The sequence below is a fragment of the Acinetobacter sp. UBA3106 genome, assembly GCA_002365595.1.
GTDB lineage: Bacteria > Pseudomonadota > Gammaproteobacteria > Pseudomonadales > Moraxellaceae > Acinetobacter.
The window spans coordinates 195,653-240,938 of the sequence record DFAM01000017.1 but is presented as its reverse complement, the minus strand read 5'-3'; the positions used below and the strand labels follow the sequence as shown (position 1 = coordinate 240,938).

General features: G+C 40.9%; 39 protein-coding genes, 2 tRNA genes and 1 pseudogene (1 of these 42 only partly in view). 26 read left to right on the top strand and 16 right to left on the bottom strand.

All coding sequences use genetic code 11. From position 1 onward, the window contains the following. Together B4C48_RS10680 and gltA are read right to left on the bottom strand one after the other, a co-directional pair. A partial coding sequence (locus B4C48_RS10680; RefSeq protein ID WP_291356283.1) for a KGG domain-containing protein occupies positions 1 to 330 on the bottom strand: 330 nt, incomplete at its 3' end. A gap of 675 nt (positions 331 to 1,005) precedes the next feature. Then, positions 1,006 to 2,283 (bottom strand): citrate synthase, encoded by a 1,278-nt coding sequence (gene gltA, locus B4C48_RS10675; RefSeq protein ID WP_131213901.1) that lies wholly within the window; start codon positions 2,281 to 2,283, stop codon positions 1,006 to 1,008. A gap of 1,013 nt (positions 2,284 to 3,296) precedes the next feature. On the opposite strand from gltA, the gene sdhC reads away from it, so the two are divergent. The 14 genes and pseudogenes from sdhC (at position 3,297) to pgaD (ending at position 21,765) form a co-directional block, all read left to right on the top strand. After that, positions 3,297 to 3,695 (top strand): succinate dehydrogenase, cytochrome b556 subunit, encoded by a 399-nt coding sequence (sdhC, locus tag B4C48_RS10670; protein WP_291356278.1) that lies wholly within the window; start codon positions 3,297 to 3,299, stop codon positions 3,693 to 3,695. Continuing rightward, entirely contained in the window at positions 3,695 to 4,060 is a 366-nt protein-coding gene (gene sdhD, locus B4C48_RS10665) for a succinate dehydrogenase, hydrophobic membrane anchor protein (protein WP_291356276.1), read from the top strand. The genes sdhC and sdhD overlap by 1 nt, the downstream gene beginning before the upstream one ends. A gap of 12 nt (positions 4,061 to 4,072) precedes the next feature. Further along, positions 4,073 to 5,971 (top strand): FAD-binding protein, encoded by a 1,899-nt coding sequence (locus tag B4C48_RS10660; RefSeq protein WP_291356274.1) that lies wholly within the window; start codon positions 4,073 to 4,075, stop codon positions 5,969 to 5,971. 14 nt (positions 5,972 to 5,985) lie between these two features. After that, positions 5,986 to 6,696, top strand: coding sequence for a succinate dehydrogenase iron-sulfur subunit (locus tag B4C48_RS10655; protein WP_291356272.1), 711 nt, complete (start codon positions 5,986 to 5,988; stop codon positions 6,694 to 6,696). A gap of 584 nt (positions 6,697 to 7,280) precedes the next feature. Next, positions 7,281 to 7,371, top strand: a pseudogene (locus B4C48_RS14215) (hypothetical protein); the annotation flags it as partial. Positions 7,372 to 7,524: 153 nt separating this feature from the next. Beyond that, positions 7,525 to 10,365 carry a 2-oxoglutarate dehydrogenase E1 component gene (locus B4C48_RS10650; RefSeq protein WP_291356308.1) on the top strand — a complete coding sequence of 947 codons (2,841 nt, stop codon included), beginning with the start codon at positions 7,525 to 7,527 and terminating at the stop codon, positions 10,363 to 10,365. After that, positions 10,365 to 11,582, top strand: a complete 1,218-nt coding sequence (odhB, locus tag B4C48_RS10645) for a 2-oxoglutarate dehydrogenase complex dihydrolipoyllysine-residue succinyltransferase (RefSeq protein ID WP_291356269.1) — start codon at positions 10,365 to 10,367, stop codon at positions 11,580 to 11,582. The genes B4C48_RS10650 and odhB overlap by 1 nt, the downstream gene beginning before the upstream one ends. A 60-nt stretch (positions 11,583 to 11,642) precedes the next feature. Beyond that, the gene (gene lpdA, locus B4C48_RS10640) at positions 11,643 to 13,076 is read left to right on the top strand and encodes a dihydrolipoyl dehydrogenase (RefSeq protein ID WP_291356267.1); all 1,434 of its coding nucleotides are present in this window, start codon (positions 11,643 to 11,645) and stop codon (positions 13,074 to 13,076) included. A gap of 170 nt (positions 13,077 to 13,246) precedes the next feature. Further along, a complete protein-coding gene (gene sucC / locus B4C48_RS10635; RefSeq protein WP_291356265.1) occupies positions 13,247 to 14,413 on the top strand; it encodes an ADP-forming succinate--CoA ligase subunit beta in 1,167 nt (388 codons plus the stop codon). Between the two features lie 13 nt (positions 14,414 to 14,426). Continuing rightward, the gene (sucD, locus tag B4C48_RS10630; RefSeq protein WP_291356264.1) at positions 14,427 to 15,317 is read left to right on the top strand and encodes a succinate--CoA ligase subunit alpha; all 891 of its coding nucleotides are present in this window, start codon (positions 14,427 to 14,429) and stop codon (positions 15,315 to 15,317) included. 371 nt (positions 15,318 to 15,688) lie between these two features. After that, the gene (gene pgaA / locus B4C48_RS10625) at positions 15,689 to 18,160 is read left to right on the top strand and encodes a poly-beta-1,6 N-acetyl-D-glucosamine export porin PgaA (RefSeq protein ID WP_291356262.1); all 2,472 of its coding nucleotides are present in this window, start codon (positions 15,689 to 15,691) and stop codon (positions 18,158 to 18,160) included. Then, entirely contained in the window at positions 18,160 to 19,998 is a 1,839-nt protein-coding gene (gene pgaB, locus B4C48_RS10620; RefSeq protein ID WP_291356260.1) for a poly-beta-1,6-N-acetyl-D-glucosamine N-deacetylase PgaB, read from the top strand. The genes pgaA and pgaB (B4C48_RS10620) overlap by 1 nt, the downstream gene beginning before the upstream one ends. Continuing rightward, a complete protein-coding gene (gene pgaC, locus B4C48_RS10615) occupies positions 19,998 to 21,266 on the top strand; it encodes a poly-beta-1,6-N-acetyl-D-glucosamine synthase (RefSeq protein WP_291356257.1) in 1,269 nt (422 codons plus the stop codon). The genes pgaB (B4C48_RS10620) and pgaC overlap by 1 nt, the downstream gene beginning before the upstream one ends. Then, the gene (pgaD, locus tag B4C48_RS10610; RefSeq protein ID WP_291356255.1) at positions 21,259 to 21,765 is read left to right on the top strand and encodes a poly-beta-1,6-N-acetyl-D-glucosamine biosynthesis protein PgaD; all 507 of its coding nucleotides are present in this window, start codon (positions 21,259 to 21,261) and stop codon (positions 21,763 to 21,765) included. The genes pgaC and pgaD overlap by 8 nt, the downstream gene beginning before the upstream one ends. Here pgaD and pgaB (B4C48_RS10605) read toward each other — a convergent pair. The 3 genes from pgaB (B4C48_RS10605) to B4C48_RS10595 all read right to left on the bottom strand — a co-directional run bounded on the left by pgaB (B4C48_RS10605) (position 21,731) and on the right by B4C48_RS10595 (position 24,689). Continuing rightward, positions 21,731 to 22,864 (bottom strand): poly-beta-1,6-N-acetyl-D-glucosamine N-deacetylase PgaB, encoded by a 1,134-nt coding sequence (gene pgaB / locus B4C48_RS10605; RefSeq protein ID WP_291356253.1) that lies wholly within the window; start codon positions 22,862 to 22,864, stop codon positions 21,731 to 21,733. The two genes, pgaD and pgaB (B4C48_RS10605), sit on opposite strands and share 35 nt — an antisense overlap. A gap of 188 nt (positions 22,865 to 23,052) precedes the next feature. Further along, positions 23,053 to 23,880, bottom strand: coding sequence for a VOC family protein (locus tag B4C48_RS10600; RefSeq protein ID WP_291356251.1), 828 nt, complete (start codon positions 23,878 to 23,880; stop codon positions 23,053 to 23,055). A gap of 266 nt (positions 23,881 to 24,146) precedes the next feature. Further along, the gene (locus tag B4C48_RS10595) at positions 24,147 to 24,689 is read right to left on the bottom strand and encodes a hypothetical protein (protein ID WP_291356249.1); all 543 of its coding nucleotides are present in this window, start codon (positions 24,687 to 24,689) and stop codon (positions 24,147 to 24,149) included. A gap of 342 nt (positions 24,690 to 25,031) precedes the next feature. Between B4C48_RS10595 and cysD the strand changes: the two genes are divergently transcribed. Both cysD and cysN read left to right on the top strand, forming a co-directional pair. Continuing rightward, entirely contained in the window at positions 25,032 to 25,940 is a 909-nt protein-coding gene (gene cysD / locus B4C48_RS10590; RefSeq protein WP_291356306.1) for a sulfate adenylyltransferase subunit CysD, read from the top strand. Between the two features lie 165 nt (positions 25,941 to 26,105). Further along, complete coding sequence (gene cysN, locus B4C48_RS10585; RefSeq protein ID WP_291356247.1) at positions 26,106 to 27,722, top strand: sulfate adenylyltransferase subunit CysN; 1,617 nt, start codon at positions 26,106 to 26,108, stop codon at positions 27,720 to 27,722. Between the two features lie 47 nt (positions 27,723 to 27,769). On the opposite strand, the gene B4C48_RS10580 is transcribed toward cysN, so the two are convergent. Both B4C48_RS10580 and B4C48_RS10575 read right to left on the bottom strand, forming a co-directional pair. After that, positions 27,770 to 28,723 carry a hypothetical protein gene (locus tag B4C48_RS10580; protein ID WP_291356245.1) on the bottom strand — a complete coding sequence of 318 codons (954 nt, stop codon included), beginning with the start codon at positions 28,721 to 28,723 and terminating at the stop codon, positions 27,770 to 27,772. 126 nt (positions 28,724 to 28,849) lie between these two features. After that, complete coding sequence (locus B4C48_RS10575; RefSeq protein ID WP_291356243.1) at positions 28,850 to 29,062, bottom strand: hypothetical protein; 213 nt, start codon at positions 29,060 to 29,062, stop codon at positions 28,850 to 28,852. A gap of 107 nt (positions 29,063 to 29,169) precedes the next feature. Between B4C48_RS10575 and B4C48_RS10570 the strand changes: the two genes are divergently transcribed. Further along, positions 29,170 to 29,688 carry a PadR family transcriptional regulator gene (locus B4C48_RS10570; protein WP_414631506.1) on the top strand — a complete coding sequence of 173 codons (519 nt, stop codon included), beginning with the start codon at positions 29,170 to 29,172 and terminating at the stop codon, positions 29,686 to 29,688. A gap of 34 nt (positions 29,689 to 29,722) precedes the next feature. After that, positions 29,723 to 29,986, top strand: coding sequence for a DUF2798 domain-containing protein (locus B4C48_RS10565; protein ID WP_291356241.1), 264 nt, complete (start codon positions 29,723 to 29,725; stop codon positions 29,984 to 29,986). A gap of 6 nt (positions 29,987 to 29,992) precedes the next feature. On the opposite strand, the gene B4C48_RS10560 is transcribed toward B4C48_RS10565, so the two are convergent. Together B4C48_RS10560 and B4C48_RS10555 are read right to left on the bottom strand one after the other, a co-directional pair. After that, positions 29,993 to 30,340, bottom strand: a complete 348-nt coding sequence (locus tag B4C48_RS10560) for a thioredoxin family protein (RefSeq protein ID WP_291356239.1) — start codon at positions 30,338 to 30,340, stop codon at positions 29,993 to 29,995. A 23-nt stretch (positions 30,341 to 30,363) separates the two neighbouring features. Further along, positions 30,364 to 30,804, bottom strand: a complete 441-nt coding sequence (locus tag B4C48_RS10555) for an N-acetyltransferase (RefSeq protein WP_291356237.1) — start codon at positions 30,802 to 30,804, stop codon at positions 30,364 to 30,366. A gap of 132 nt (positions 30,805 to 30,936) precedes the next feature. On the opposite strand from B4C48_RS10555, the gene B4C48_RS10550 reads away from it, so the two are divergent. The 3 genes from B4C48_RS10550 to B4C48_RS10540 all read left to right on the top strand — a co-directional run bounded on the left by B4C48_RS10550 (position 30,937) and on the right by B4C48_RS10540 (position 33,412). Next, a complete protein-coding gene (locus B4C48_RS10550; protein WP_291356235.1) occupies positions 30,937 to 31,929 on the top strand; it encodes an NAD(P)H-quinone oxidoreductase in 993 nt (330 codons plus the stop codon). 241 nt (positions 31,930 to 32,170) lie between these two features. Then, on the top strand, positions 32,171 to 32,368 hold the full coding sequence (locus B4C48_RS10545) for a hypothetical protein (RefSeq protein WP_086198715.1): 198 nt from the start codon (positions 32,171 to 32,173) through the stop codon (positions 32,366 to 32,368). Between the two features lie 138 nt (positions 32,369 to 32,506). Next, a complete protein-coding gene (locus B4C48_RS10540; protein WP_291356232.1) occupies positions 32,507 to 33,412 on the top strand; it encodes a helix-turn-helix transcriptional regulator in 906 nt (301 codons plus the stop codon). A 123-nt stretch (positions 33,413 to 33,535) separates the two neighbouring features. Here B4C48_RS10540 and B4C48_RS10535 read toward each other — a convergent pair. Both B4C48_RS10535 and B4C48_RS10530 read right to left on the bottom strand, forming a co-directional pair. Beyond that, a tRNA-Leu gene (locus tag B4C48_RS10535) sits at positions 33,536 to 33,621 on the bottom strand. 10 nt (positions 33,622 to 33,631) lie between these two features. Then, a tRNA-Cys gene (locus B4C48_RS10530) sits at positions 33,632 to 33,705 on the bottom strand. A gap of 153 nt (positions 33,706 to 33,858) precedes the next feature. Between B4C48_RS10530 and folD the strand changes: the two genes are divergently transcribed. Continuing rightward, positions 33,859 to 34,707, top strand: coding sequence for a bifunctional methylenetetrahydrofolate dehydrogenase/methenyltetrahydrofolate cyclohydrolase FolD (gene folD / locus B4C48_RS10525; RefSeq protein ID WP_291356230.1), 849 nt, complete (start codon positions 33,859 to 33,861; stop codon positions 34,705 to 34,707). Positions 34,708 to 34,885: 178 nt separating this feature from the next. Next, positions 34,886 to 35,554, top strand: a complete 669-nt coding sequence (locus B4C48_RS10520) for a class I SAM-dependent methyltransferase (RefSeq protein ID WP_291356228.1) — start codon at positions 34,886 to 34,888, stop codon at positions 35,552 to 35,554. A 33-nt stretch (positions 35,555 to 35,587) separates the two neighbouring features. Here the strand turns inward: B4C48_RS10520 and B4C48_RS10515 are convergent, their stop codons facing one another. From B4C48_RS10515 to B4C48_RS10505, 3 genes are all read right to left on the bottom strand, one after another. After that, positions 35,588 to 36,016 (bottom strand): hypothetical protein, encoded by a 429-nt coding sequence (locus tag B4C48_RS10515; protein WP_291356226.1) that lies wholly within the window; start codon positions 36,014 to 36,016, stop codon positions 35,588 to 35,590. Between the two features lie 152 nt (positions 36,017 to 36,168). Next, positions 36,169 to 37,488 (bottom strand): MFS transporter, encoded by a 1,320-nt coding sequence (locus B4C48_RS10510; RefSeq protein WP_291356225.1) that lies wholly within the window; start codon positions 37,486 to 37,488, stop codon positions 36,169 to 36,171. 269 nt (positions 37,489 to 37,757) lie between these two features. Next, positions 37,758 to 39,065, bottom strand: a complete 1,308-nt coding sequence (locus B4C48_RS10505; protein ID WP_291356223.1) for an MFS transporter — start codon at positions 39,063 to 39,065, stop codon at positions 37,758 to 37,760. Between the two features lie 303 nt (positions 39,066 to 39,368). Here B4C48_RS10505 and glpD point away from each other — a divergent pair, with 303 nt between their 5' ends. Continuing rightward, positions 39,369 to 40,889, top strand: a complete 1,521-nt coding sequence (gene glpD, locus B4C48_RS10500) for a glycerol-3-phosphate dehydrogenase (protein WP_291356221.1) — start codon at positions 39,369 to 39,371, stop codon at positions 40,887 to 40,889. Between the two features lie 126 nt (positions 40,890 to 41,015). Here glpD and B4C48_RS10495 read toward each other — a convergent pair whose 3' ends face one another. Both B4C48_RS10495 and B4C48_RS10490 read right to left on the bottom strand, forming a co-directional pair. Beyond that, positions 41,016 to 41,378, bottom strand: a complete 363-nt coding sequence (locus B4C48_RS10495; protein WP_409449794.1) for a hypothetical protein — start codon at positions 41,376 to 41,378, stop codon at positions 41,016 to 41,018. A gap of 98 nt (positions 41,379 to 41,476) precedes the next feature. Beyond that, entirely contained in the window at positions 41,477 to 43,309 is a 1,833-nt protein-coding gene (locus B4C48_RS10490) for a phosphoenolpyruvate carboxykinase (GTP) (RefSeq protein WP_291356219.1), read from the bottom strand. A gap of 414 nt (positions 43,310 to 43,723) precedes the next feature. Here B4C48_RS10490 and B4C48_RS10485 point away from each other — a divergent pair, with 414 nt between their 5' ends. Further along, positions 43,724 to 44,662 carry a diacylglycerol/lipid kinase family protein gene (locus B4C48_RS10485; protein WP_291356218.1) on the top strand — a complete coding sequence of 313 codons (939 nt, stop codon included), beginning with the start codon at positions 43,724 to 43,726 and terminating at the stop codon, positions 44,660 to 44,662. Then, positions 44,643 to 45,286 carry the 5' portion of a metallophosphoesterase family protein gene (locus tag B4C48_RS10480; RefSeq protein WP_291356216.1) on the top strand. Its footprint extends 130 nt past the window's final position, so the window shows 644 of its 774 coding nt (coding positions 1-644); it begins with the start codon at positions 44,643 to 44,645; its stop codon lies off the right edge, out of view. The genes B4C48_RS10485 and B4C48_RS10480 overlap by 20 nt, the downstream gene beginning before the upstream one ends.

Here is a 45,286-nt window from a genome sequence, read left to right as displayed (position 1 = left end):
ATCGTCGTCATCACGGCTGCGACCCCGACCACCAGAACGTCTGCCGCGATCGTGATCATCGTCATCATCGCGGCTGCGACCGCTTGTATTTATATGGCTACGTGCACCTGCCTCACGGGCTTCTTCTGAAGTAAATTCATGAGCATTTCCACTTCTATGCGCTGCTTGACCTGCTGCACGCGCTTCCTCTGAAGTAAATTCATGAGCATGTCCACTTTCATGCGCGGCATGGCCGCCTTTACTTGCTATTTCACGTTGCCGGTCTGGATCCATACTTGCGAATCCACGATTTGAACTATCTGTTTCATTTTCATTGTTTCGATTAGCCATTTTTTTCATCCCATCTTATTTTTAGGGTAGTCTGTTGTTGTTAGCAACTTAAATAACTTAAAGGGAATAAGTTAATAAAAAATAAATGATGTGTATCTATTTTTGTTAATGTAGAAGATGCGTTAAAACTGTATGAATAATAACCTGTAATTAAATAGAATTTTTATTATTCAAATAATTTTTATTAACAAGAAATTTTCTATTGTTACTTAAAGATCGTATAATTAGTTTAATAAATTAAATAAGCATTATTACAAGAATAATATTGCCCTATAAATAAAAATGGGGCCGTAAGAGTGATAAAATTAATATCTTAAGGGTGGTTTTAATTAAGATGAATGATTAAGTATAAAAATATTTTTTAAAATAAATAATTAAGCCTGTCTATACTAGTAAAATAATTAGTCTGGATGATTTGATTATTTTAAAGATTAAATTAAATTTTAATAAATAAAGACATGGATGTGATTATTTTAAACCCTTGAACTATTGCGATTTTTTAAATCTGAATTAAAAATAAGTAAATATAAGTTTGCTAAATTATGAAAGCGTTATCCTGTTTTTAGCTCAAAAGACGGGATTGAATTTGATTCAATTCATCTACATACCTCGATTAAAAAATATAAAAAAACCACCCGAAAGGGTGGTTTTCTAAAGCTGTTAATTCTTACAGAATTAACGACCTTGGATGTCACGTTGAACTTCACCAGTGTAAAGCTGACGTGGACGACCGATTTTGTAAGGACCGCTGTGCATTTCTAACCAGTGGCTGATCCAGCCAACTGTACGTGCAAGAGCGAAGATTACTGTAAACATTTCAGTCGGGATACCAATCGCTTTAAGGATGATACCTGAGTAGAAGTCTACGTTAGGGTATAGGTTACGTTTGATGAAGTATTCGTCAGACAACGCAATACGTTCAAGTTCCATAGCCAAAGCAAGTTGTGGATCGTTGATGCCAAGAGCAGCAAGAACTTCATCACAAGTTTCTTTCATTACTTTCGCACGTGGATCGAAGTTTTTATAAACTCGGTGACCGAAGCCCATAAGTTTAACTTCTTTAGTTTTTACTTTTTCCATGAAGTCAGCAACGTTTTCTACAGAGCCGATTTCATCAAGCATCTTAAGAACAGCTTCGTTCGCGCCACCGTGAGCAGGACCCCAAAGTGCAGAGATACCAGCAGCGATACATGCATATGGGTTAGCGCCAGTAGAACCAGCTAAACGTACTGTAGAAGTAGATGCGTTTTGTTCGTGGTCAGCATGAAGCGTGAAAATACGGTCCATTGCTTTCGCAAGAATTGGGTCAACTTTGTAATCACGGTCTGCAGGAGTAGCAAACATCATGTACAAGAAGTTTTCAGCGTAGCTTAAATCGTTACGTGGGTAAACGAATGGTTGACCTACTGTATATTTGTAGCTCCAAGCTGCCAGCGTAGGAACTTTAGCAATCAAGCGGATTGCTGTAATTTCACGGTGATCAACATTTTCGATGTCTAGGTTGTTGTGATAGAACGCAGAAAGCGCACCCACTACACCAACCATGATTGCCATCGGGTGAGCATCGCGACGGAAACCATTGAAGAAACGGCTAACTTGGTCGTGAACCATAGTGTGGTTACGTACTTTAGCGTCAAATTCAACTTTTTGTTCAGCAGTTGGAAGCTCGCCGTTTAACAACAAGTAGCAAGTTTCTAGGTAGTCTGCTTTAGTCGCTAACTGGTCGATTGGATAACCACGGTGTAAAAGAACACCTTTACCGCCATCGATGAATGTGATTTTTGATTCACATGCAGCTGTTGCCATAAAACCAGGATCAAAAGTAAAGTGACCTGCAGTCAACACATCTTTAACGTCGATTACATCTGGGCCCAATGTGCCGCTGTAAATTGGTAATTCAATTTCTTTGCCATCAAGCTGTAAAACGGCTTTTTTGCCAGTTGCTTCAGACATTCAATAGATCTCCTGTCCTGGTGAATGTTTTATCCGACTCGTAGTACTAATCTTTTAATGCGCGAATCAGATGGATCAAAAATTTGCTATAAGATTAGTGAGTACTGAAATTTTGTCAATTATACTTATGGATAAAAAAAGACGCTCTCACAGGGATTTGGTCAAAAAATAATCCAGTAAACGTGAGGAAAATATCAGTATCGACGCAGTATAATAAGTCATATGAAAAGAAGTTGCAGAAAAAAAAATGCATGCTGTTGGAATTGTAAGCAATTTTTAATTCTTAAAAACTCTGATAAATGATGAATTTTTATATAGTCTTATATTCTAAATTATTACAATTTTCGTAACTTACATCTTGTTGGTGATTCTGCTGCTATTTTTCTAGTCATAATTAAAAGCGATAAATGATAAGTAAAATAAAGTTCGTTTGGCTAAAAAATAACTACTGAAAATAGATGTAAGTGATGATTATTTGTACAAATTGACAAAAATAAAGCATAATTTTGCTGAAAAATTAGTCATGATTTGGTGGGAAATGCCAGTTATGCACAGACTAAGTGGTTATTTCATGATGTTGATCGAATATAATTTTTATAAATACTTTATATTTATCTTAAAAATGAAAGGCAGTATATGAAGATATAAATATGAATAAGATAGTTGTAAAATATAGCAATTCTTTGTTCATCTTTAGTCTAAATAAATCAATTTAATTTTCAAAGCTAAAAACGATTAACCAATTTAACTTATATTTAATAAAAACCAAGTATATAGCTCTATTTTCTTAGATATATTTTGTCTGCTTGAATAGGGTATTTAATGTTAATGATTCTTATTTGATGTTTTTTTAAGGAAAAGGCAAATGTGACTGTTTGTATTTTGATAGTTCACGTTTTATAATTCAGTGTCGTTTTAAGTTTAGGTATTGCAGGATATTGCAAATACCTAACAATGCTAGCTTTCCTTCGAATTAATTCCAACAAACTCCGGATGGAGTTTTTACTTACAGGATGCCCGCTGTGAAAAGCAACAGACCTGTCAATTTGTCCATGGGTCAAGTTTTAGAAGTAAACTTAAAATCCCCTGTGGCTATTGCATCAATTCTACACCGTCTTTCTGGTGTCATCGTATTTTTACTTGTACCAGTACTTTTGTGGCTTTTAGACAAATCGCTGTCTTCAGCTGAAGGTTTTGCTGAAGTTCAGGAAATCTTTAGCGGCTTCATTGTGCGTTTTGTTGTATGGGTATTTGTAGCCGGCTTAATTTATCATACGTTCACGGGTATTAAGCATTTACTTGCAGACATAGGTATTGCAGAAGAACTGCAAAGTGGCCGTGTCGCTGCTACTATTTCATTGGTCTTGTCTGCGATAGGTATTATTGCGGCCTTTGTATGGATTGTTCTCTAATGAAAAGTGCTACAGGTTTAACGGGTTCAGGTTCTCGCGATTGGTTTATCCAACGTATCAGTGCTGTGATTCTTGCTGTTTATACTGTTGTGGTATTGGGTTGGATCCTTTTTCATGGTGGATTCAATTTTGAACAATGGTTTGGCTTTATGATGACATTACCGATGAAGATTTTATCTTTATTGGCCGTCTTATCTCTTGTCGCACACGCTTGGATCGGTATGTGGCAGGTATTCACGGATTATGTGACTACTCGTCAAATGGGTCCTTCAGCTTCAGGCTTGCGTTTGGTGCTGACTTCAGCAGTCATTATTGCTGTATTTGCATATGCAATCTGGGCAATCCAGATTTTTTGGGCGAATTGATAGGAAACAATCATGGGCGCTATAACCCCTAAAGAAGATTACACCAATATTCCACACCAAACTTTCGATGCAGTCATCGTTGGTGGTGGTGGTTCAGGTATGCGTGCTTCTTACCAACTTGCTCAAGCTGGTTTGAAAGTTGCTGTATTAACTAAAGTATTCCCAACACGTTCGCATACTGTAGCAGCGCAGGGTGGTATCGGTGCCTCTCTTGGTAACATGCAAGAAGATAACTGGCACTACCACTTCTACGATACAGTTAAAGGTTCTGACTGGTTAGGTGACCAAGACGCGATTGAATTCATGACGCGTGAAGCACCTCAAGTGGTTTATGAACTTGAACACTTAGGTATGCCATTTGACCGTAACGCAGACGGTACAATTTACCAGCGTCCATTCGGTGGCCACTCTGCAAACTACGGTGAGAAAGCAGTTCCACGTGCATGTGCTGCAGCTGACCGTACCGGTCACGCACTTCTTCATACGCTTTATCAAAGCAACGTGAAAATGGGCACCCAATTCTTCGTAGAATGGATCGCGCTTGACCTGATTCGTAACGAAGCAGGTGATGTACTGGGCGTAACAGCAATTGACCAGGAAACTGGTAAAATTGCAGTATTCCAGGCAAAAGCGACATTGTTCGCAACCGGTGGTGCGGGTCGTGTTTACCGTGCATCTACAAACGCTTATATCAACACTGGTGACGGTCTTGGTATGGCTGCTCGTGCAGGTATTCCATTGCAAGATATGGAATTCTGGCAATTCCACCCAACGGGTGTCGCGGGCGCAGGCGTATTGTTAACTGAAGGTTGTCGTGGTGAAGGTGCAATCCTTCGTAACAAAGACGGCGAACCGTTCATGGAACGTTATGCTCCAACTTTGAAAGACTTGGCGCCACGTGACTTCGTATCACGTTCTATGGACCAGGAAATTAAAGAAGGTCGTGGTTGTGGTCCTAAAGGCGATTATATTCTGCTTGATATGACGCACTTGGGTGCGGATACAATCATGAAGCGTCTTCCATCTGTATTCGAGATTGGCAAGAAATTCGCGAACGTGGATATCACTAAAGAGCCAATTCCGGTAGTACCAACAATCCATTACCAAATGGGTGGTATTCCGACGAATATTCATGGCCAGGTTGTTGTTCCTGAAACTCGCGAAACTGAAGCGCTTGTTACTCACTACGACAAAGAAAATGACGTTTACTCAACCAATCAAGAAGGCCGTGACTTCACTAAACCAGTGAAAGGTTTTTATGCAATCGGTGAATGTTCATGTGTATCTGTACATGGTGCAAACCGTCTAGGTACCAACTCACTGCTTGACTTGGTTGTATTTGGTAAAGCTGCGGGTGAACACATCATCGACTACGTGACTAAACACCACGGTGATGAATACGCTCCACTTCCTACAACTGTGCTTGAGCAAACTGTTGCCCGTATTCGTAAGCTTGATGAATCAGCTTCGGGTGAAAATGCGCAAGACGTTGCTGATGCAATCCGTGACATCGTTCAAGACCATGCTGGTGTATTCCGTACATCTGCACTGCTTGAAGAAGGTGTAAAACAGATTCTTGCAATTGAGCCACGTGTTCGCAATATTCATTTGAAAGACAAATCTAAAGTATTCAACACTGCACGTATTGAAGCACTTGAAGTTGAAAACTTGTATGAAGTTGCTAAAGCAACGCTAATTTCTGCTGCTGCTCGTAAAGAGTGCCGTGGTGCGCATACTGTAGTTGACTTTGAAGAGTCTCCAGATCATCCAGCTTACCCTTATGGTCGTCGTGATGATGAGTGGATGAAGCACACATTATGGTTCTCAACTGATAACCATCTTGAGTACAAGCCAGTGCGTTACCGTCCATTGTCGGTTGATGCAATTCCACCTAAACCACGTACATTCTAATTAGGAGAAGTAAGATGAGTAGAGGTACTCGTACATTTAATATCTACCGCTACGATCCCGATAAGGATAAAGCACCGTACATGCAAACTTTTAAACTTGAGTTGACAGACAAGCACCGTATGTTGCTTGATGCTCTGCTTGCGTTGAAAGTACAAGACGAATCTTTAACGTTCCGTCGTTCATGCCGTGAAGGGATTTGTGGTTCTGATGGTGTAAACATCAATGGTAAAAATGGTTTGGCGTGTCTTTGGAACCTGAACGATTTACCAGAAGTAATCACTATTCGTCCGCTACCAGGTCTGCCTGTGATTAAAGACTTGGTTGTAGATATGAATCAGTTCTACGATCAGTACAACAAAATTCATCCATTCTTGATCAACAACCAGCCTGCGCCAGCGAAGGAGCGTTTACAGTCTCCTGAAGAGCGTGAGCACCTGGATGGTCTGTATGAATGTATTCTTTGTGCATGTTGTTCAACTGCATGCCCATCATTCTGGTGGAACCCGGACAAGTTCCTGGGTCCTTCAGCATTGTTGAATGCATACCGCTTTATCATCGATTCACGTGATACAGCAACTCAAGATCGTTTGGCTCGTCTTGACGATCCATTCAGCTTGTTCCGTTGTAAAGGTATCATGAACTGTGTATCAGTTTGTCCTAAAGGTCTTAATCCAACTAAAGCCATCGGTCACATCCGTAGCATGTTGTTAGACCAAGCAGGTTAATCTGTCCCAGTCAAAAAAAGCACACCTCATGGTGTGCTTTTTTATGCTTTTAATAATTATGGATATCGTTCTGATACTAAATAACTATACGAATAGAGAGGGGGGCAGGGTGTGCAGAAGTTTTTTAAAAATATATAATTGATTAAAACTGAAGCAGAGATATGCTGAAAAATGATCTGATTGTTGTGAGATTGTTTGAATTGGCGATTAAAGCGCTAATCGTAAGCTTGAATCTGCAAAGTTGAGATTAAAATGTTATCATATAACGTATATAAAGAGGGCCAGTTTAAATATTGTGCTCTCTTTTGTTATATGTGCCGAAGTGGGGTAGGACTTTGGTCTAGATTGAATCTAATTATGAGATAAAGCACCATATATTAGATGAAAATACTGCGTATGTATTTCGCTGAGTTATGAGAGGTATGTGTCAAAAAAATCAATTGTAACTGGAGAACATGTTACGATTTGACACAAAGCTATATTTAAAAAAAGCGCTTAATTTACGTACATTTTTTCAACATCGGAAATTATGTATAAGGTTTATAAATAGATATAAATCGCTTTAGAAAAACTAAGTCATGTAGTTATTTTTTCTAAGTCGATTTGCAAAAAATTGCTCGGTTTTGGCCGAGTATTTAAATGAGTGATGATGCCAATGAGGGCGTTATGATTCATTATTCACATTGGGTTATTCCTAATGTATTGATAACGCCTCATGGCTTATGCCTGATGGGGACTAATGTCATGTTACCAATTTGACATTATTAATCATGGGTTCGCTTAAAAAGCATCCTGAAAATGTTTTTGCAATAGGAAATGGGTCCACAAATGCAAGAAGTTGCTGACGCACTGCGTCTTGACACTGAACTTAGCGCTGACAGTGCAGCGTATATTGAAGAACTTTATGAGCAGTATTTAACGTCACCAGACTCAGTAGGAGCTGACTGGCAGGAATACTTCGGTAAATTCCCTAAAGGTGATCAACCACATAGCAATGTACGTGAGCAATTCCTTTTATTAGGTCGCAACTCAAGTCGCGTTCAACCTGTGATTCAAAGTGCTGTAAGTTCTGAGCATGAACGTCGTCAAATTGGCGTATTGCAACTGATTGCGGCTTATCGTAACCGTGGTCATCAAAAAGCAAAATTAGATCCACTTGGTTTGGCGAAACGTGAAATCGTGCCTGATCTTGATCTTGCTGCGCATGGTTTAACCCAGTCAGATCTTGATACCGTATTTAATACCGGTAATCTTGCGCTGGGTAAAACTGAAGCAACCCTTGCTGAAATGGTTCAGGCAATGGAAGCAACGTATTGTGCTTCTATTGGTGCTGAATACATGCATATTGTTGATACCAAAGAAAAACGCTGGATTCAACAACGCCTAGAAGGGGCTAAAGGCCAATTCGGTTTCACTGCTGATCAAAAGAAACACGTATTAGAACGTTTAACTGCAGCTGAAGGCTTAGAAAAATACCTCGGTAATAAATACGTTGGTGCAAAACGTTTTGGTGTTGAAGGCGGTGAATCTTTCATCCCTATGGTGAACGAACTGATTCAACGTGCAGGTTCTGTAGGTTGTAAAGAAGTTGTGATCGGTATGCCTCACCGTGGCCGTTTGAACCTTCTTGTTAACATTATGGGTAAAAACCCGGCTGACCTGTTTGGTGAGTTCGAAGGTAAATCACTGCATAAAAAAGGTTCAGGTGACGTTAAGTACCATCAAGGTTTCTCATCTAACGTGATGACTCCGGGTGGCGAGGTTCACTTGGCATTGGCATTTAACCCGTCACACCTGGAAATTGTTGGACCTGTAGTTGAAGGTTCGGTACGTGCTCGTCAAGTACGTCGTAAAGACATTGGCGGTGATGACGTATTGCCAATCATCGTACATGGTGATGCTGCATTTGCAGGTCAAGGTGTAAACCAAGAAACCTTCCAAATGTCACAAACGCGTGGTTACACCGTGGGTGGTACGGTTCACATCGTTGTAAACAACCAGGTAGGTTTCACAACGTCTGATCCACGTGATGCACGTTCTACAGAATACTGTACTGACATTGCGAAAATGATTCAGGCGCCAATCTTCCATGTCAATGGTGATGACCCTGAAGCAGTATTGTTCGTTTCTCAATTGGCTCATGATTTCCGTCATACATTCCGTAAGGATGTCGTGATTGACATGTTCTGCTACCGTCGTCGCGGTCACAACGAAGCAGATGAACCAGCTGCAACTCAACCAATGATGTACCAAGTCATCAACAAGAAAGCGACCACACGTACGCTTTATGCTGATCAACTTGTACAACAAGGTGTATTGGATCGTGCTTCAGCTGATGCCATGGTTGAACAATATCGTTCTGACCTTGAAGCAGGTAAACACGTTGCTAACGCACTTGTTCTTGAGCCAAATACCAAAATGTTTGTGGATTGGTCACCTTATCTAGGTCATGACTACACTGACGTTTGGGATACCACTTTCCCGATCGAACGCTTAAAAGAACTTGGCAAAAAAATGCGCGAGCTTCCAGAAGGCTTCGTGATGCAACGTCAAGTAGCGAAAGTGATTGATGATCGCCTGAAAATGCAAACGGGTGAAATGCCGCTGAACTGGGGTGCTGCAGAAACTTTAGCGTATGCGACCATTCTTGATGAAGGCTTCCTGGTACGTTTAACGGGTGAAGACGTGGGCCGTGGTACTTTCTCACACCGTCACGCGAAACTACATAACCAGGTAGATGGTTCAACTTACATTCCATTATGTAACTTGAAAGAAAACCAGCCGCGTACTGCAATTTATGACTCTTTATTGTCAGAAATGGCGGTGCTAGCATTTGAATATGGTTATGCAACGACTTTACCGAAGAGCTTGATTATTTGGGAAGCTCAGTTCGGTGACTTTGCTAACTGTGCGCAAGTGGTAATCGACCAGTTCATCTCATCTGGTGAAACCAAATGGGAGCGTGTATGTGGCTTGACATTGCTTCTTCCACACGGTTTTGAAGGTCAAGGTCCAGAGCATTCATCTGCACGTCTAGAACGTTTCTTGCAGCTATGTGCTGAAGACAACATGCAAGTGATTACGCCAACGACACCGGCACAGATTTTCCATGCGATGCGTCGTCAGGCAATCCGTCCAATCCGTAAACCAATGATCGTGACTTCACCGAAGTCATTGCTTCGTCACAAACTTGCAACTTCTACATTGGAAGAACTTGCAACTGGTACATTCCAGACTGTGATCGATGAAATCGACAACATCAACAAGTCAGACGTAACCCGTCTTGTACTTTGTGGTGGTAAGGTTTATTACGATTTGCTTGAAAAACGTCGTGAGCAAGAATTAAACAACACTGCAATCGTTCGTATCGAACAATTGTACCCATATCCAGAACAACGTATTGCTGAAGTACTTGCTTCTTATCCAAACGTAAAAGAAGTGGTTTGGACTCAAGAAGAACCGAAAAACCAAGGTGCTTGGTTGTTCATCGCTCCACGTCTATATGACGACGTGATGAAAGCGGGTAAACAAGTTCGTATCAGTTATGCAGGTCGTGAAGCTTCTGCTGCACCGGCTTGTGGTTCACCATATTTGCATGCAAAACAACAAGCTCAGCTGGTAAATGACGCACTCGCGATTGCAGCTGAACAATCAGGAGATTCTAAATAATGGCAACCGAAATTAAAGCACCGGTATTCCCAGAGTCAGTTGCAGACGGTACGATCGCAACTTGGCATAAACAACCAGGTGAAGCTGTATCACGTGATGAAGTGATCTGCGATATCGAAACTGATAAAGTTGTTTTAGAAGTTGTTGCTCCTGCTGACGGTACAATTGCCTCAATCATTAAAAATGAAGGCGATACAGTATTATCGAATGAAGTAATTGCACAGTTTGAAGAAGGTGCTGTTTCTGGCGCTGAACAAACTCAAGCAGTTCAGTCTGAAGAAAAAGTTGAACAAGCTGCTGCACAAACAGAAGCGGGTAATGCACCTGTAGTTGAGCGTGCTCAACCTGTTGCTGATCAAGCGCCTGCAGTGCGTAAAGCCTTAACAGAATCAGGTATTGCTGCTACTGATGTTTCAGGTACTGGTCGCGGTGGCCGCATCACTAAAGAAGATGTTGTAAATCATCAAGCTAAACCAGCTGCTCCTGCTACTGCGCCTTTAAGCATTGCTGTTGGTGAACGTATCGAAAAACGTGTTCCTATGACTCGTCTTCGTAAACGTGTTGCTGAACGTCTGCTTAATGCGACACAAAGCACTGCAATGTTAACGACGTTCAACGAAGTCAACATGAAACCAATCATGGAAATGCGTGCTCAATATAAAGATGCATTCGAAAAACGCCATGGTGCACGTTTAGGCTTCATGTCATTCTTCGTTAAAGCAGCGACTGAAGCACTGAAACGCTACCCAGCGGTAAATGCTTCTATCGATGGCGATGACATTGTTTATCATGGTTACTATGACATCGGTGTTGCAGTTTCATCTGAACGTGGTCTAGTGGTTCCTGTACTTCGTGATACAGACCGTATGAACTACGCTGAAGTAGAAAACGGTATCCGCGCTTATGCTGGTAAGGCACGTGATGGTAAGTTAGGCATCGAAGACATGACTGGCGGTACGTTCACTATTACCAATGGTGGTACTTTCGGTTCATTGCTTTCTACACCAATCTTGAACACGCCACAAACTGCGATCTTGGGTATGCACAAAATCCAGGACCGTCCAATGGCAGTCAATGGTCAAGTAGAAATCTTGCCAATGATGTATCTTGCATTGTCTTATGATCACCGTTTAATTGATGGTAAAGAAGCTGTAGGTTTCCTTGTAGCAATCAAAGAATTGTTAGAAGAACCTGCTCGCCTTATCCTTGACCTTTAATTCTTTAGAATAAATCCATGGGCTTAGGGCAAAACTCTAGGCCCATTTTTGGAGATAAACATGTCTCAACAGTTTGATCTTGTTGTTATCGGTGGTGGACCAGGTGGTTATGAAGCAGCGATTCGTGCAGCTCAACTTGGTTTTAAAGTTGCGTGTATTGAAAAACGTATTCATAAAGGTAAACCATCTTTAGGCGGTACTTGCTTAAACGTCGGTTGTATCCCGTCTAAAGCTTTACTTGATTCTTCACATCGTTATGAAGATACCGTTCAGCATCTAGATGACCATGGTATTACGACCGGTGAAGTTAAATTTGATCTTGCTAAAATGCTGGCTCGTAAAGACAAAGTTGTAGATCAATTGACTGGCGGTATCGATCAGTTACTTAAAGGTAATGGCATCGAGTGGTTAAAAGGTACGGGTAAACTGCTTGCCGGTAAGAAAGTAGAATTTGTGTCTCACGAAGGTGAAACTCAAGTTTTAGAACCTAAATACGTGATTCTTGCAACGGGTTCTGTACCGGTAAATATTCCAGTGGCTCCTGTAGATCAAGACTTGATCGTTGATTCTACTGGTGCACTTGAATTCCCAGAAGTACCTAAGCGTTTAGGTGTGATTGGTGCTGGTGTAATCGGCCTTGAATTAGGTTCAGTATGGCGTCGTTTGGGTGCAGAAGTTGTTGTATTTGAAGCAATGGACGCATTCTTGCCAATGGCTGATAAAGCTTTGGCAAAAGACTTCCAGAAACTGTTGACTAAGCAAGGTATGGATATCCGTATCGGTGCGAAAGTTGCAGGTACTGAAATCAACGGTCGTGAAGTCACAGTAAAATATAACCAAGCTGGTGAAGACAAAACTGAAACTTTCGATAAGTTGATCGTTTGTGTCGGTCGTCGTGCCTATGCTGAAGGTTTATTGGCTGATGACTGTGGCATCAAATTAACTGAACGTGGTTTGGTTGAAGTAAACGATTGGTGTGCAACTTCTGTTGAAGGCGTATATGCAATTGGTGACTTGGTACGTGGTCCAATGCTTGCGCATAAAGCAATGGAAGAAGGCGTAATGGCAGCGGAACGTATTCACGGTCATGCTGCACAAGTGAACTATGACACGATTATTTCTGTAATTTACACACATCCAGAAGCGGCGTGGGTAGGTTTAACAGAACAGCAAGCGACTGAAAAAGGTCATGAAGTGAAAACTGGTCAATTCGGTTTTGCTGTCAACGGCCGAGCACTCGCTGCTGGTGAAGGCGCTGGTTTCGTGAAGTTTGTTGCTGATGCGAAAACAGATCGTCTACTGGGTATGCACGTGATCGGACCTGCTGCGTCTGATATCGTACACCAAGGTATGATCGCGCTTGAGTTTGTATCTTCAGTTGAAGATCTACAGTTGATGACTTTCGGTCACCCAACTTTCTCTGAAGTGGTGCATGAAGCTGCACTTGCAGTTGACGGACGCGCCATTCACGCGATTCAACGTAAGCGTAAGTAATTCGAAAAAAGAGCGACTTAGGTCGCTCTTTTTACATTTCATGGTTGTTTTTATTGGAACAATCATCTAAAAATAAAGATAACGATTTTAAAAAATGCTGGTGCTGCTTTGACGGAGGTCTGGGTACTGGTGGGTTATAACAAAGCAAAGAAGTAATAAAAGGTTATTCAATGAATTTACATGAGTATCAAGCAAAAACGTTATTAAAAAAATATGGTATGCCTGTTCAAGAAGGTATTCTGGCCACAAATGCAGAAGAAACCGTAAAAGCTTTTGAGCAGCTTGGAGGAAAATTTGCGGTACTTAAAGCCCAGGTGCATGCTGGAGGGCGTGGTAAGGCCGGTGGGGTAAAAGTGGTGAAATCAGCTGCCGAAGCCTCTGAATATGCCAATCAGATTATTGGTTCACGCTTGGTGACTTATCAGACCGATGCCAATGGACAACCAGTCAACAGTATTTTAGTCTCTGAGGATGTTTATCCAGTTGAGCGCGAGTTGTACCTCGGTGCAGTCGTTGACCGTTCTAGTCGTCGTATCACCTTTATGGCATCGAGTGAAGGCGGTGTTGAAATTGAAAAAGTGGCCGAAGAAACGCCTGAAAAAATTATAAAAGTTGAAGTGGATCCTTTGGTGAGTTTAATGCCATTTCAAGCCCGTGAAGTAGCATTTGCGCTGAATTTGAAAGATGGACAAATTAACCAGTTCGTCAAGATTATGACCGCAGCCTATCAGGCTTTTGTTGAAAATGATTTTGCATTATTCGAAATTAATCCACTGTCTGTACGTGAGAATGGGGATATTCTCTGCGTGGATGCAAAAGTCGGGATTGATTCTAATGCGCTGTATCGTCTGCCTGAAGTCGCTGCATTACGCGATAAATCACAAGAGAATGAGCGTGAATTAAAAGCTTCTGAGTTTGATCTGAACTATGTGGCTTTAGAAGGCAATATCGGTTGTATGGTGAATGGTGCAGGTCTCGCCATGGCAACTATGGACATCATCAAACTGTATGGCGGTCAGCCTGCCAACTTCCTGGATGTGGGTGGTGGTGCAACCAAAGAACGCGTGATTGAAGCTTTCAAAATCATTCTGGCCGACACTTCTGTTCAAGGTGTCTTGATTAATATTTTTGGTGGAATTGTACGTTGTGACATGATTGCGGAAGCAATTATTGCAGCAGTTCAAGAAGTGAATGTCACTGTGCCGGTTGTGGTTCGCCTGGAAGGGAACAATGCCGAGCTGGGTGCCAAGTTACTCGATGAATCTGGTTTGAAATTGATTTCTGCAAATGGCCTGGCCGATGCAGCAGAAAAAATTGTTGCTGCAGTAAAAGCTTAAAGGGGTATTGATCATGAGCGTATTAGTAAATAAAGACACAAAAGTTTTGGTTCAAGGTTTTACCGGTAAAAATGGTACTTTTCATTCAGAACAGGCAATCGCCTATGGTACCAAAGTCGTGGGTGGAGTTACGCCGGGTAAGGGTGGGCAGAAACATCTAGATTTACCTGTGTTTAATACCATGCGTGAAGCAGTGAAAGAAACGGGTGCAGATGCCTCTGTAATTTATGTGCCTGCGCCTTTTGTGCTGGACTCTATTGTGGAAGCGGTTGATTCTGGGATTGGATTGATTGTGGTTATTACCGAAGGTGTACCAACACTGGATATGTTAAAAGCCAAACGCTATTTAGAAACCAATGGCAATGGCACACGTCTGATTGGTCCAAACTGTCCCGGTATTATTACTCCGGGTGAATGCAAAATCGGGATTATGCCGGGTCATATCCACCAACCTGGTAAAATCGGGATTATTTCGCGTTCAGGCACGCTGACTTATGAAGCGGTATCACAAACTACGAAACTGGGTTTGGGGCAGTCAACATGTATTGGTATTGGGGGCGACCCGATTCCCGGCATGAACCAGATTGATTGCTTGAAGTTATTCCAGGAAGATCCGCAAACCGAAGCTATCATTATGATTGGTGAGATTGGGGGAACCGCAGAAGAAGAAGCTGCGGAGTACATTCAATCTCATGTCACCAAACCTGTTGTAGGGTATATTGCCGGTGTAACTGCGCCTAAAGGCAAACGTATGGGACATGCAGGTGCAATCATTTCGGGTGGTAAAGGCACTGCAGAAGAAAAGTTTGCTGCCTTTGAGCGTGCCGGTATGGCCTATACCCGTAGCCCTGCGGAACTGGGATCGACCATGTTAGAGGTTCTAAAACGCAAAGGCGTAGCTTAATTCAGTAAGTGAATCTAAAAGCCCTCAGTTGAGGGCTTTTTTGTTGAGTAAGCTTTGACGCGCAGGAGATCTGTCACTGAGAAAACAAATATAAAAATGATAGATTTTAAAAAAACAGATATTTTAGAAGTAGTCAAAGTTAATGATTGAGTCAAAACTTACTGATTGAATAAAGAAAATATAGTAGATTTTAAAGTAAATTAAGCAGATAAAAATCATTATATTTCACAGTTAAAATAATGTGATATTTATCACATAAAATAATAAAAATACAAAACGAAACACAATATTTTTGTTAATCAGGTCTTTTAGTCATATATTGTGGATTAGAATATGACCATTAATAACAATGAATAAAGAATATTTTAATTATGAACTTTAAGCTCACTTTACTCTCGCTCTCTTGTGGGACTTTACTGTTTTCTACATTGTCATCCGCTGAATTGATTTATAACGACGTTGTTGATCAACAGCGTGAAAGAATTGTACCTTTAATTAAACAAGGCCAGGTCGATACTGGATTACAAAAACTCAGACAATTATTGAACCGTTATCCCAATAATCAGAAATTAATTGCGGATTTTGTCGTGACGGCCTATGAAAATAAAAAATTTGCAGAGTCCGATATTCGCTACCTTAAAGGTATAAAAAGTCAACAATTTCCAACCTATGGAAAGATATCCGTCATCAAGGCATTACGAGACTTAAAGAAATTTGAGGCTGCAGAAAACTGGGCCAAAAACTTTGCAAAAACCGATTCTAATCCGCAATGGGTCGTATGGACAGGAATATTACAAGCGGAAGCGGGTAAAAAGGCTCAGGCGAAAAAAACCCTTTCTCAAATTGATATTAATCAGGTCGAAGCAGATTATTTGGCACAGCTTTCCTATACTTACCGGATGTTGGATATGCCGGTTGAAGCTTTGAATACGGCTAATCTGGCTATCGAAAAGAGTAAGGATGTAAGTACAGAAGAACAGTATGCATTGGCATTGATGGTCAATGCTGATTATGCCAATGCTGAAAATTTCATACAAAATAGTAAATCACTCAAAGAAAATACTGACCTCAGAGCCAATGCCAAAATTAATGAATTTTCCCAGCGGATTCAAAATGCTGTGGAATATTATAAGCTTTCAATTTATCGGGGACGAAAACAGCCGTACCAGCAACTTGATGCAGTGCTGGCGGACATGGAGCAATACGAATCACAATTGCCGAACGATCCCAATTGGAGAAGACGGTTTTATTATGAATACATTTATGCTTTGAATGAGCGAAATCGCGCTGGAAAAGCTTTGGAGCAGATTCCGAAAATTGGAGTGCCTCTAGAACAAATGCCTCCTTATGTGCGTCAAGCAATTGCTGATGCCTATTTTAAAAATTTACAACCTGAAGTCGCTGAAAAAATTTATAAAAATTTATTAAATGAGAAAAACTATGCTCATTTTGAACTCTATGCAGGCTTGTATTATTCATTAATTGAACAGGAGAAATATAAGGAAGCTGATCAATTATTAAAAAACATGGATAAAGCCTTGCCTACTTTCCAATATAGTAATGCTAAAGGGGTGGATAAAGTTACCCATGATGACCGGAGTGAGTATCTAGCTTTGGTCGGTCTGAATTATGCCTATCGTCAAGAATATGCCAAAGCAGAACAGTATTATGAAAAGTTGATTGCAAAAGCACCCAATAATGTACTTTTTCAAAATAATCGTGCACTTATTCAACTTTTACGTGAAAACCCGCAACGCGCTGAATGGATCGTATCTCAATGGGATGGGGTAATACCTGTTGATGAAGGAATCCGAATTCGTCATTTAGAAAACGTGCGAGCTTTGGAAAATATTCAGGAATGGCGACTCCAAAGTGATGAGCTCATGCAAATCATGCCTGAAGATACGACGGTAATCAAAAATAAAAAAGAACTTAATGACCGTAATCATGCCTCTATTCAACATCTGAGTAATTTTTCAGAAAGTGACTCTGATAACTCAGCCTTACTCAATCGTCTAAGAGGAAATCGCGAGCAGGATCATTTCACACGTATTCACAGTCCATGGTTTTTTGATAACTATCGTACTTATGTTGATCACAGTTTCCGTTCTGGTGAATATGATACGGGCACAATTGAAGATCAACGCGTAGGGTTGGGACTGGAATGGGCATCGCGTCGTAAAGCGGTGAATATTATGGTGTCTCAAAGTATAGACAATGAACAGGATCAAGATCGCTTTGGGGTCAAGGTCAATTGGTCACAATGGTTGAATGACCATTGGCAGTATGCCTTCGGATTTAATAGTCAGGCGGATATTCCATTACAGGCCATCCGAAATGGCAATGAAGGAAAATCTTATACTTTTGATTTGAATTGGCAACAGCATGAAGCTCGTAAGGCAGGTCTGGTCTATCAGTTCACCGATATTGATGATGGTAATACACGCCAAGAGGTTTCCGCATACCTTAAACAGCAGATTTTTCAGGCTCCACATCATATTACCAGTTTGACTTTGGCAGGTTATTACGGCCAGAACAAAGATGTCATTGTGGACTATTTCAATCCTGAAGAAAGTTATAGTGCAGAGTTGAATTTACAGCATGAGTGGATTACGTGGCGTAGATATGACCGCAGTCTCACTCAAAATTTTGAAGCTACCGTTGGGACTTTTGGACAAGATAATTATTCCGCGAAGCCAATTTATAACGTTTTTTATGGACATGATTGGCAGATTTCTCGGACATGGAGTCTGAACTATGGCATAGGGTGGGGAACTCACCCTTATGATGGTGAAGATGAAGAAAAAACTTATGCAACAGTGGGCTTTAAAGGACTCTTTTAATGAAACAAGTGATGAAAATCTTACTTTCTGCTGTCATGGTAACGGTATTTGCCGTTCCAGCGACGGGTTTTGCTCAAAATATAACTAAAAATACCACTGAAATACCTGATAATTTATTTGTTACCATTACTTTTCATGATGTTCGAGATGATGTTGCGCGCCAAGGAGATCGGGACCTTTATGCAATCAGTACTAAGAATTTAGGACGCTATTTCGCCTGGTTAAAACAGGAAGGCTGGCAAACAATCAGTTTGCAAGATGTGTGGGATGCTCGGGAAAAGAAAAAGCGATTACCTAAAAAATCAGTGCTATTGAGCTTCGATGATGGAGCACTCAGTAGTTATACCCGCGTTTTCCCATTATTGAAACAGTATAAATATTTTGCTGCTTTTGCTATTCCAACGAGCTGGATTAACGGGAATACCAAAGATGCCTATGAGGCCTATGGTCAAAACAGCTTAATGAGTTGGGATCAGATGCGGGAAATGCAACGCTCAGGCCTGGTAGAGTTTGTTTCACATTCGGACAATATGCATAAGGGCATACTTGCTAATCCACAAAATAGTATGCAGCCTGCGGCAATTACACGTCAATTCTTACCAAAATATCAACGTTATGAATCAGATCAGGCCTATCAAAAGCGGGTATTGGCTGATTTGAAACAGTCAAAGAAAATTTTAGATACTGAATTAGGAACAGATACAAGGGCGATATTCTGGCCTTATGGTGCGGTGACCAAGGAAACTGAGGTGCTTGCAGCAAAGGCAGGTTTGCCTATGTCATTTAGCCTGGGCAGTATGTCCACCTTGGCTGATTCGGGACAAACCTATCAACGTGCACTGGTAATGAATAATCCAACCCCTGAAATGTTGCATGCAGAAATGCTGGATTTCTTAACTTTTGCAAGTGATATCCATAAACAGCGTAGAAGCTATATCCGTTTTGATCTGGCTGAAATGGTCAGTCCCAATAATAAAATTTTTGATCAAAAACTTGGTCAATTTTTAGATCAGGTTAGTGCATTACAAACCAATACCATTTTATTAAAAACCGTAGGGGATGAGAATGGTGATGGAAAAATAGATGTTGCCTATTTCCCCAATCGTCAATTGGGCATGCGCAAAGATTTACTCAACCGTACGGTTTGGCAGGCACGTACCCGTGTGGGTAATCGGGTATATGCTGAATTACCGATCAGTTTACAAACAAAACAGGGACTTAATTTTGCAGATTTAACTTCGGAATTAGTTAAGTATAATTCTTCAATTGAAGGCTTAATGATCGATACTGGAGATGAACTCGACTGTGCGATACAGCAAAAGACCTGGGATGCGCAATGTGCTCAAAAAATAAAGCAGGTTTTTGATATAAAAGAGCAAGCTAAAAAACAGGCAAGATATTACACCAATATCAGTAATAACTATCAAACTGTTTTGAAAATTACATTAAAGGATAAACATGTAGATGGATTAATGCCTTTGATGGAATATAGTTTAAATAATAACGATTTTCTTTATATTGAATTCGATCCGGTTAAAGATACTGGAATATTTAGAGCAATAGAAAAACAACTCGAAAAATTAAACGCTCTGCAAAAACAGTATTTAATTGTGAGTTTTACAGTAAATCAGAATGCGAAAAGAAGCGATTGGAAAGAGTATTCGCAATATTATCAAGAACTCAAAAAATTATCCGTACAAAAAATTGGAATTAATAATTATCAATTGAATGCTGGACAGCAAGTTCAAGAGCATCTTTATCAAGAACTGAGTATTAATACCAGTCCACTCACTTATCGTAATCCATATGAAAATAATACTGCGAAGGGGAGGAAGTAATGGGAGACTCCAGTTTATTGCAAATCAGTGATATATATTTTGGTTTTGCCTTTTTTTACCCATTATTTATGGCTTGGCTATGGATCGCAGGCGGAATTTGGTTCTATTTAAAACATGAACGTAGAAAATCTTCTTTACCGCAGCCAAGTGAACATGGATGCAGCATTATTATTCCTTGCTTCAATGAAGAAATGCAGATTAGAGACACCATCAAATTTGCCATGCAAACTCAATATCCAGAATTTGAAGTGATTGCGGTCAATGACGGTAGCCGAGATAAAACTGCTGAAATTCTAGATGAGCTTTTGCAAAAATATCCGAAACTCAGAGTGGTTCATTTGGCTGAAAACCAAGGCAAGGCCTATGCTTTACGTGCCGGAGCAATGGTGAGTCAAAATGAATATCTGGTGTGTATAGATGGGGATGCCTTAATCCATCCGCATGCTGTGGTATGGATGATGCATCATTTAACCCATTACCCTCGGGTAGGGGCAGTCACGGGGAATCCACGTATTCTGAACCGTTCCAGTATTCTGGGTAAAATTCAGGTCGGCGAATTCTCTTCTATTATTGGATTAATTAAACGTGCACAACGCACCTATGGGCGAATCTTCACTGTTTCAGGCGCAATAGTCGGTTTTCGGAAAACGGCGCTAGACCGGATTGGATATTGGCGTGATGACATGATCACAGAGGATATCGATGTGTCATGGCGTTTACAGTTCGATCACTGGGATTTGCAATATGTCCCCAAAGCATTGTGCTACATCTATATGCCTGAAACCTTCAAGGGCCTGTGGAAACAGCGTTTGCGTTGGGCACAAGGAGGAGTAGAAGTTTTATTTGCTTATTTACCGAGTTTATTTAAGTGGAATCGACGCCGTATGTGGCCTATTGCACTGGAGTCCATTATCAGTGTGGTTTGGGCATATGTGATGTTTGGAATTATTATCCTATATCTATATGGTCTGTTTTTTCCTTTACCTGGAGAGTGGGCAATTCAATCACTCTTTCCACAATGGTACGGGATTATTTTGGGTTTAACTTGCCTGATTCAATTCTTCGTGAGTTTATGCATTGATAAACCCTATGATAAAGCCCGCATGTTTAGAAACTATTTTTGGGTCATTTGGTATCCACTGTTCTTCTGGATTCTGACCATGTTGACAACAGTGATTGCATTACCGAAAACGATTTTCAAGACTCAAAAACGTGCACGCTGGGTAAGTCCAGATCGTGGATTTAGAGGAGCACCAGAAAATGACTAAAGTATATAAATATTATTTAATTGAAGATGAGTCAAAATTAGAGCTACCAGAGTATATAGATCAGCCCGAATATGTACGTAATAAAAGTGTGGGATACAGTTTGCAAATCGTGGGTTGGTTGGTGTTTATGTGGTTATTTATGCCGGTATTAACCATATTTTTCTGGTGGTTCGAGAGTCAAACGATTTATCAGCAACTGGTTATACAAGCTCAACCCGATAGCCAATTAAGTTTAATGAATATTGTGGTGATGATTCTAGGCTTCATTGGTGTGCTATTGCTTTGGGCAACTTATAACTGGGTTCGCTTTTCAGGTAAGGATCGTAGAAGAAATCCAGTAGCAGTCGCACTACCGCAACTTGCCAGCAGTTTTAAAGTCAATACGGCAGATATTATCAACATGCAACAAGCCAGGAATTTAACCCTTTATTATAATAATAAAGGGTTACTGGAATTCGTTGAAACTAATCACCAGTTAAAAAAGCGGATTTCAGCTTAGCAGGCTGAGGATGTTCCTGTACAAAATCATCGGGGTAATAACCAATATGTTTTACCCCATGTTTTTCTAGAAACTTGATTGTATCCACAATTTCTTCTGTAGAAAGTTTCCGATTATTTCGCCAATTCAACGCTTGAAGTTCAAAGATCGTATGGCTCAAATCTGGGTCGTATTTTTTTGAACGTTGGATAAGGTCTAAATAGAACTGTTGATGGTCATCCGCTTCTTCCATATAAGGCATCGCCATAATGGCGTTATAGTCATAATATTGATAAGTACTTGGCATGGATTGGCTAAACCAGTTTTCACTATGAGGCTCTAATACTACCGGCGCATACATATTCCGAGCAGTCAGTAGATGAGGTTGTTGCTGTTTCACGATTTTGGTAATGCCTGCTGCAAATTGATCCAGATATGCTGTTTTGAATTTTGCAAATTGTAATTGTTTGGTTTGCCGAGGTTGTTTTAATAATTGATCTGCACTAAATCCCCAAGCCTGATACGTACTTTGCGCTGGAGCCGAGCTGTCTTCATAATCGTTTAGCGTGACATCATCATGGTAAAGGACACCATCTACTATATTTGATTTGAAAAAATCCAAATAAATCTCGGAAACGTATTTAAGATTTTGCGGATCAAATGGTGAGACCCGAATATAGCCCTGTTTTCCACCTTCATTATGTGAAACATAAGTCAGTTTATAACTTTTTGGAAATTCCCATGACATTAAAGGTAGCCAGGCATAAACATGCTTGACTTGGGTTTTGCTACGAATCTGGCTGACCAAAACAGGAAAAAGATTGTCTCTGGTGGGGATGTGGCGGTTTTTAAAGTACACCTGATCGGCTGAACCATTGGCATCGGGATCTGCAAAGGCTTGCAAAAAAATGGTATTCGGTTGAATCAGGTTAATCCTTTGGATCAAGCTTCGGATATTTTTTTGCTGCTGTGCTTTATCTTTATCATACACATAGTCAATATCGATATGCATAATACGCATCTGATCGATCTTGCCGGTTTTTTTGAATGGCTGCATGACTGATTTTTGTGTCATATTTTGCTGCACAATTGCATCAATAGGGTGCTGTTTGATTTGCACGAAATCTGCAGCATATGTAGAAAAGGGTAGACAGCTTAAGCTCCAATAAAGACAACGCGTAAACTTTTTTTGGTAGGCATTTTTTAAATTATTCATTGTTATGCTCGCTTGTATTAGTTATTCAATTATTAAAAATATTAATGGTTTGATAGCTTTTTTTATTTTTAAGTCATCCGGTTGCAGTGTGATCAGGCGTATAGCAGATCATGAATTACTAACTTTTTCATTTTAAAGGTTGCAGCTTGTGCACGAGGATTCTGCTTCAGAATTTCACTCAAATTTTCAGGGTGAATTTGCCAGCTCACCCCAAACTGATCTTTACACCAGCTACATTGGTTCTCGCTACCTTTTAGCGTGATGTTATTCCAGTAATAATCAATTTCGACCTGGTCTTCACATTCAATGATCAACGATACGGCTTCATTAAATTCAAAGGGCTGGGGAATGCCACTGTCCATAGCCATCAGGGTAAAATGATTGGCGATCACTTGGGCATGTTTTACTTGTCCGATATATTCACCCTCGCTATATTTCAAAATGCCTTGAGTCCGAAAGCTTTTGAATAAGCTTTGATAGAAATTCAATGCAGCCTGACATTGCCCCTGATATGCACCGCAATACATCAGGGTAGGGATAATTTTTTGTTGATTGACATCGGATAACTTGCCTAAATAGAGCTGCCAGCTAAAACCATATTGGTCTTGTAACCAACCGTAATAGTCACTCCAGTCATATTTTCCCAATGCCATTAAAGTAGAGCCACTCTCGATCAATTGATTCCACAGGTGATCGATCTCAGGCTTGCTTTCACAAACCACCATAAAGGAAATGGACGGATTCGGGTGAAAACCAGGACCCCCGTTAATTCCTAGAAATGGCACGCCTGCAAAGTCTGCTTTTGCCGCATACTCATTTGCTTCAATCATGTGACTATGCGGAAAAATAGAGCAATACCATTCAAAGGCTGCTTGAGCACTTTTTTCAAACCACAGGCACGGGTAGATAGAGTGAGTCATTATTATGCTCTATATAGGCCATATCAGCAGATAATTTAACGTGCTACAGGCATTACTCAAGTAGGTTTATGCAGGCTAATTGTATAAAATTTATTCAACCCAAATTGAAAATGCAGTTGCTGAAACTATACTTCTTGAATTGGAAAAAATTATTTAAATTCAATCTGTTGTGAGTCTAAAATTGAAAAATTTTCTCTTGAGTTCGCTGTAAGGCTTAATCTTGTAGATCTAAGCCGATGCATAATAGATAGCGTAAAGAATTGCGATTAAAGCAAAGAGGTTTGAATACGGACTTTCATATCCAGCGCTTGTTGCACGATAAAGCTTTTCATCCAGTTGACTTGTTGACCCATTGGATTGGTTTTAATGGCAGTATTCAGGAAATCTAATTTGGGCTGATTGAACAATTGATTTTCAATTGTTTCTTCAAGTTGTGAGCTATTCGCGGTCAGGGGCAGGCTGATCAGGTAAAATGCTTTGGGATAGTTATAAAAGGCATAAAGCAGGTTAAAGGCTTTTTGATCGGCCTTGAGATTTCCTGCCCCAATTTCATAACTGCGATCCTGGTTACTGTGGGTGACACCTAGCAAAAAATCAAAATCGTTATCCGAAAGTCTAAGACCAAATTGCAGCCCAATCTGGTCGGCAGTGAGCTCATGCTGAACAAAGTTATTCAGGACTGAACCATCATCATTCAAAGGTTCTTGCAGAACCAGTAAATGATCGTTGTGCTGATAGATAAAGCCGGCAAGTTGTGCATCTTCCAGGCGGGATTTTACGGTTTCAATAGTACGGTCTAGCATCAGCATAATGTAATGGAGAGCAGCGATAGGAGAGAGGTGGGCTACTCTATGCAATTTTGCGGTTCAAGAAAATATATGAGTTAGACGAATTAACAATCAGCTGATATTTTGTACATTTTAATGTTGAGTTGTTGCAGGCAGTGTATCTAGCTACAATGCGATTTCTACATTTAAGATCACAATTAATAAAAACTTATACTTATTATTAGATAAGCTTTATATGACAAATTTGCATATCAATATAATAAAACAAGCAATAGTTGAGATAACTAAATCTTTATAATGAATATATATATTTTTAAAAGTGTAATAAGTACACGTTGATCTGAGCTGGTGTTGTCAATGTCCATAAATGAGGAAAGACTTACTCATCTTAAACAGCTTGAAGCTGAGAGTATTCACATTATCCGTGAAGTGGCTGCCGAATTTGAAAATCCGGTTATGTTGTATTCCATTGGTAAAGATTCTGCAGTAATGCTGCATCTTGCTTTAAAAGCATTCTATCCTGCAAAACTTCCATTCCCGCTATTGCATGTCGATACAGGCTGGAAGTTTAAAGATATGATCAAATTCCGTGACAACATGGCGAAAACCCATGGTTTCGATTTGATCGTGCATCAAAATAAAGAAGGTAAAGATGCCGGGATCAATCCATTTGATCATGGTAGCTCTAAATATACCGACATCATGAAAACCCAGGGCTTAAAACAGGCTTTGGATAAATACAAGTTCGATGCTGCTTTTGGTGGCGCGCGCCGTGATGAAGAAAAATCACGTGCCAAAGAACGTGTATATTCGTTCCGTGATAGCAAGCACCGTTGGGACCCGAAAAACCAGCGTCCTGAACTTTGGAATCTTTACAACGGTAAAGTGAACAAAGGCGAGAGTATTCGTGTGTTCCCGTTATCAAACTGGACTGAGCTTGATATCTGGCAATACATCTATTTGGAAAGTATTCCATTAGTACCACTTTATTTGGCTGCAGAACGTCCTGTGGTTGAACGTAGCGGTACGCTGATTATGGTTGATGATGAACGTATGCCTTTAAAAGAAGGTGAAGTTCCACAAATGAAATCGGTACGTTTCCGTACTTTAGGTTGTTACCCGCTTACGGGCGCGGTTGAATCAACTGCAAACACCTTGCCGGAAATTATCCAGGAAATGCTTTTGGCCACCAGTTCTGAACGTCAAGGTCGTATGATTGACCATGATGAAGCAGGCTCGATGGAAAAGAAAAAGCAGGAAGGTTACTTCTAATTTAATCTCCCCCCTTGCGCAGCAATGCTGCTCACCTCTTTAAAAAGAGGGGGAACTCCTAAATCAGAACGGAGATAAAGTCCCTCTTTATTAAAGAGGGATTTAGGGAGATTAAAAAGAGATTCAAAACAACCGATTTCTAAAGAATATGTGGAGCTGTGAGCGATGTCTCATCAATCAGAATTGATTAGTCAGGATATCCTGGCGTATTTAAAACAACATGAAAATAAAGACCTGCTACGTTTCCTGACTTGCGGTAACGTGGATGATGGTAAATCGACTTTAATTGGTCGTCTGCTGTACGATTCAAAATTGATTTATGAAGATCAATTGCAAGCCGTAACCCGTGACTCTAAAAAAGTGGGTACAACGGGTGATGCACCTGACTTGGCGTTACTTGTTGATGGTCTGCAAGCTGAGCGTGAGCAGGGGATTACCATTGATGTGGCGTATCGTTATTTCTCTACAGAAAAACGTAAGTTCATCATTGCCGATACTCCGGGACATGAGCAGTACACCCGTAACATGGCGACAGGTGCGTCTACCTGTGACCTTGCGATTATTCTGATTGATGCGCGTTATGGCGTGCAAACCCAGACCCGTCGTCATACTTACATTGCAAGCTTGCTTGGCATTAAGAACATTATCGTTGCGATCAACAAAATGGACTTGGTGGAATTCTCTGAAGCACGCTTCAATGAAATTCAGGCCGACTATGCCAACTTCGTAAGCCAATTAGGCGACCGTAAGCCAAGCAACATCATCTTTACGCCTATTTCTGCATTGAATGGCGATAACGTGGTGAACAAGTCTGAAAATACGCCATGGTACAAGGGCGAAACCCTAATGGGTACGCTTGAGTCGGTTGAAATTAACCGTGATACTGCGAAACGTGATTTCCGTTTCCCTGTGCAATACGTCAACCGTCCGAACCTCGACTTCCGTGGTTTCGCAGGTACCATTGCGCTGGGTGAAATCAACGTGGGTGATAAAGTTGTTGCTTTACCATCGGGTAAGTCTTCAACGGTTAAAGAAATCGTGACTTTTGATGGCAACCTTGAACATGCATTTGCAGGTCAAGCGGTGACATTAACGCTAAATGACGAAATTGACGTATCACGCGGTAATATGTTGATTCGTGCAGATCAGGGTGTTCCTGCTATTTCACGTTCGGTTAAAGCGACCGTGGTATGGATGGCGGATCAACCGCTTGTGCTTGGCAAGTTGTATAACATTAAAATTGGTACGCAAACTGTTCCTGCCAAAGTGACTGGCATTAACTTCCGTACCAATGTAAATACACTTGAGCAAATGCAGGTTGAACAGCTTGATTTGAATGCGATTGCCAATGTGACTGTTGAATTTGATGCGCCAGTGGTATTTGACCGTTATCAGGACAGCCGTTACACCGGTTCGTTTATCTTCATTGATCGTTTGAACAACGTCACGATTGGTGCGGGTATGGTGGAAGAGTCTGTTGAATGGACTGCTCATAGCAATCCGGTAACAGCGGAAGACCGTGCGGCACGTTTGGGTCAAAAGCCTGCATCAATTACAGTATCTGCAAAAGCATTGGAAAATGCGCAAGCGCTTGAAAACCTGTTGCTTCAACAAGGTATTGTAGCGATTGCAAAAGCTGATCTTGATGCTTCGCGAGTTGTACTTCTTCGTGAAACAGGTATTGCAGTGATTACTACTGTTGCGGAAGGCACAGATGTAAGCTTCACGCAAGAGTCTGTTGAAGAATTGGCTGAGAAGATAGTGGAATTGGTTCGTCTTTAATAGATTGAATTGATTTAAAAAACCCGCTGAAAGGCGGGTTCTTCTATTTAGGATTCTTCGAGTGTTTTTTTAGGTCTTTCAAGAGTTGGAATAAGCTTCTCTAAAATTGAGTCAGACTTTACACTTTCCATTCCATCAGCTGGATTTTTTCTGAATGCTTCTAAATTAATATCTAATAACTTAGCTTGTAGATAAATAGATTCTTCACTATGAGCATTTAGGTTTTTGATTTCAGCTTTATATTTCTCAAATGAACGTGCCAAAGCTTCTTTATGGCCATACTCTTGTTCTAATTTAGAATATCTATTGAGATTAAGATTGGCGACTGTAGCGATCCAGATGAGGGGAATATTAAGGATTAATCTAACTGTTATGGATGTTATAGTGATTTTATCAAGATTATCGAAGTCAATTGTAAAGAAATTGAATGTCGCCAATAGAACTAAAGAACCTATAAATACATAGAGATTATTCCTTTTATTATCTTTTGCTTGATTACCTTTCTCATGGAATCCACCAGCTAGTCCAGCATTGCTCGCCTGATTTAAAACTTTTAAAGCTTCTTTTTCAGTTGATTCAAGAGTTTCTAATCTTTTTGTTAAGACTTGCTCTAAAGATTGGTTTTCTTTGTCACCAAAAATTTTCAAATAGAATTTATCTAGTGCTGCCTTTTGCGTATCAAACATAGTTGAATATGATGAAGTTTTTTCACCAGCTTCATTAGTTTCGTCAACGAATATATTGTCATAGAAGTCATCTATTTCTTTGTATTTTTTTCTTATAGCTTGTTCGCGTGAAGTTTCTATACCTTCTACAGTGACTTCATTATTGAAAAGATAAGTATGTAAGTCTCGTGCTTTTGCAGATAGTTTCTCCAGTTTTTGGCTGTGGCTTAATTCTTCGTCTTCATTTGGAGAGAAATACTTGTTGAATTCATCTTTTAGCTTATCTGCTTCATTGTATAAATTGGCAAGATTTTCAGGGTTTAGTAACTCCTTCAAAGTTTGTTCGGTTGTAACACCATCATCATATTGATATTCCAGTAACTCTTTTAAAGAGCTAACTTTATTTTTTAAATCTAATAATTCTGAAATTTCTGAATTTAGTTGTCTCTTAAGATCTTTAACTTATTGAATTTCTAGCTGTAGTGATTCAATTTCACTTTTAATCAATTTAGCAGCTGCGGTACGTCCATCTGTAATGTGTTCTAAATTATCTGCGAGCGTATAAGTGGCTGAAAGCTTTCCATGTAATTCGCTCAATTGTCTAAGAGCTTGCTGCACTTCTTTTCGTTCTGATGCTGTCATGCCAGCTGAAAGTATATCTCTGATTTTCCCCATTAAAATAACTCAAAATAATTATTATGGTTAAATATTACACGGTTTAAATTTTATTTGATACTTATTGAATTTTTAATTAAGATATATCTTAGTTAATATTAAGAGATATCTTAGTAGTGCCAAATTCCAATCCTATCGAGAACAGTGAAAGTACACTAACACCACGTAAACGCCTGTTTGAAGCAGGACAAATGAAGCTGTTGGTACTGCATTTCATTGCCCAATCCCCAAAATTTAGCTATGACATCATTAAAGACGTAGCATCACTGGTCGGTTGCAACTATAAGCCGAGTACAGGCACCATCTGTCCAACCATCAACTATCTCGAAGAACATCAATATACTCAGGCTGAACTGAGTGCCGATGATCGTAAGCAATACCGTATTACACCTACGGGTCTTCAACACCTTGAAGAGAATCAGGAAGCAGTAAAAAAAATCCTCGACCGCTTTAATACGCGTAAGCAAATCCAGAACAACGAACACTATGTCGATATTAAACGTGCGATGGAAAACCTGAAAACTTCATTGCGCCTGAAGATTCAGCATACTGAACTGAACCCAGAGCAAATCCGTGAAATTTCCGGAAAGATTGATCAGGCAGCAGTAGAAATTGCACGTATGTAATTCGATTCACGATTTAAAAAGATTAGGTTAAATGATGAAAAATAATCTCCCAAAATTTCACCCAAAACATTTGACTTGGCTGATGCCACTTATCCTGTCTGGCATTATGAGCGGCGCAATTTCCTGTTTTAACATGCTGTTGAATAAAGGCTTTGTCGACGGCTTCTTTTCTCTGTGGCTACATGCATGGAGCTTGTCATGGCTGATGGCATTTCCACTGATTCTGGTGGTACTGCCATTGGTGCGTAAATTTCTAATGCAATTTGTGGTGCTGCCGAATAAATCATCTTCGGAATAAGCTGAATTAATGAGTGATTTGTTCAAAAATGACCTGTTCAATGATGGTGTTAAGCTCAGCAAGGCTTTTCACACCAGCAATGCGTTTCACAACTTGTCCACGATAAAAAATCAAGGTTGAAGGTAGGCCATACACGTTATAGCGCAAAGTCAGAATGGGGGATTGATCTACATTCACTTTGCCGAATTTAATATTGTTATGTCGTGCTGACATTTGCAGCGCACATTGTTCAAAGATTGGAAAGTTCTGCACGCAAGGCGCACACCAGTCTGCATAAAAGCGAATCATTGCAAACCCATCAAACCATTCATAGTCACTAAAGTTATTTTCATTATATTCGATGGCGACTGACATAAACTTTCCTGATATTTTCCCAATTAAGGCTTGGACCAAGTCATACTTAATTCTGCATGACCGGTGTTTTTGTCCATTGCTTGGCTGATGGTTTTAAAGCCCTGCTGCTGATAAAAGTTTACCGCTGCGGTATTTTCAGTATAGACATTTAAATGCAATTCATCACATTGCTGCTTAAAAAAATAAATCAAGGCGGCACCATATCCCAAGCCTTGCTGATGAGGTGCAATAAAAAGTGCAGCCAGCACCGCTTCTGATTTCAATAATGATGCAAAACCTGCGACAGTTTGATTGTCCTTGATCACATAATTTTCGGCTAAAGGCAGGTAAAGATCACGCATCGGAATCAACTGCTTTTCCCAGTAAGCAGCAGGAATAAAATCATGTGCCTGTAGGGAAGCATTGAGCCAGATATCTAAGATAGACTCTATATCCTGCATTTCAGCTTTTTGAATGGTTGCCATGCTCAATCTCATATCATTCTGCTAAATAGTGAGGAAATTATACATAAGTCCATGCTTATTCATTCCCGGCTGTTTCTATGTTCAAATAGGGCGGTAAATCTTAAAAAGTAATGAATAGATCAGGAAGAAACTATGTCACAAGCGACTATGCAACAAGTCATCATCACTGAACCGGGCGGCGTGGATAAACTCGCTTACGAAACTGTTGCGGTACCTGAAGCTAAAGCAGATGAAGTCCTGGTGAAAGTGCATGCCTTTGGCATTAACCGTCCCGACATTTTGCAGCGCCAAGGCTTGTATCCAATGCCTAAAGGGGTAACGCCTGTGCCGGGTCTGGAAGTTGCCGGTATTGTTGAAGCGGTAGGAAGTGAAGTTACTAAGTTTAAAGTAGGTGATCAAGTCTGCGGTCTGACCAATGGCGGCGGATATGCAGAATATTGCGTGGTGCCAGAAAGCCAGACTTTGAATATCCATGAAGGCGTGAGCTTTGTACAGGCTGCGGCTATTCCTGAAACCTTCTTTACCGTGTGGGCAAATGTGTTCCAGATGGGTAGAGCTAAAGCAGGGGAAACGGTACTGGTGCATGGAGGAACGAGCGGAATTGGAACGACTGCTTTGATGCTGTGTAAATCACTCGGCATCAAAACTTTTGCCACTGTGGGTTCAGATGAAAAAGTTGCAGCGATTTCTGATTTAACCACGGCTATTAATTATAAAACTCAAGATTTCGAGCAAGTGATTAACGAGCAAACCGACAATGGCGGTGTCGATGTGATTTTAGATATGGTGGGTGCGCCATATCTGGAAAAAAACCTGAACTTGTTGCGTCGTGATGGTCGTCTGGTCTATATCGCTTTCTTGGGTGGGGCAAAAGCCAAAGAGGTGAAACTGGGTCAAATTATGATGAAACGTTTGACCATTACCGGTTCAACCATGCGTGCGCGTAACACTGCGGAAAAAGCTGAAATTGCTCAAGGCTTACAAGCAACGGTTGCGCCGCTATGGGCAAAAGGTGAATGCTTGCCTATGATTTATAAAACTTTCAAGTTTGACCAGATTCAGGATGCACATGCGCTGATGGATACTGGTGAACATATCGGTAAAGTCGTGGTGGAAATCATCTAACCATTCCAGCTTCAAATAAAATAAAAGCCAACAGATGTTGGCTTTTATTTTGCATGTAATAAAAAATGATAAGTAATTTAAATTAATGTATAGAAAAAACGTCATAAAGTTTAAAAAATGGTAAAAAATGTCGATTGTTCGACACAACCTGTCAGAACCAGAAGGTAGATTAAACTTTAAAATAATCCGACTGAAGTGATTGGTATTAATTTAAATGTCATGTAATAAAAGGAAGTCTATTATGAAAATAGTTTCAGCTCCTTATACATCTGAACATGGTTTACGTGCCTTGAAAAGATTGCATAAGGCCATTATTTGCAATCAGGTATTGCCTTCTAATTTGCATCAGTTTTATAAAGCCATGCTGCATCTGGAACGTTATGTTGAACGCCTAAATGGTAAAGGCAAAAAAAGCCGTCGGAGACGTGCGGTTAAATAACCGTTTCAAGCAAATCTATTAGCCTTAAGTTGGAGAAAATAGCCAGAAACACGTTTTTAATTGACGGTATAATTTTTTCATAATTGAATAATTTTACGCGATTTAAGCGTTGTGCTGCAAAGTACAAAGAGGGGTTTTATGAAGGGTAATCCTTCAACACATGAGCGTCTTGCAGAACGTTTGGCCCGTATATTGACGAAGCTTAATGTAGGACATCAGCTGAGCGTACACGAATTGGCGCTTGAATTTCGGGTCAGTAGCCGAACCATAGAGCGTGATTTTGATCGTTTAAATTCTTATCTTCCACTTATTCATGACACTAAAACCAAAAAGTTTTACCTGGATTCTTCCTATTTAGGACGCTTTAAATTACAGGATATTCAAAATTTTGCCCAGTTGTCTGGCATTCAGAATCTTTATCCCTCTTTAGATATCTCTTTTTTAAGAGAACTGTTCGATAATCGGTCCAGTCTGGTTTTTTCTGCCAAAGGCTACAATTTTGAAGATAACACGCAGTATGCTGAACATTTTAAGCTGCTCACTGGAAGCATTCAAAAAAGACAGCAAGTTGCTTTATTTTACAGAGATCAAATGCGGGTGGTAAAACCCTATCGATTAATTCATCACATGGGTAACTGGTATCTGGCGGCTGTACGCAAGCAGGAGCTGCGTGTTTACCGTCTGGGGCGTATTGAAAAAATTATCTGTAGCCATCGGCTTGCACAATTTGAACATGATCAGGCTGTACTACAACAATTAAAAGATGAGGATGGTATTTGGTTTCAGCACCAAAAACAGGAAGTGGTTTTATCTGTACATCCGGATGCTGCGATTTATTTTAAGCAACGCCGAATTTTTCCGGAACAAATGATTTTAGAGGAATCGCAAACAGGGGAATTGCTGATTAGCTGTCAGATTCGGCATCAGAAAGAGTTGCATCCATTGGTGCGTTATTGGGTGCCCTATCTGAAAATTTTACAGCCGGCACATTTGCAACAAGAGCTGGATGCAGGTTTGCAAGGTTATTTGCAACGCAATGCTTGAACTGAGGTAAGGATGATTTTTTTGATCATTCTGAGAGGGTTGCCTGCCTAAACTAAATTTCAGGCATAAAAAAACCAGCTTAACGCTGGGTTCTTTATTGCGCCATTTCAAGAAGTATTAAAATGGTGCCCGAGGCCAGACTCGAACTGGCACGCTTTGTGGGCGGGGGATTTTAAATCCCCTGTGTCTACCGATTTCACCACTCGGGCTTTACAAGATTGGAGGCGGAGGTCGGAATCGAACCGGCGTACACGGAGTTGCAGTCCGCTGCATGACCACTCTGCCACCCCGCCATCTCTTGTTGCTGCGTATATTATCAAGCCCTGAAAAAAAAACAATAGTAGATTTATGCAGATGTGCAGAAAAGCAGCATATAACGGAAAATATTTAAAATATTCATGTAGAATGTGCGAAATTGATTCATATCAACACTTGGGAGAAGTGCCGTGGCATTAGTTTTAGATGGTCGTGCATTGGCAAAGCAAATTGAAGCTGATTTGTTAACTCGCGTAGAAGCGTTAAAGGCAAAATCAGGTCGTACTCCAATCCTTGCGACTATTTTGGTGGGTGACGATGGCGCATCTGCAACTTATGTACGTATGAAAGGAAATGCTTGCCGTCGTGTCGGTATGGATTCATTAAAAGTTGAGTTAGGCAAAGAAACCACAACTGAACAGTTACTTGCTGAAATTGAAAAATTAAATGCCAATCCTGATGTTCACGGTATTTTGCTTCAGCACCCTGTTCCAGCGCAAATTGATGAGCGTGCATGCTTTGATGCCATTTCACTGGCAAAAGACGTTGATGGCGTAACTTGCTTAGGTTTCGGCCGTATGGCAATGGGCGAAGCAGCATATGGTTCTGCGACTCCTGCAGGCATCATGACTATTTTGAAAGAAAACAACATCGAAATCGCAGGTAAACATGCGGTAGTTGTGGGTCGTTCTGCGATTTTGGGTAAACCAATGGCTGCAATGTTGCTTGAAGCAAATGCGACTGTGACCATCTGTCATTCACGTACACAAGATCTTGCAAGCTTTGTTAAACAAGCAGACATTATTGTCGGTGCAGTAGGTAAAGCTGAACTGATTCAAAAAGACTGGATTAAACCAGGTGCTGTGGTTGTTGATGCTGGTTTCCATCCACGTGATGGCGGCGGTGTTGGTGACATCCAATTGGTCGGTATTGAAGAAGTGGCTTCTGCGTATACACCTGTTCCAGGTGGTGTAGGCCCTATGACCATTACCACTTTGATTCGTCAAACGGTTGAAGCGGCTGAGAAGGCTTTAGGTTAATGCCTATATCTCCTTCTCTTGCGCCGTATACGGCTCAGGGAGAAGGCTGGGATGAGGGGCTTTTTAACCTCTCCCTAACCCTCTCCTTGAAGGAGAGGGGATTTTCACTGTGAATTAATATTTATGTTTGAAAAAAAGTATTTCTTCACTTCAGAAATCTAAAACGAATAAAAATTCAATGAGCTGTACTTTCCAATTCCCCAAAGCGCCAGAACATCTTATTCAAGCCTTACATGAGGTGATCCCCGGTTGTGAGTTGCTTGCCCAGCAATTGCCTGAAACCCCAATTTCACTGTGGCTGATTCCTCCTGTATTTCCCACCGATCGCTTGGATGATGAGGTGATTCGCCGTATCTGGAACGATACGCCATACTGGATTTTCTGTTGGGCATCTGGTTTGGCGATGGCACAGTGGCTCTTAGCTGAACCGCATCATGTTAAAGACAAGGTTGTACTTGACTTTGGTGCTGGATCGGGCGTGGTCGCAATTGCCGCAAAAATGGCAGGCGCTAAGCGGGTGATCTGTTGTGATATAGATCAAGTCAGTCTGGATGCCTGTCGTGCCAATGCAGAATTGAATGATGTCGAACTGGAATATCTGGATGATCTGTATAAAGCAGAACAGGTGGATGTACTGTTAGCCGCAGATGTGCTCTACGATCAGTGCAACCGCTTTTTTCTGGATGAATTTTTAAAATTTGCGCCAGAGGTATGGGTAGCAGATAGCCGGGTGAAAAATTTTAGTCATCCAAACTATCAAAAACTGGATGAACGCAGTGCGACCACATGGCCAGATCTGGATGAATCTAAAGAATTTCGTAATGTCAGTTTTTATAAGACGCTATAAATAGCGTCTTATTTTTGTCTAGGTTAGTAAGGTTTAAGAGCAGGTGTAACGCACCACGCTTAAGGTACTTGGACGCGCTTCTAAAGCTTGGCGAGTGGCCATATCTTCGCTGTTATACAAATCTGGAGTGTTGCTCAGACTTAAGCTGGTGCGACTTTGACCCAGTTGACGGCCATAGTGGGGTGTCTGTATTTCCGGATTGGCAATTTCATTAATACTAAGTATCGTTAACTGATATTGTTTGTTTAAGCCTAATACTTTTTGACAAGCACGTTGTAACTTCTGTTCATCTACTTTCTGGTTTTGTCGAATGGCCAAAGTATAAGCCAATGTTGCTCGATCTGAAGACTGACTTTCAATTTGATAGCCGACATTACCGTTGTATTGGCGCGGCGTACTTTGACAGGCAGTCAGTCCAAGCGCAAGCAAACCTAAACCCAGCAATTGATATCTCTTGTTCATCTTCAAAAGTTCCCGGCGTTATTATTCCATTCAGTATGCCATAAGCCTGTTTTTTTAACGATCTTCGCACTGTATATATCCTATAAAAAAGCTTTCCAAATGTGACCATCTGGAAAGCTTTTTTAGATCATGATTCAACTAAGATTGCGTATTTAGTCGTCGGTAATCATGCTATGTTTTCTGGTGTCTTTCATAAAGATATAGGTAATTAAAGACAAGCCAATCATGAAGGTAATGTAGTAGAAGAAGTAGTTTTCATGACCTGCATTTTTAAAGCTAAGCGCAACCAGTTCTGCGGTACCACCAAACAAGGTATTGGCAATCGCATAAGGAAGAGCTACACCCAATGCACGAATATGTGCAGGGAACAGTTCCGCTTTAACCACGGCATTAATGGCCGTATAGCCAGTTACAATGACCATACCACTCATGCAGAGCATAAATGCTGTGGTTGGGTTGCTGGTTGAACCCAAACCATTAAAGATTGGAATGGTGAACAATACGCCCAGTACACCAAAGGCAATCATGATCGGTTTACGGCCGATTTTATCGGACAATGCACCCACTACAGGTTGCAGCAACATAAACACAAAAATAGCCAATGTGGTGATTTCAGTCGCTGTGGTCTTTTCAAAACCTGAAGTATTAACCAGGTATTTTTGTAAATAAGTCGTGAACGTATTGAAAGCTAAAGTACCGCCCGCAGTCAGCATAATCACGGTAAAGACTTGTTTCGGATATTTGGTAAATAGAGCCAAGGCACTTGATTTTGGACCACCTGTTTTTGCCTGTTCCTGAGCTTCTTTTGAGGATTGAGTTTCCACTAAACCACGACGAATCCAGAACACCACAACGGCTAACAATGCCCCAATAGCGAAAGGAATACGCCAGCCCCATTCAGAAAGCTGACCTTCAGTTAAAGTGCGTTGTAGAATAATCAGAACGCAAAGTGCCAGTAACTGTCCTGAAATTAAAGTCACATACTGAAAACTTGAGAAGAACCCGCGATGATTTTTTCCGGCCATTTCAGTTAAGTAGGTGGCACTAGAACCATATTCACCGCCGACACTTAAACCCTGCAACAAGCGTGCGAATAACAATAAAGCCGGTGCAAGCATACCTACAGAAGCATAAGTCGGTGCACAGGCAATAATAAGGGAACCGACACACATCAGGGAAACAGAAAGGGTAAGACCTGCTTTACGTCCTTTACGGTCAGCATAAATGCCCATAATCCATGCGCCGATCGGACGCATTAAGAAACCCAGGGCAAATACTGCAGCAGCTTGGAGCAGTTTTACTGTGTCATCACCTTCAGGGAAGAATTGAGAAGCAAAGTATAAAGTGAATGCAGCATAGACATACCAGTCATACCATTCCACCAAATTACCTGCAGAGCCGCCAAGGATAGATTTAAAACGTGTTTTTTTATCAAGTTGCGAAGCTGCAACCTGAGGAGATGAATCTGTCACAACAATTTTCCAGAAGAATGTTGGTAAAACACATCCTTTTAAATTCATCAGCTGAAGAATTTAAAAACATATATTTTGTTGTTGAAAATAAAAGTAAATTTGCTACGCGTTCGTTATACGCTCATGCTTCTTTTTCTTCATTCGACTTTAGTCTAAGTGCTGTTTTGATTTTGATCGTTTGGTACATTTAAATCATTATTTTTATTAAACAGAATAGACCAATAAAAAAGCCTTTCATTTTAGAAAGGCTTTTTTAAACAGGTTTTAAATTAATGTTCCTTGATTTCGGAATGATGTTTTGTATCTTTCATAAAGATATAAACCAGCAATGAGATAAAGATTAAAATCGTGACATAAATAAAGAACCAGGATTCATGGCCGGCTTCTTTAAAGCTTAAGGCAAAGAATTCGGCTGTCCCGCCAAACAGGGTATTGGCAAGGGCATAGGGGAGTGCAACACCCAAGGCACGAATATGCGCAGGGAACAGTTCCGCTTTGACGACCGCATTAATAGAGGTATAACCGGTGACAATAACCAGGCCGGCCAAGCTGAGCCAGAATGCTGCCCAGTAGTCATGAGTCTGACCTAAACGATCAAATATGAAATAGGTAAACAAGACACCCAATACCCCGAAGGCAATCATGATCGGCTTGCGTCCCACTTTATCCGACAAAGCCCCGGCTAAAGGTTGTAAACACATGAAAATGAACAGTGCCAGAGTAGTAATTTGCGTGGCTTCAGGTTTGCTAAATCCGGAGGTATTCACCAGATATTTTTGCAGATAAGTGGTATAGCTATAAAAAGCAACCGTACCACCTGCAGTTAAAAACAAAACCGTAAAGGCTTGTTTGGGATAATGCTTAAAGAGGGAAAACATACTCGATTCGGGCTGGTTTTTATCTTTTTGCGCATTTTTAAAAGATTGGGTTTCAAGCAATCCACGACGGATATAAAACACCACAATGGCCAGACAGGCGCCAATAAAGAAGGGAATGCGCCAGCCCCAGTCATGCAGTTGTTCTTCAGTCAGTACAAACTGCAAAATCAGCAATACACAAAGTGCAGTCAGCTGACCTGCAATCAGGGTCACATACTGAAAGCTGGAGAAAAAGCCGCGGCGATGCCTTTCCGCCATTTCACTTAAATAGGTGGCACTGGCACCGTATTCACCGCCCACACTTAAGCCCTGAATGAGTCGGGCAAGCACTAAAATGATAGGCGCGAATATGCCAATCTGGTCATGGGTGGGAGAAACCGCAATCATCAGAGAGCCAATACACATCAGGGTTACAGAAAGGGTCAGTCCAGATTTACGTCCTTTTCTATCTGAATAAATACCCATAATCCAGGCACCAATCGGTCGCATTAAAAAGCCGACGGCAAAAATGGCAGCAGCCTGGAGTAATTGTGCGGTTTGACTGCCTTTGGGGAAAAAGGCATGGGCAAAATATAAGGTGAAAGCAGCATAGACATACCAGTCATACCACTCCACCAGGTTACCTGCTGAACCACCTAGAATGGATTTGACCCGGGTTTTGGTATCTAAATTTACTTGGGAAACGTTTTGTTCAATCATCTGCACAAGTCCATTTTGCTATTGTTTTTTGATGTTAAACCAATTATTTCAGGGGCATAAGCATATGATTTTTCAGTTTTGTATGAAAAATGTGCAAAATTAAATGTTCAAAAATGAGTGATTTAAAAAATGAGCAGAATCAAATCATAGAAGGGAAAATGAAGAAATAAACCCCATATTCATTTTATCTACATTGTGCTGAATGACAATTATCCGGTGTCCTTTCAGTTTAAATAGTGCTAAGTTGCTTGGAACAACAGGAAATTTAAGTTTACTGTTTGAACAGGATTAGAGGAGGTGGACATGCAAGTGAGTCATCCGGTCTATGATGTAGCGGTAATTGGCGGTGGGATTAATGGCGTCGGTATTGCTGTTGATGCTGCAGGTCGCGGTTTGTCAGTTTTCTTATGTGAGAAGGATGATCTCGCCAGCCATACTTCCTCTGCAAGCAGCAAGCTGATTCATGGCGGTCTGCGTTATCTTGAATATAAAGAATTTCGTCTGGTGCATGAAGCTTTAGTAGAGCGGGAAATTCTGTTAGCCAAAGCACCGCATATTATTCGTCCCTTACGTTTTATCATGCCGCATCAGCCACATTTACGTCCTGCATGGCTAATACGCACCGGTTTATTTATCTATGATCATCTCGGTAAACGAAAAAAACTAGCCGCTTCCCGGCATATTCATTTTGAACCAGCCAGCAGTCCTTTAAAAGATGAAATCACTCAGGGTTTTGAATATTCTGATTGTACTGTGGATGATTCGCGTCTGGTGGTTCTAAATGCTATGCAGGCCCATGAGCTGGGTGCCAAAATTGCTACACAAACCCGGTGCACCGCTGCTTACCGTGAAAACGGATTATGGAACATTCATCTGGAACATGCACAGGGCAGTGATCAGATACAGGCAAAAGCTCTGGTCAATGCCGCCGGTCCCTGGGTCAATCACTTTATTGAGCAAAATTTAAAACAGCAATCGCCACATGGTTTACGTCTGGTTCAAGGCAGCCATATTATTGTGCCTAGAATTTATGAGGGCGATAAAGCGTTCATTCTGCAAAATGATGATCACCGGATTGTCTTTGCCATTCCTTATCTGGAGCAATACACCTTAATTGGTACCACTGATCATGAATATCAGGGCAATCTGGATCAGGTTAAAATCACCTCGCAAGAAGTGGATTATTTGCTGGATGTTTATAATGATCACTTTAAACATCAGCTCACTGTGGAAGATATTTTATACACCTATTCAGGTGTGCGGTCTTTATGTGATGATGAATCAGATAATCCATCGGCCGTTACCCGAGATTACACTTTGGCCATATCGCATGCACAGGAAAATGATGCACCTTTACTTTCAGTCTTTGGTGGCAAGCTTACTACCTATCGAAAACTGGCAGAGTCAGCAATGGCATATTTGGCGTCAAGTTTTCCTGAAATGAATAAACCTTGGACCGAGAATGCATTCTTGCCGGGTGCAGAAAATCTGGTTTCGGTTGAGTTGTTAATGCAGCAGTTGATGCAGGGCATTGATCATGTTTCCTTGCCACTGGCTTCTCGCTGGGCACATGCTTATGGGTCAAGGGTGTGGAAATTTTTACAGGACATTTCTACAACCAGTGAACTGGGTGAAGACTTTGGTCATGGGTTATTTGCTCGGGAAGTAGACTATCTGGTCGATCAAGAGTGGGCGAGAACCAGTGAAGATATCTTATGGCGCAGAACTAAACTCGGTTTTCTATTTAGTGCGGATGAAATACAGCAACTGGATCAATATCTTTTAAAATTGCTGCTTGAAAGATCAAAAGATACGGCTGCCTAACGGGTTGAACAATAAAAAAAGACCGCCTGAGCGGTCTTTTTTGAATCCAATGATTATTTTGATTTGCAATAAAATTCCAGCTTAAATTACATTTAAATGTCGGTTGAGCTTTTATTGTAAATTTACTTAAATTTCAACGCCACCTAATGCTGAGCAGTTCACAGGCGTGTTCCATTGCACTGCGGTTCCATAAATTACAGGACGTACCATACGCCAAGGCCAGAAGCCGAATCTTTGGCTGGCATTATAGTTAATTACTACATTTCCACCGACCTGATGAGCGCGTTCTGCGAAACGTGAATATAGTTCTTCTACGCTGCCATATGTACCTTTAGCTACTTTAATGCGCTTCTTGATCTGAAACTGGCTGGAATCTGGTGTGCCTTTGATGGCGCAGATGTGAAGACCATGTTGCTCTGTGGTCGTTTGAGCCATGGCTAGACCCGAGAAACCCAGCAGGCAAGTTGCAAGTGTTAATGTTTTTAGCATGAAATTTTCCTTCTTTTATTGTTATGGAATTATTTGCGGGCTTATATTAACGTAAAAAAGGCCACCGTAGTGACCTTTTTATGACTTAATTCATTGAATTAAGCAGATTTTTTAACAGCTTCTATAAGCTCAGCTTGACGTTTTTTCAACGCTTCTGGTAAACGATCACCTAATTTATTGAACAATTCAGTGTGGCTTTCAAGTTCTTTGATCCATTGATCTTTATCTTGAGAAGTTACCAGGTCAAACTGTTCTTTAGAGAAATCCGTACCGTTCCAGTTCAATTGTTCGTAAGTTGGAACACGGCCAATTGGAGTTTCAACAGCAGTTGCACGGCCTTCACAACGATCGATGATCCACTCAAGAACACGCATGTTTTGACCGAAACCAGGCCATACGAAGTTACCTTCAGCATCACGACGGAACCAGTTCACGTTGTAGATACCAGGAAGCTTGTTGCCGGCAGCAGCAGCTTTCTCGCCCACTTTCTCACCCATTTCTAACCAGTGAGTGAAGTAGTCAGCCATGTTGTAGCCAGCAAATGGAAGCATCGCGAATGGGTCACGACGAACAACACCTTGTTGACCAACAGCAGCTGCAGTGGTTTCAGAACCCATTGTTGCAGCTTTATAAACGCCATCCACCCAATCAATAGCTTCTGAAATTAGAGGCACTGTGTCCGCACGGCGACCACCAAAGATGAACGCAGAAATTGGAACACCTGCTGGATTTTCCCAGTCAGCATCGATAGAAGGGCATTGACCAGCAGCAACGGTGAAACGAGCGTTTGGATGCGCAGCTTTTTCTTCGCCAGTGTGTGGTTGGCCTTTCCAGTTGGTCAGGTTAGCAGGCGCTTCTTTAGTCAGACCTTCCCACCATACTTCGCCGTTGTCAGTCACAGCAACGTTGGTATAGATCACGTCTTTATGAAGTGTTGCCATGCAGTTCGGGTTGGTCTTGGTATTTGTACCAGGCGCTACACCGAAGAAACCAGCTTCAGGGTTGATTGCATATAAGCGACCGTCTTCACCTGGTTTGATCCAAGCAATATCGTCACCTACAGTTTCAATTTTCCAGCCTTCATAACCTGCTGGTGGAATCAACATTGCGAAGTTTGTTTTACCACAAGCAGAAGGGAATGCAGCCGCGATGTAGTGTTTTTCGCCTTGTGGGTTAGTCACGCCAAGGATCAGCATGTGTTCAGCTAACCAGCCTTGTTGACGACCCATATAAGATGCAATACGTAAAGCCAGGCATTTTTTACCCAGCAATGCGTTACCGCCGTAACCAGAACCGTAAGACCAAATTTCACGCGTTTCTGGGTAATGCACAATCCATTTTTCAGGGTTGCAAGGCCAAGCAACGTCTTTTTGACCTTCTTCTAAAGGTGCACCAACGGTATGTACACATGGAACAAATTCGCCATCAGTACCCAGAACGTCATAAACAGCTTTACCCATACGCGCCATTTTAGACATGCTGACTGCTACATAAGGAGAGTCAGTCAATTCGATACCGATATGTGCAATATGAGAACCTAAAGGACCCATAGAGAAAGGTACTACGTACAAAGTACGGCCTTTCATAGAACCGTCGAACAAACCGTTCAGGCGAGCACGCATTTCAGCAGGCGCTTCCCAGTTATTTGTCGCACCAGCGTCTTCTTTGTTTTCTGAACAGATATAAGTACGACCTTCAACACGAGCAACGTCAGAAGGATCAGAATTTGCAAGATAAGAACCAGGATGAGTTTCTTGGTTAAGCGCTTGCATTGTGCCGTTAGCGATCATCAAGTCGATATAACGTTGATATTCTTCTGCGCTACCGTCACACCATTCAATTTTTGCCGGTTTTGTTAATTTAGCAATCTCTTCCACCCAAGCAATAAGCTTAGGGTGACGAACGAATTCTGGTGCGTTCACTTGGGTCATGGTGAGGCCTATCTCAAATGTGTACAAATTAGATGTACAAAGTACAATCCGAACAATAAATTTACTGCTCAGATGAAATATGAAAAAAAGTGGCTGTATTAAAGCATAAAATCATAAAAAAAATAAGACTAAAGAAGTGCCTGAATTAGATTGGAATATTCTATGTTTTTATTTTTAATTAATAAAAAACAACAAGTTAAAGTTTAATAGGTTTTGTGATTCATTCATTTATTAAATTTATGAGTAATATTTATTTAATTTATTATTTTTATAAACAATATCTTACTCATATTATTTTGATGAGTCTTATTATTGATTTAATAAATGCTGGTCATTCAAATTTTACATAAAGAGTCTTTCATTTGTTGATAATTTGGACAAAATTAGAGCAATTGCTTCAAAAAAGTAGAGAAAATGTCAGTTCCTTTAAAGCCTTTGTCTCTTATCTATAATGAAAAATCAGGATTTCATGCCGCCAATAAAGATGAAATCTATGAACAACTTATGACAAATTTAACCGCTTATGGTTATGAAATTCAAGCATTTGAAATCAGTGCCGAAACAGATTTTAACAGGTTTATGGACAAAATAATTGCGCGCCATCTAGAAGCTGAAGAAATTGGCATTGTGGTGGCTGCTGGTGGGGACGGCACCTTAAATACGGTTGCAACCAAACTGATGGATACCGAAATCCCAATGGGGATCTTCCCATTGGGAACCTTTAATTATGTGGCCCGCTTACTGCATATTCCGCTTGATCTGTTAAAAGCTGCTGAAGTCATTGCCAAGGGACAGGTTCGGAAAGTGCATGTGGCTCAAATTAATGATCATATCTATTTAAATAATGCCAGTTTGGGGCTTTATCCTTTATTCATCCAAAGGCGTGAAATCTATAACCGGCGTTTTGGCCGCCTGGCTTTGCATGCCTATACGTCAGCATTAGATGTGATGATTCGCGACCGCAAAGAGCTGAAACTTGAAGTAGAAATTGATGGTAAAAAATATCCGGTCAAAACCCCGCTGATTTTTTTTGGCAATAATCAATTGCAACTTGCAGAGATGAATTTACGTATTGCCAAAAGTGTTGAATTGGGAAAAGTAGCCGGCGTTGTGGTGGCAAAAAGTGATAAACGCACGTTATTTAAAATCTTATTGCAGTTGATTCGCGGCAATCTTGATCATGCGCCAGATGTATACAGTTTTTCCGCCGACAATGTGCAAATCCATTCCAAAGCCAAAAAGCTCACACTTGCACTGGATGGCGAAATTGTGGAAATGCAACCCCCCCTTCATATTTCCGTCCGTAAGCATGCATTAAAAATAATGGTTCCTTATGATTCTACATCTGTCTGATTTGCATTTTGGTACGGAAAAACCGGCCTGCATGGCTGCAATCCGTTTATTTTGTCAGCAACATCCTTTGGAGGCTGTAGTTGTAAGTGGGGATTTAACTCAACGCGCCCGTTATACGCAGTTTTATGATTGCAAACAGTTTCTGGAAAGTTTAAACCTGCCTTATCTGGTGGTGCCGGGGAATCATGATATTCCGCTGTATCATGTCTGGAACCGGATATTTAGTCCTTTTACCCGCTATAAAATTTTCTTCGGTCATATGGAAACCGTATTGGAAACTGCGCATTTTTATCTGATTGGCGTGAATAGTATAAGGCGGCGTTATCATACCCGAGGACACATTTCCCTGGAGCAAATTCAGCAAATTGATCAAAGGCTGATGATGGCGCCTAAGGATAAAATCAAACTTATCGTTGCGCACCAGCCATTTTATACGCCTCCGAATAATGCACATGGCATCAAGGATTGTCCAATGCTGGGACGTATGGCTTTAGAATCCTGGAGTCAGAGTGGTTTAAACGGCCTGTTGCATGGTCATCTGCATCAATCGGCCGTATATGACCTGAACCAGATTTATCACTTGGGGGCAGCCCATCCTGTGCTGGACATTCATGCAGGAACAGC

Coding starts and splice junctions, on each gene's coding strand:
- sdhD (WP_291356276.1), top strand. CDS start 3,695: ATGAAAAGTGCTACAGGTTTAACGGGTTCAGGTTCTCGCGATTGGTTT.
- B4C48_RS10565 (WP_291356241.1), top strand. CDS start 29,723: ATGAAAAATAATCTCCCAAAATTTCACCCAAAACATTTGACTTGGCTG.
- sdhC (WP_291356278.1), top strand. CDS start 3,297: ATGCCCGCTGTGAAAAGCAACAGACCTGTCAATTTGTCCATGGGTCAA.
- pgaA (WP_291356262.1), top strand. CDS start 15,689: ATGAACTTTAAGCTCACTTTACTCTCGCTCTCTTGTGGGACTTTACTG.
- odhB (WP_291356269.1), top strand. CDS start 10,365: ATGGCAACCGAAATTAAAGCACCGGTATTCCCAGAGTCAGTTGCAGAC.
- glpD (WP_291356221.1), top strand. CDS start 39,369: ATGCAAGTGAGTCATCCGGTCTATGATGTAGCGGTAATTGGCGGTGGG.
- B4C48_RS10600 (WP_291356251.1), bottom strand. CDS start 23,880: ATGACTCACTCTATCTACCCGTGCCTGTGGTTTGAAAAAAGTGCTCAA.
- pgaC (WP_291356257.1), top strand. CDS start 19,998: ATGGGAGACTCCAGTTTATTGCAAATCAGTGATATATATTTTGGTTTT.
- B4C48_RS10555 (WP_291356237.1), bottom strand. CDS start 30,804: ATGGCAACCATTCAAAAAGCTGAAATGCAGGATATAGAGTCTATCTTA.
- cysN (WP_291356247.1), top strand. CDS start 26,106: ATGTCTCATCAATCAGAATTGATTAGTCAGGATATCCTGGCGTATTTA.
- B4C48_RS10575 (WP_291356243.1), bottom strand. CDS start 29,062: ATGGGGAAAATCAGAGATATACTTTCAGCTGGCATGACAGCATCAGAA.
- B4C48_RS10515 (WP_291356226.1), bottom strand. CDS start 36,016: ATGAACAAGAGATATCAATTGCTGGGTTTAGGTTTGCTTGCGCTTGGA.
- B4C48_RS10650 (WP_291356308.1), top strand. CDS start 7,525: ATGCAAGAAGTTGCTGACGCACTGCGTCTTGACACTGAACTTAGCGCT.
- B4C48_RS10505 (WP_291356223.1), bottom strand. CDS start 39,065: ATGATTGAACAAAACGTTTCCCAAGTAAATTTAGATACCAAAACCCGG.
- lpdA (WP_291356267.1), top strand. CDS start 11,643: ATGTCTCAACAGTTTGATCTTGTTGTTATCGGTGGTGGACCAGGTGGT.
- B4C48_RS10490 (WP_291356219.1), bottom strand. CDS start 43,309: ATGACCCAAGTGAACGCACCAGAATTCGTTCGTCACCCTAAGCTTATT.
- B4C48_RS10495 (WP_409449794.1), bottom strand. CDS start 41,378: ATGCTAAAAACATTAACACTTGCAACTTGCCTGCTGGGTTTCTCGGGT.
- B4C48_RS10540 (WP_291356232.1), top strand. CDS start 32,507: ATGAAGGGTAATCCTTCAACACATGAGCGTCTTGCAGAACGTTTGGCC.
- pgaD (WP_291356255.1), top strand. CDS start 21,259: ATGACTAAAGTATATAAATATTATTTAATTGAAGATGAGTCAAAATTA.
- sucC (WP_291356265.1), top strand. CDS start 13,247: ATGAATTTACATGAGTATCAAGCAAAAACGTTATTAAAAAAATATGGT.
- sucD (WP_291356264.1), top strand. CDS start 14,427: ATGAGCGTATTAGTAAATAAAGACACAAAAGTTTTGGTTCAAGGTTTT.
- B4C48_RS10545 (WP_086198715.1), top strand. CDS start 32,171: ATGAAAATAGTTTCAGCTCCTTATACATCTGAACATGGTTTACGTGCC.
- B4C48_RS10595 (WP_291356249.1), bottom strand. CDS start 24,689: ATGCTGATGCTAGACCGTACTATTGAAACCGTAAAATCCCGCCTGGAA.
- B4C48_RS10655 (WP_291356272.1), top strand. CDS start 5,986: ATGAGTAGAGGTACTCGTACATTTAATATCTACCGCTACGATCCCGAT.
- B4C48_RS10520 (WP_291356228.1), top strand. CDS start 34,886: ATGAGCTGTACTTTCCAATTCCCCAAAGCGCCAGAACATCTTATTCAA.
- B4C48_RS10660 (WP_291356274.1), top strand. CDS start 4,073: ATGGGCGCTATAACCCCTAAAGAAGATTACACCAATATTCCACACCAA.
- gltA (WP_131213901.1), bottom strand. CDS start 2,283: ATGTCTGAAGCAACTGGCAAAAAAGCCGTTTTACAGCTTGATGGCAAA.
- pgaB (WP_291356260.1), top strand. CDS start 18,160: ATGAAACAAGTGATGAAAATCTTACTTTCTGCTGTCATGGTAACGGTA.
- B4C48_RS10560 (WP_291356239.1), bottom strand. CDS start 30,340: ATGTCAGTCGCCATCGAATATAATGAAAATAACTTTAGTGACTATGAA.
- B4C48_RS10485 (WP_291356218.1), top strand. CDS start 43,724: ATGTCAGTTCCTTTAAAGCCTTTGTCTCTTATCTATAATGAAAAATCA.
- B4C48_RS10550 (WP_291356235.1), top strand. CDS start 30,937: ATGTCACAAGCGACTATGCAACAAGTCATCATCACTGAACCGGGCGGC.